Here is a 57,671-nt window from a genome sequence, read left to right on the forward strand (position 1 = left end):
GCCTGCCAGGCGCGGGGGGGGGCCCCGGGGGGGGGGGGGGGGGGGGCGGGGGGGGGGGGGGCCCCCCCCCCCCGGCCGGTGGGGTCTAGCGGGCCGAGCAGGCGGGGCTGAGGCTGCCGGCGGTGCCGTTGGCCTGGAAGCCGTACTCGGTGGACTGTCCGGCGCCGACCTGGCCGTTGTACGACACGTTCGTCCAGGTTGTCGAGCCGCTGTTACCGCTGCGGTCGGCGCTCCACGCGTTGGTGACCGTTGCGCCCGACGGCAGCGCGATCGTCACCGTCCAGCCGTTGAGTGCGGACGAGCCGGCCGTCACTCGAACATTCGCCACGAAGCCACCCGTCCACTGGTTCACCGACACCGTCGCCGTGCACCCACCCGTGCCCGGAGGCGGGGTCGTGGGCGGGTCGGTCGGCGGGTCGGTCGGCGGGTCGGTCGGCGGGTCCGTGGGCGTGGTGCCGTTGTTCAGCGCGGCGAGAACCGCGTCGTACGCGGGCTTCTTCGAGCCGTTGCTGTTGAACAGCAGCGGGGTCTGCGAAGCGCGCCAGGAGTCACTGTCGCGGATCCCCCACACAGTGATGCCGTTGCAGCGGGCCACTGCCAGGCAGTCCTCGACGACGCTGCGGTAGGTGTTCGCCGAAGCGCCCTGGATGTCCAACTCGGTGATCTGCACGTCCACGCCGAGCGCCGCGAAGCTCGACAGCGTGGTGCGGTAGTTGCTCACGTACGGGGAGTCGTTGTTGAAGTGCGACTGGAAGCCCACGCAGTCGATCGGCACGCCACGGGCCTTGAAGTCGCGCACCATGTTGTAGACGCCCTGGGTCTTGGCGTGCGTCCAGTTGTCGGTGTTGTAGTCGTTGTAGCAGAGCTTCGCGCCCGGATCGGCGGCACGCGCCGCCCGGAACGCCGCCTCGATCCAGTCGTTGCCGGTGCGCTGGAGGTTGGAGTCGCGACGACCTCCGGAGCTGCCGTCGGCGAACGCCTCGTTCACCACGTCCCACGCCACCACCTGACCGCGGAAGTGGGTGGCCACCTGCGTCACGTGATTGAGCATCGCCTGGCGCAGCGCGCTGCCGCTCATGCTCTCCATCCAGCCGGGCTGCTGCGAATGCCACGCCAGGGTGTGACCCCGCACGCTCATCCCGCGGCTGCGGGCGTGGTTGACGATCTGGTCCGCGGCCCCGTAGCTGAACTGATTCTGCTGCGGCTCGGTGGCGTTCATCTTCATTTCGTTCTCGGCGGTCACCATGTTGAACTCACGGTTCAAAATCGTGGTGTACGCACTGTCGGAGAGCTTGAATCCGGCCACCGCCGTACCGAAGTACCGACCCTTCTCGGCGGCGGACGCACCGAGCGTCGTCCCCGCGGAGGCGGGTGCCGTCGCAAACAGCGCCATGCCGGCGGCGAGGGCACCCACGCCGGCCACCGCGATGGCGGCTCTGGATGCCGCCTTCCATCTCGTACTTCTCATCGTGTGACTCCTTCTAGGGGTGGTGGGGTGGGAAAGGGAAATCAGGACACCGAACACGCGGCGCCGTTGAGGGCGAACGACGTGGGCTTGCCGGTGCCACCCTCGTGCGTGGCCTGGAAGCCGATCTCGACCGACGCGTTCGGGGCGATGGTGTTGTTGTAGGAGACGTTGCGGGCGGTCACCGCACCGCTCGCCGGGGCGTACTGGGCGTTCCAGCCGCTGGTGATTCGCTGCCCGCTGGGCAGCGTGAAGGTCAGCGCCCAGCCGTTCACTGCGGTGGCGCCGGTGTTGGTGATGGCCACGCTCGCGGTGAGGCCGCTGTTCCAGGCGTTGACCGTGTAGCCGACCCGGCAGGCGCCCTCGGTCGGGGGCGGCGTCGTCGGGGGCGGAGTGGTCGGCGGCGGCGTGGTCGGGGGCGGAGTGGTCGGGGGCGGCGTCGTCGGCGGCGGGGTGGTCGGCGGCGCGGTGCCGTCCAGCCCGAAGAAGCGGATCACCTGCGCGGCGTCGACCGGCAGGTTGTGCGTGACACCCTGCATGCTGATCGCCTCGACCGGCGCCATCGGAGCGCTGCTGCCGTACCGGGTGCGGGTGTAGCCGGACTGCGGGGAGTCGGTGTACGCCGGGGTCTGACTCAGCCCGTGCACGTTGGTCCACTGCTTGACCTGCTCACCGAAGTTCGGGTAGCGCAGCGTCTCGTCGTTGGTGCCGTGCCAGATCTGCATCCGGGGCCGCTGGCCGGTGTAGCCGGGGTATGCCTCCCGGACCAGGTCACCCCACTGCTGCGCGGTCCGGATGAGTTGTCCGTTGGCGCACTGGCTGTTCCACTCCGAGGTGCCGCCGGTGGCGAAGCAGGCGAACGGCACCCCGGCGAACGATGCGCCCGCAGCGAACACGTCCGGGTAGACGCCCAGCATGACGTTGGTCATCATCGCGCCCGAAGAGGTGCCGGTGGCGAAGATTCGCGCGGGGTCGGCGGAGTAGCGCTGCCGCACGTAGTCGACCATCGACATCAGCCCGACCGGGTCGCTGCCGCCGCCACGGCGTAGCGCCTGCGGTGAGTAGACGTCCCAGCACTTGCTGCTGCGGGTTGCCGACGGGTAGATCACGATGAACCCGTACCGGTCCGCGAGGGAGGCGTACTGGGTGCCCGAGTGGAACGCGGGGCCCGTGCCGGTGCAGTAGTGCATGGCCAGGAGGATCGCCGGTCGGGCGGCCACCCGGTCCGGGACGTACAGGTGCATCTGCAGGTTGGTGGGGTTGGTGCCGAAGTTGGTCACCTGCGTGAGCGTCGCCGCCGACGCGGGGGTGGCGAACGTCAACGCGGCGGCGGCCAGTGTCACCGCCGCCATGACGACGCCAAGCATTTTTGTCTTCAGTGTCATCGTCGCGATCCCTTGCGAAAAAGGCGCGTGGAAGGGGACTTAAGTCGAGGACTGCCCTTCGCCCGACCTTGACCGCGGCTCGCGTGACCATGTCAGCTTCAATCGAGCACACTCGATTGTCAAGACTTCCGGAAACCTTTCGCCGCAATGTATCCGGCGGTCACCTGCGCAACAATGGGGAAAGACGGGCATGATCAGCACCGATGGGTGGCGATAAATTATCGGGACGTTTTCGGAACCTGCGAGGCCGCTGGGGCGCACGGCACGAGGGCGGCCCGACCGGATGGCCGGGCCGCCCTCGCCGCCGCTCAGAAGATGTCCCGCCCTCGCTCGTCCGGCACCCCGGACTTGCGGAAGAAGTACGTGTTGATCTGGTCGCGCCACTCGGTGGCGCAGCGCACCTGCTCCTCGAGGCGTTCGGCGACCCGCTCGTACACGCTCGGGTCGATCATGCCGGTCAACGTCTGCCACCTCCGTCGCATCGCCGTCACCTCCTCGACCCCCGCGAAGTGGGTGTCGTAGATGTGCTGGATGACTGTCGAGCCGCTGTGCAGCACGTGCCCGTACGGCACGTGGTGGAAGAAGAGCAACAGCTCGTCGGGGCAGGTCTCGGGTGACTCGTACACCTGGGCCCAGTACGGCGGGTACTGGCTGGCGAAGCCGGTGCCCGACGCGCGGCTGCGGTCCACGCCGACACCGTCACGGTCGGCGAAGTGGTAGGTGCCCCACCGGGTGTACTCGTACCCGTCGACGCCGGGACCGTAGTGGTCGCCGGGGTTGACCATGAAGCCGACGCCCAACGGGGCGGTGTAGCGCTCGTACGTGCGCCACGAGTCGTCCATGATCTCGTGCAGGGTCCGCCGCACCAGCTCCGCGTCGGCGGTCGCCGACGGCGGGAAGGTCAGCGTGATCCACTCGTCGAGGATCGCCGTCGGGTCCCGCCGAGGGTCCCAGGCCAGCCGGCCGAACGTGTACAGGTTGGCCTGTGCCAACGGATGCCCGGTCCAGAAGAGGTCGTCGCCGACGTTGGCGACGGCGACCATCCCGCCGCCGGCCGCAGTCTCCCCCGTGACAACGTCGGCGATCGTCCGCCCACCCGGCCCCCAGGGGGAGAAGCCGAGCACCTCACTCCACAACGGGCCGAGGTGGCAGACGTGCCGCTGTTGGCCCGTGTACTCCTGGGTGACCTGCAACTCCACCGCCACCCGGGTCGCCGGCATCGCGGCGAGCACCGGCGAGACCGGCTCCCGCGTCTGGAAGTCCACCGGGCCGAACTTCACCTGGACCACCACGTTGGTGCGGAACCGCCCGTCGAGCGGGGCGAAGTGGTCGTACGCGGCCCGCGCCCGGTCGGTGGACCGGTCCCGCCAGTCCTGGTGGTGGTTGTAGACGAACGCCCGCCAGTGCACCACTCCCCCGTACGGGGCGAGGGCCTCGGCCAGCAGGTTCGCCCCGTCGGAGTGGTCGCGGCCGTACGTGAACGGGCCTGGTTGCCCCTCCGAGTCGGCCTTCACCAGATAGCCGCCGAAGTCCGGGATGCGGTCGTAGACCCGCCGTGTGGCAGCAGCCCACCAGGCCCGCACAGTCTCGTCCAGGGGGTCGGCGGTCGGCAGGCCGGAGAGGACCACCGGAGCGGCGAAACTGACCGACAGGTGCACCCGGATGCCGTACGGGCGCAGCGCGTCCGCGATCTCGGCCACGTCGCCGAGCCGCTCGGTGAGCAGCAGCGCCTCGGTGCGGGCCACGTTGACGTTGTTCACCGAGATCGCGTTGACCCCGCAGGAGGCCAACAGCCGCCCGTACTCCCGTACCCGGGCCAGGTCGCCGCGCGGACGGCCGTCCTGCCAGAAGATCGAGCCGCCCGCGTACCCCCGTTCGACCTGGCCCATCACCGGGTGCACCGCCACGTTGTCCCAGTGGTTCAGCATTCGTCGGCGCAGCGCCGGCCGGTGCCGCTCCGGGGGTCGGGCCGGGTCGAAGGCCGCCGCGCAGAGCCGGACCACGTGGAAGAGCCCGTACAGCAGGCCTGCGGGCGCGTCGGCCAGCACCGCTGTCACGTCGCCGGCCCGCGCCAAGACGAAACCCTCGTCGCCGAGCGTCCCGCCGTCGCCCAGCTCGACCAGCGCCGCCTCGCCGGCGGCGCGTGCCGCCTCCACCGCCGGGTTGGGCAGCTCAGCGGCGTCGCGCAGGGCGAGCACCAGGTCGACGTCGACGTCCCAGGACGGGGAGTGCCACACCCGTCCGCCGTAACGGGCGCAGGCGCGGGAGACCTCGTTGAGGACGGTGTCGACGAGCAACCCCTCGCCGTGCAGGAGGATGCGACGCGCACCGAGCGACCGGAACGCCTCCGGGGGCAGCCAGGCCGGATGGACGCGCGGCTCGTCACCGTCCATCGGCTCCTCGACGAACATCAGCTGCTCCAACTCCACCGACTCTTCGGCGTTCACCGGTCCTCCTCCAGCACGACAACCCCGTACGCCGGCAGCCGCAGGGCACCGCCGGCGGCCACACGGTCGCCGGTGAGCCTGTCGACGCCGCCGGTCCGGGCGGTCACCTCGACCGGCTCGGCGCGGTGGTTGAGCAGAAACAGCAGCCGCGACCCGTCCGCCGCGACCCGGACGGCGGATTCCAGGTCCGGCACGTCCGGGTAGGGCCCGAGCAGGTCGTGCCGGGCGAGCACCTGGCGCACCACCCAGGACACCCCGGCCTGGTCCAGCCCGGCGGCCACGTACCAGCCGTCACCGGCGCCGAAGGAGTTGCGGGTCACCGCCGGGGTACCCGCGTAGAAGTCGGCCCGGTAGGTGCCGACGACCTGCGCGCCCTGCGGGATCACCAGCTCGAACAGCAGTCGCGCCTCGACGTCCACCTGATCCACGCCGTCGCCGAGGCGGACCGGGTTGACCACCTCCGGGCCGCGGGCGTCCCACTCGTCGACCCGGACACCCATGAGCTGCCCGAGCGGGCCCGGCACGTCCATCAGGAACGCCTGGTCGTTCTCGTCCACCCGGCCGGACAGGTAGGTGGTCAGCACCGACCCGCCGCGCGTCGCCACCGCCTCCAGCCGCTGCGGCAGGTCACCCTTGAGCAGGTGCAGGGCCGGGGCCACCACCACGTCGTAGCGGGACAGGTCGGCGGTCACCGCGACGACGTCCAGGTCCACACCGGCGTCCCATAGTGCCCTGTGGTACGCGAGCACCACCTGCTGGTAGCGGACCAGCCGGGACGGGCCGTCGGACAGCTCCAACGCCCACCAGCTGTCCCAGTCGAACAGCAGCGCCACCCGGGCCGGGGTCCGCGCGCCCAACGACGCCGGGCCGAGCCGTTCCAGTTCGGCGCCCAGCTCGGCGACCTCCCGGAACACCCGGGTGTCGGAGCGACCGGCGTGCCCGATGACAGCGCCGTGGTACTTCTCGCTGGCCCCACGGGAGGCACGCAGTTGGAAGAAGAGCACAGCGTCGGCGCCGTGCGCCACGGCCTGCCAACTCCACAGCCGCATCAGGCCGGGGCGTTTCAACGGGTTGACGTCGCGGCACGCGGTGAAGCTCGGGGTCTGTTCCATCAGCCAGAACGGCTGGCCGTCCTTGAGCCCGCGCATCAGGTCGTGGGTCAGCGCCATCCGGGCCGCCGACTCGTCGTCGGGCGGGTAGTTGTCCCAGGAGACGAAGTCCAGATGAGGGGCCCAGCGGTGGTAGTCGATCGGCCGGTACATGCCCATGAAGTTCGTGGTCACCGGCAGCGTCGGGCTGGACTCCCGGATGGCCGCCTTCTCGTCGCGGAAGTTGGTCAGCATCGCGTCGGAGGTGAACCGCAGGTAGTCGAGGGTGATGCCCGGGAACGCGGTGTGGTCCGGGCCGCGCCAGTGCTCGGTCAGCGCCGACGGCGGCTCGATCTCGTCCCAGTCGGTGAAGGTGTGCGACCAGAAGGTGGTGTACCAGGCCTCGTTCAGCTCGTCGAGGGTGCCGTAGCGGTGGCGCAGCCAGCCCCGGAAGCCGTCCGCGCACAGCGCGCAGTAGCAGGCGCCGCCGTACTCGTTGCCGACGTGCCAGGCGAGCACCGCCGGTGTGTCGGCGTAGCGGCGGGCGACCCGGCGGGCCAGCTCCGTGGAGAGCCGCCGGAAGACCGGAGAGCTGGGGCAGGAGTTGTGTCGCTGACCGAAGCGGTGCTTGCGGCCCTCGAAGTCGGTCCGGGTCACCTCGGGGTACGCCCTCGCCAACCACGGCGGGTGGGCTCCGGTGCCGGTGGCCAGGCAGATCCCGCGTCCCTCGGCACTGGCCCGCTCGACGATCCTGTCCAGCAGCGCGAAGTCGTAGGTGCCCTCGGCGGGCTGGGTGAGCGCCCAGTCGAACACGCCGAGGGTGACCAGGTCGATCCGTGCGCTGTCGAAGAGACGGTAGTCCTGCTTCCACACGTCCTCGGGCCACTGCTCCGGGTTGTAGTCGCCCCCGAAGGGCACCTTGGCACTGAGGGGCAGGCTCATGCGGTGAACTCCTTCCGGATCAGGTGGATCATCGGGTCGCTGACGCGCAGGTACGCCAGCGCCGCGATGGACGCGAGCAGCATCAACACCGCCTCGGAGAAGACCGCGGTGATCCCGGCCGCCGCGGTCAGCAGCAGGGCGTTGCCGACGGCGACACCGGGGGTACGCAGCAGGAAGTGCGCGGCCAGCCGGAGCACGTCCCGGGTGCGGAAGTCGAACAGCGAGGTGATCACCAGGGCGTTGGCCGCGCAGAGCGTCACGCCCACTCCGATCAGGACCAGCGGCACCGCCCACCAGCTCGACAGGCCGACCGCGCCGCGGTAGGCGAGGTTCACGGCGAGCACTGCCAGCCACAGCAGCGTCGGCACCCAGACGCGCAGCACACCGAGCACGTTGGCCCGGTAGCCACGCCAGAACACGCTGGCCGGACGCAGGTCGGTCAGGTCGGCCCGCTGGTGACGCAGGGCGTACAGGGCGGCGGAGACCGCCGGGCCGACCGGTACCAGGAGGAGCGCGGCCAGCGGCAGGTTGCTGCGGTCGCGGCCCAGCAGAAGCAGCGGGAGCAGGGCGGGCAACGTGGTGAGCAGCAGGAGCAGCTCGACCACGAGCAGGATGTAGACGCGCGAGGTGATCCGCGACAGTGGTCCGTCGCCGAACTGTCGCCGGGTCTGCGTCGCGCCACTCACCGTCGCTCCCTCCGGTCGACTCAGCTGATCCGTGGTCGCCGGGGGTCCGGTCGGGCCGCGACAGGCCGCCCGACCGGACCTCCGCTGGTCAGCCGTTCTTCTTCTGGAACCGCTCGTACGCCTTGTTGACCAGGTCGATGTACTGGTCGGAGTTCTTGGCCTTCAGCTCGGCCACGTACGCGTCCCACTCGCTGAGGGGGCGCTGGCCCAGGGCGAACTTCAGCGTGTTCTGGGTGACAAAGTCCTTCAGCGGGGTCTCCCAGAGCGACACCTGCTCGCGTTCCTCGTCGGTGAACGGGCGCGGCGGGGGGACCTCCCTCGGCTTGCGGGCGTCCATCACCTTCTGGAACTCCAGTTCCTCCGGTGAGAAGAAGCCACGGACCAGGTCGGGGCTGCCGCCGTAGGCGAAGACGCCGTTCTGGAAGCCGAAGTCCTTCTGCAGGTGCTTGGGCGCCTTCGGGTTGAGGCCGAGGAAGTCGACGCCGGGGTTGAGCGAGCGCTTGCCGGACGCGTCCTTGGTGAAGGTGGTGCCCTCGATGCCCCAGCGGGCGAACTCCAGGCCCGCGTCCGAATACCACAACCAGTCGATGAACTGCATCATGGCCACGAAGTTCTTGCTCTCCCGGGCCTTCGTGGAGATCATGATGCCGTTCTCCAAGCGGGGGAACGGGTTGACCTCACCGGCCGGGCCGATCGGCAGCGGGATCTTGGCCATCTTGGCGTTCGGCAGCGTCTTGGCCAGGTCGGGCCGGTGGTTGTTGACAAGCGTCTGCGCGTTGCCGGTGACCACGAAGGACTTGCCGTTGGCGAGCTTCTGGCGTGCCTGGTCGTCGGTCTGGGTGAAGCTCTCCGGGTCGAGCAGGCCCTCGGCGACGAGCTTGTGCAGGAAGGTCACCATCTGCTTGTACTGCTCGGACGCGCCGGTGTAGCTGAACTTCTTCGCCGCCGGATCCCAGGTCGCGTGCTGGTAGTCCCAACCCGCGTAGGTGCCGTGGGCCGAGCCGAGGAGGTTCAGCAACGCGCCGGTCGGGTTGGGCTTGCTGAACAGGTCGGAGTACGGGTAGACGTTGGGGTACTTCGCCTTCATCGCCTTGAGCACGGTGTACAGCTCGTCCCAGGTCTTCGGGACCGCCAGGTTGAGCTCCTGCATGATGTCGGTGCGCACCAGCACCGTGTAGTCCTGCGTGGGCTTCTCGTGGAGGCCGGGCAGCAGGTAGAACTTACCGTCGGCCTGCCGCAGGTTGTCGATTTCCGGCTGGAGGTTCCACTTGCTGATTTTGTCCTTGAGGTTGGGCATCAGATCCAGGTAGTCGCTCACCGGGAGGATCGCCCCGGAGGCCACGAACGCGTCCTCCTGCGGGTGGTACGTCTTCGGGATGATCAGCGGGGCGTCGCCGGCGCCGATCAGCAGGCTGCGCTTCTGCTCGTAGTCGCTCAGCGGCACGGCCACCGGATCGATCTTGACGTTGGTCCGCTTGGTGAGCTCCGACCAGAACAGCCAGTCCTCCTTGAGCGGGTAGAACGTGTGGTTGTTGTAGAGGGTGGAGAAGGAGAGCGCCTCGGTGGCCTTGAACTGGTCACCGATGCCGTAGTTGGCCATCGCGCCGACCCGGTTCTCGGAGAGGTCAGTCGACTCACCGGGGTCCTCGGAACAGGCGGTGGCAAGGGAGAGCGCAAGCAGACCCGCGGTGGCCAATGCCACGCGGCGCCACGTCTTGTGGAGCATGGCTCGTCCTTTCGGTGGTGGGGATTCGAGGGGAAGCGGTGTGGCGCCCAGCGTCATCCCTTGACCGCGCCGAGCATCACGCCGCGGACGAAGTACCGCTGAACGAAGGGGTAGATCGCCAGGATCGGCAGTGTGGTGAGCACGATCGTCACGGCCTGGAGGGTGGCCGCGGCCTGAACCTTGTCGGCGTCGGCCGCGGCCGACTCGGCGCTCGTGGCGCCCGCGATGAGATTGCGGAGGTACACGGTGACCGGCAGCAGATCCTGCTGGTCGATGTAGAGGAACGCGGTGAACCACGAGTTCCAGAAGGAGACCGCGTAGAAGAGCACCATCGTCGCGATGATCGCCTTCGACAGCGGCAGCACGATCCGCAGCAGGATGCCGTACGTGTTCAGCCCGTCGACCGCCGCGGCCTCCTCCAGCTCGCTCGGCAGACTCTCGAAGAACGCCTTCATGACCAGCAGGTTGAACACGCTGATGGCGTTGGGGATCACCACGGCCCAGATGGTGTTCTTCATGCCCAGGCTGGTGACCAGCACGTAGTTGGGAATCAGGCCACCGGAGAAGAACATGGTGAACAGCGCGACACCGATGAGGAAGGGGCGCCCCTTGAGCTGCGGTTTCGACAGCACGTACGCGTAACACGTGGTCAGCACGATCGAGATGAGTGTGGCGACCACCGTGTACACCACAGTGTTGCGGTAGTTCGTCCAGAACATCGCGTCCGACATCAGCAGCTTGTACGCCGTCAGGTCGAACCCACGCGGGAAGATGGTCACCTTGCCGGCGATGATGTAGGCCTCTTCGCTGAGCGAGCGGGCCACGATGTTGAGGAACGGGTACAGCGTCACGACCACGACGCCGAGCAGGACGATCGTGTTGACCACCCGGAAGATCCGGTAACCCCGGCTGTCCACCGGCCCGCGGGTCTTCGGGGCGTCGATCTTCGTACCGAGGGTCACCACAGGCTCGTCCCCACAGTGCGACGGGAGATGACGTTCGCCGACAGGACGAGAATCAGCCCGATCACCGCCTCGAAGAGGCCGATGGCTGCCGCGTAGCTGAAGTTGCTCGACTGGAAGCCCATCCGGAACAGATAGGTGGAGACCACGTCGGCTGTCGGATACGTCAACGGGTTGTAGAGCAGCAGGATCTTCTCGAACCCGACCGCCAGGAAGCTGCCGATGTTGAGGATCAGCAGGGTCACCATCGTCGGACGGATGCCGGGCAAGGTGACGTGCCAGGTCTGCCGCAGCCGGCCGGCGCCGTCGATCCGGGCGGCCTCGTACAGGTCCTCGTCGATGGTGGTGAGGGCCGCGAGGTAGAGGATCGTGCCCCACCCGACGGTCTGCCAGACCTCGGACGAGACGTAGATGGTGCGGAACCACTCCGGCCTCTGCAGGAACGCGACCGGGTCGCCGCCGAACAGGTTGACGATCTGGTTGGCGGTGCCCTCGATCGAGGTCAACTGCATGACCATCGCCGCCACGATCACGATCGACAGGAAGTGCGGCAGGTAGGACACGGACTGGACGAACCGTTTGAAGCGGCGGGCCCGGACCTCGTTGAGCAGCAGCGCCAGGACGATCGGCAGCGGGAAGCAGAACAGCAGGGTCAGCGTCCCGAGCACCAGGGTGTTGGTGAACACCTCCCAGAACGTCGGGTCGGTGAGGAACATCCGGAAGTAGCGCAGCCCGACCCAGTACTCACCGAAGATGCTGCCGCCCGGCTTGAACCGACGGAACGCGATGATGTTGCCGATCATCGGCAGGTACCGGAAGACCAGGAAGAACAGCAGCGGCAGGATGGCGAGGGAGTAGAGCTGCCAGTCCCGCCGCAGCGCCTGCCGCCAACTGCGACGGCGTCGCGGCGAGCGTGGGGCAGGGCTCTGCGCCTGCTGGGGAGAGCTCGGCGGTGCCGGCGGCGGTGGCCGCAGGGTGGATGTCATCCGTGGCCTCCTATGCCGACTGTGCAACGGCCACGAGGGGCTCGACCCGCACCGAGGTGAGCAGTTCCCGCTCGAAACCGACCTGGCGCTCGGTGCCGACCAGCCGCAGCGGCAGGGCCGCCGCCACGTCGCCGCTCGATCGGCCGAACCGCAGCTCGACGTCGCCGGGCTCGACGATCCGTTGGCCGGTCAGCCCGGTGAACGACGCCACGTCGGCCGGTACGCCGAACGTCACGTGCGCCACCTCGCCGGGCGCCAACGGCAGCCGGGTGTAGCCGATCAGCCGGACCACCGGACGGGTGGTCTGCGCGACCGGGTCGTGCAGGTAGAGCTGCACGACCTCGGTGCCGGCCCGCTCACCGGTGTTGGCGACGGTGATCCGCACCCGCGCCTCGCCGTCGACCGGCCAGGCAGTCGGATCTTCGCCCGGTCCGACCACCGTCGCGTCGGACCACTCGAAGGTGGTGTAGCTCAGCCCGTGGCCGAACGGGTACGCCGGAGTCGGGTCGATCGAGGAGACCTTGTTGCGCCGGCCGAGCGGCGGCGCCAGATAGGTGCTCGGCAGCCCGCCGGCGTCGCGGGGAACGCTGACCGGCAGCCGCCCGGAGGGATTGACCGCGCCGGTGAGCACCTCGGCGAGCGCCTGCCCACCGAGCTGACCGAGGAAGAACGCCTGCACCACGGCCGCCGCGCCGTCGAACTCCGGACCGAGCGCGTACGGGCGGCCGGCCATCGACACCAGGACGACCGGGGTGCCGGTGGCGAGGACGGCGCGGACGAGGTCGCTTTGCACGCCGGGTAGTCGCAGGTCGACGGCGTCGCAGCCCTCACCGGAGGTGCCCCGGCCGAACATTCCCGCCCGGTCGCCGACGGCCAGCACGCACACGTCGGCGGCAGCGGCCGCGGCGACCGCGGCCGGGATGCCCGAGGTGTCCTCGCCGGTGATGGCGCAGCCGGGCTCGTGGGTGAGCAGCGGGACGCGTCGGGCCAACTCGTCGCGCACTGTGGGGATGCGCAGCCCGAGCCCGAAGTCGCTGTGGTGGACGCCCACGTGGTTGGGGAACGAATAGCAGCCGAGCATGGCCATCGGGTCGTCGGCGAGCGGACCGACCAGGGCGACCCGGCTACCCACTGGCAGCGGGAGCACGTCGGCGTTGCGCAGCAGGACGACTGACTCCCGGGCGAGGCGAAGGGCGACGTCCCGGCTGGCCTCGTCGTCGAAGCGCAGGGACGCCACGTCGTCGGGCAGTTCCTGCCAGCCCTCGTCGAGCAGACCGAGCTCGATCTTCTGGATCAGCACCCGACGCAGCGCGCAGTCGATCAGCGCCTCGTCGACCTCGCCGCGGCGAGCCGCCTGCACCAGCGGTTCGCCGAAGGCATCCACCGTGGGCAGCTCGACGTCGATTCCGGCCCGCAGGGCGAGCCGGGCCGCGTCGGCGGCATCTTCGGCGACTCCGTGCAGGGTCTGGAGGAACCGTACGGCGAAGTAGTCGGCCACCACGGTGCCGGTGAAGCCCCACTCGTCACGCAACAATCCGGTCAGCAGCCCACGGTCGGCCGCGACGGGCAGGCCGTCGATCTCGGCGTAGGAGTTCATCACCGAGCGGGCGCCGCCGAGGCGCAGCGCCATCTCGAACGGCGGCAGAATGACGTCGGCCAGCTCGCGCGCACCCATCGGCACCGGAGCGAGGTTGCGTCCGCCTCGGGAGGCGGAGTAGCCGGCGAAGTGTTTCAGCGTGGCCACCACGCCGGCCCGCTCCAGGCCCCGCACGTAGGCGGCACCTGTCGTCCCGACCAGGTAGGGATCCTCGCCGATCGTCTCCTCGGTGCGGCCCCAGCGGTAGTCCCGGGTGACGTCCAGCACCGGGGCGAGGCCCTGATGCACACCGGCGGCGCGCATCGACCGCCCGATCCGGTCGGCCATCGCCTCGACCAGTTCGGGGTCGAAGGACGCGCCCCAGCTGAGCGGAGTCGGGTAGACGGTGGCCCGCCACGCCGCGAACCCGGTGAGGCACTCCTCGTGCACCTGCCCCGGAATGCCGAACCGGCTGGCGGCGACGATCTGCGCCTGCGAGACCGCCAGCGACCGGGCGCCGGACACCGGGTCGACCGGGGCGGTGCCGAACGGGCGGGTCAACTGGCCCAACCCGTACCGGATGACAGTGCTCCACTGCGGCAACTCGCTGATCATGTCCGACTGGTGTGGTGCGACGCCCTCGCCGCTGGCGTCGGCGCCGACCCAGACCCCGACAAGCTGGGCGATCTTCTCTTCGACTGACATCATCGGCAGGAGCGCCTCGGCTCGCTCGGTCGGCGACAGCCGCTGATCTCGCCACGGCGCGGTGCCGCCGTCCTCGAGCGACTGACTGCTCATGCCCTGACCCCTTAGCTCCGGCCACATCCCCGTGCCCTGGTGGAACCGGCTCCGCGGCGGACCTTTCTCACGATCCGAAACTTTCCGGAAACCTGCGTAACCTTTTCGGCAACCTAAGTGGCCCATCGATGCCTGTCAAGAGTCTCAATCGAACCACCAGGGGGTGTTTCCTGCACACGGTGACCCCACCATTGGCGCTCCGTCGTCGACAAGCCGCGCAATGTCCGTGAATGCGCAGCCCGACAGCGGCACGCACTGGTGTGAATGTCTCGTCATGTTAAGGTCGCCCGAAACTTTCGGATGTTGTATGAGGCCGCGATGACAGAGCACCGCCCGCTCGACCCACCCGCCTCCACCACCATCGCGACCATCGCCAACGATGTCGGCGTCTCGGTCGCGACAGTGTCCAAGGTCCTCAACGGACGCGGCGACGTCGCCCCCGGCACCAGAGCCCGGGTGGAGGCGAGCCTCGACCGCCACCAGTACCAGCGCCGCGCCCGGCGACACGCGACCAGCGGCGGCCGGGTGGACCTCGTGTTCCACGAGTTCGACACGGGTTGGGCGATGGAGATCCTGCGGGGCGTCGAGGCGGTGACCTCCGCGGCCGGCATCGGGCTGTCGATCGCCCAGCTCGACGGCGCGCACCGCCCGCCGACACGATGGTTGGAGGCGTTACTCGCCGACCGCCCCCTGGGCGTGGTGTTCGTCCTCTCCCACCTGGCCGAGGCCCAACAGCAGCACCTGCGCCGGCAGGGCATTCCGTTCGTCGTCGTCGACACCGACAGTGCCACCTCGGCCTCCGTGCCGACCGTCGGGTCGAACAACTGGAACGGTGGCCTGCTCGCCGCCCGGCACCTGCTGGAGCTGGGGCACCGACGGATCGCCATCATCTCCGGGCCACCCGACGTGCTGTGCAGCCGAGCGCGCGCCGCCGGCTTCCAGTCGGCCCACGACGAAGCCGGGATAGTGGTCGACCGCGAGCTGATCCGCTACGGCAGTTTCTCCGCCGGAGCCGGGCACGCCCACGGGCTGCAACTGCTCCAGCGGCCGGACCGACCCACGGCGATCTTCGCCGGGTCGGACATCCAGGCCATGGGAGTGCTCCGGGCCGCCCGTCAGTGCGGCCTGCGGGTGCCCGAGGACCTCTCCGTGATCGGGTACGACAACCTGCCGGTCTCGGCCTGGACCGACCCGGCGCTCACCACGATCAACCAACCGTTGCGCGACATGGCCGGCATCGCCACCCAGATGTTGCTCGACCTGACCAGGGGAAACGAGCCGGCGACCAGCCGGATCGACCTGGTGACCGAGCTGGTCGTCCGGGAGAGCACCGCGCCCCCCGTCCACCCGCACTGACCCCGGCCCCTGCGAGGACCCGTGCCCCACTCCGCCTCCACCTTCGACGAACTCCAGCGGTACGCACCCGAGGTCGCCGAACCCGACGACTTCGACGAGTTCTGGCGGGACACGCTCGCCGAGGCGGCCGCCGTACCGGTGCTCGTCGAGGTCCGCTCCGAACCCACCGACCTGCTGCTGCTCGACTCCTGGGACGTCTCGTTCGCCGGCTTCGGCGGTGAACCGGTCCGCGCCTGGTACACGCGCCCGGCCGGGGTTCGAGAGCCGCTGCCGGCAGTGGTCGAGTACGCCGGCTACGGTCGCGGGCGCGGCCTGCCCCACGAGCGGCCGACCTGGGCGGTGGCCGGGTACGCGCACCTGCTGATGGACAACCGGGGCCAGGCGGGGCAGCACGGTGCCGGGGACACCCCCGACCCGCACGGCGCGCCCGGCGGGCCCTGGCCGGCCACCTGGGGGATCCTCGATCCGCGCGACTACCACTACCGCCGTCTGATCACCGACGCGGTGCGGGCTGTCGAGGCGGTCCGCGCGCTGCCGGGGGTCGACGGTGACCGGGTCACTGTGGTCGGCAACAGCCAGGGCGGCGGCATCGCCCTGGCGGTGGCGGGTCTCGTCGAGGATCTCAGCGCGGTGCTGACCACCGCCCCGTTCCTGTGCGACATGCGCCGGGCCGTCGCGCTCACCGATCTCGCGCCGTACGGAGAGATCGCCCGGTACCTCGCTGTGCACCGGGAGGCCGAGCAGGCGGTGTGGCGCACCCTGTCCTATGTCGACGGGGTGAGCTTCGCGCGTCGGGCGACGGCTCCGGCGCACTTCGGGGTGGGTCAACGCGACACGGTCTGCCCGCCGCGAACCGCCTTCGCCGCCTACAACCACTACGGCGCCGCGAACGGGAGGCCGGTCCCGCCCGAGCGGGAGATGCACGTCTACCCGTTCAACGGCCATGAGGGCGGCGAGGCCGTGCACGTCCGGCGTCAGCTGCGCTGGCTGCGTTCCGTGCTCCAGCCAGGCCGAAAGTAGCGGCTCAGGCATCGCCGAATGACGATGCATTGCCGGTGTTAGCGATAACACGCTATGGTGCGTCAGGCGAGGTGCAGGGCACACTTCCGCCACGGCTCATCGGCCCGTCGCGCCACACCCTCGACGACCGGTGCCCACCCCGAACCGCCACCACCACCAGCGCAGACGTCCGGGCTTCTGGTCGTGGCGAGCACCCCACCCCCGCGCACCGCGTTCGTGGCGGCAACCGTCTCCCGGTGGCCGCCGACGTGGCGCACCCCCAGCAGAGGAAGTCCCATGCGCAGTCCAGCCCTCGTTCAACCCGTCCCCCTCGCACCGACCGCCAGCGCCCGGACGTCGAGACCCCGGCGGGCCCGCCGGTGGTGGACGGCCCTGGCCGTCGTCGCCGCCATGATCGCCGCAGTGCCGGTCGCGACGACTCCCGCCAGCGCGGAGTCCAACGGCGGCGTACGCGTGATGCCACTGGGCGACTCGATCACCGACGGATTCAACGTCCCCGGCGGTTACCGGATCGAGTTGTGGCAGCGGTTCACGTCCGGTGGTTACCGGATCGACTTCGTCGGCTCCCAGTTCAACGGGCCAGCCAGCCTCGGCGACCACGACCACCAGGGCCACTCCGGCTGGACGATCGCCCAGATCGACGCCAACGTGGTGAACTGGCTGCGGGCCACGAACCCGCGGACCGTGCTGCTGCACATCGGCACCAACGACATGTACGGCGACACGTCCGGGGCTCCGTCGCGGCTGGCCACGCTCGTCGACCGGATCACCAACACCGCCCCGAACGCTGACGTGTTCGTCGCGACGATCATCCCGAAGTCCGGCGCCGACAACCAGGTCCGGGGCTACAACGCCGCGATCCCCGGGATCGTGCAGAGCCGGGCCGCCGCCGGAAAACGCGTACACCTGGTCGACATGTACCGCGCCCTGACGCTCAGCGACCTGGCCGACGGGGTGCACCCGAACGCCACTGGCTACCGCAAGATGGCCGCCGCCTGGTACGACGCTCTCCGTACGGTGCCCGGCAGCATCGGGGGCGACACACCGCCGACCACTCCGCCGCCGACCACTCCCCCGCCCACCACGCCCCCGCCGTCCGGCGACTGCCGCGTGACGTACACGGTCAACGCCTGGAACAGCGGTCTCACCGCGTCGGTCTCGGTGACCAACACGAGCAGCACGCCGGTCAACGGTTGGGCCCTGGCGTTCACCCTGCCCGGTGGGCAGGCCATCACCAGCGGATGGAACGCCACCTACTCCCCGTCCAGCGGAGCGGTGACCGCGCGCAACGTCTCCTACAACGCGACGATCGCGCCCAACACCTCGGTCGACATCGGCTTCCAGGCGACCCACACGGGTGGCACCGGCCGGCCGGCCGCGTTCACCCTCAACGGCACCGCCTGCGCGGTCGCCTGACCCCAGCTCCCGCGGTGCCGGGCCCGGCGGCCCGGCACCGCCCCCGGCACCCGCTGGTCGGCCAGACCCCGCCTCGCGCGTCAACGCCGTGAACGGTGGCCCTCACGGCGCCATCAGGTTCTGGACCGGAACACACGCCCGGCAGGGCCAGACGCGTACGGTGCCGTCGTCATGCGTCGAGACGAGCCGCTCGCCGTCCGGGCTGAAGTCGACGGTCTCCACGGAGGCGCCGAATCCCCCGAAGGTCACTGACTGCGCGGCCTCCGAAGCGCGCCACAGCCGAGCGGTGCCGTCCTTTCCAGAGCTGAGCACCCACTGCCCATCCGGGCTGAACGACACGTGCCAGACGGGACCCTCGTGCCCTCGCAACACGATCGGCGCGCCGCCGCTCGCGACGGAGTGGATCTGCACGGTGCCGTCGAAGCCGGCACTGGCGACCCGTTGTCCGTCCGGGCTGAACGCCACGGCCCACACCAGTCCCTCGTGACCGGGAAGTAGTAGTGGTTCGGCAGTGCCGAGAGCGTCCCAGATCCGTAGGGTGCCCTCCGCGCCGGCTGTGGCGACCTTCGTGCCGTCCGGGCTGAAGGCGGCGTACCGGATCTCCTCGGCGACTCGATGGACTACCGGGGCACTCTCACCGGCGAGGTCCCAGATGCGCAGGCTCCGGTCGTTGCTGACGCTGGCCAGGCGGCGGCCATCAGGGCTGAAGTCAGCGGTCCACGCCTGCTTCTCGTGCCCCCGAAGCACCACCGGATCGCGTCTGCCGGCGAGGTCCCAGACCCGTACGCTGCCGTCGCGGCCGCCGGTGGCCACACTCGTCCCGTCCGAACTCACAGTGAGACCGTAGACATCGCCGTCGTGGCTGCCGAGCACCCGAGGCTCGGCGGGTGCGGCCAGGTCCCAGACCCGCACCGTGCCGTCCTCGCCGCCGCTGACCACCCGCTGCCCGTCCGGTGTGAACGCGGCGGACCAGGTGGCCTTCTCGTGGCCCCGAAGGATCAGACGATCACTGCCCGGGTCCCAGATCCGTAGCGTGCCGTCATCGGCGGCGCTCACCAACCGGGATCCATCCCTGCTGAACGCCAACGCCCAGACCCGGTTGGTGTGGCCGCGCAGCACCAACGGGTCGCCAGCGCCGTTGACGTTCCAGATCCGTACGGTCAGATCGTCACTGGTTGTCGCGACCCACTGCTCGTCCGGGCTCAGCGCGAGCCCTTCCACGGTGCCCTCATGCCCGCGCAGCACCACCGGGGTCTCCGGCCCGGTCAGCGGCCACACCCAGGCCGTACCGTCGGCGCTGGAGCAGGCCAGGCGGGTGCCGTCCTGGCTGAACACCAGTGTCCTGGTGGCCTCGCGTGGCCCGGTGAGAATCGTTCTGGTGGATCGCGTGGCCAGGTCCCAGAGTCGCACCGTCGCGTCGTGGCCGCTGCTGGCCAACTGGCGCCCGTCCGGGCTGAAGGCCACACCGACCGCTACCTTCCTGTGCCCACGCAGCACCACCGGTGGGTAGCCGCCGCGGGCATCCCAGACCCGAACGGTGGTGTCCTCGCCGGCACTGGCGACCAACAGTCCGTCGGGGCTGAAGGCAACTCCCCAGACCGGGCCCTCGTGCCCGCGTAGGACGATGGGACCAGCGGTGCCATCGACCTGCCAGATCCGGACGGTGCCGTCCGACCCGGCGGTGACCAGTCGCTTCCCGTCCGGGCTGAACATCGGGCTCCAGACCTGCCCCTCGGGGCCGCCGGTGAGGGCCAGGCCCGGTCCGGAGACGCCGTGCCCGGCCCAGGTCCACACCCGCACCTCGCCGTCCGTCCCGGTGGCCGCCACCCGCCCTCCGTCCGGACTGAACGCCACCCCCAGGGCCTTCTTGCTGCTCATCGGCACAATCGCCTGCAGTCGGTCATCGACGGCGGCCTGGCGCAGCACCATCTCCGCACCGACGGTCGGGCGTGTGGTCAGAGCGCGTTGGGCGAGGCGCTGCGCCTGCTGTGGATCGATCTGCAGTTGGTTGTTGGCCTCGACCGTCAGCTGCCGGGAAACAGCGAGGTCTCGCTCGACGGCCGCCCGGTTCGCCTGCACCAGTGCCACTGCGGCGAGGACGCTCACCACGACAACGGTCGCCGCGAGCGCGGTCAACGCCACGCTGGTCCGCCGCCGTCGGGCTGCCCGGCGTCGGCTCTCTCGGGCACGGCTGGTCTCCAGAAAGTCCCGTTCCAGGTCACTGAGGTTCATCACCTGGTGCGTTCCCCAGAGCGCCAACTGGACCCCCCGATACAGGAATCCGTCCGCGCGGTCATGCCGATCCCACTCGGCGGCAGCCCCCGTCAGCCTGCGATGGGAGCGCAGCAGTTCCCGATCTTCGGTCAGCCAGCGACGCAGCCGGGGCCACTCCTGGATCAGGGCCTCGTGGGCCACCATGACGCCCTTTTCATCCGCCGTGACCAACCGCGCGGCCGTCAACCTGCCCAGCACCTCAGCCGCGGCCAACGGGTCCGACCCACCCACCAACTCGGCGAGGGGCGCCCGGCGTCGGGTGTCCTCGGTGCCGTCACCGAGGGCGGTCAGGCGCAGGAAGATGTCCCGTGCCAGCTCTCGCTGCCCTTCGTCGAACTGCGCGTACACCCCCTCGGCGGTACGCGTGATGGCGCCGTTCACGCCGCCTGACTCGCGGTAGTGGGCCAGTGTGATCCGTTTACCCTGCCGCAGCCGCGACGTCTCCAACAGCGCGTGGGACATCAGCGGCAGCGCGCTCGTCTGACCGCCGACGTCTGCCACTGCCATCTCCACCAACGCCGGATCGACGAGCAACCCGGCGCGCTCGGCGGGGCCGGTGATCGTGCGACGCAGATCCTCATCGTCCATCGGGCCGATCAACAGCTGGTGCTCGTGGAGAGCGGCCACCAGGGCCGGATAGGCGGCACACCGACCATAGAAGTCGGCTCGCACTCCCAGCACCACGCGGACCCTGGGGACCTCCGTCGCGGCGAGCAGCGCGGCAATGAACCCCGAACGCTCCTGCTCGTCGCGGCAGAGCGTGAAGAGCTCCTCGAACTGGTCCACCACGATGAGCATGTTCGGGGCCGATGGACGGGCACCAAGAATCTGTTCGATCGTTCCACGAATGCTGGCCGGGTCATCGGCCAGGTGACGCTGGACCGTGTCACCGGCCAGGTCGTGTTCATTGGCGAGCTGGAACGCGAACTCCTCGATGGGATGGTCGCCGGGCGTCATCAGCACCGTGGCCCAGGCCGGCTGACCCTTGACGGGATTTCCGGCCACTGCCGCCATCAGACCCGCTCGTAGCAGGGATGACTTGCCCGCACCGGACGGGGCGAAAACCGCGACGAACCGGAGACGGGTGAGCATCGCACAGAGCTGGGTCACCAGGCGCTCGCGTCCGAAGAACCATTCTGAGTCTTCCGGCTGGAACGCCGCCATTCCCCAGTACGGTCCGCGGCTGAGCGCCGTCGTCTCGGCGGACGTCACGCCTGCGATCAGGCTGTGCCACCGTTCGGTCCATTCGGCCGGATCGCCGTCACAGGCGGCCACGTACGCCAGTGTCACCTGAAGGCTTGGCACGGTCTCGCCGCTGGCCGCCTTCGCCAGCGTGGTCACCGAGAAGTGCGCACGTCTGGCCAGTTGGCGGTACGTCGGCGAACCGGCCTTTGTCCGCAGCCGGCGCAGGTCGAGCGCGAACCGCTCCAGCTCGCCGCCCTCCGGGTCGAGCGGCCGCTCAGGTCTTCCCACGTTGTCCCCCGTCACAGAGTTGTTTGTCAGCCTGGCGACATGATTGGCAAACAATCCATTGGCGACTATATCTAGCTCTGTGAACGTCGATCAACGAGTGTCGGATAGTAGCCACGCCCGACCAGGCGCACGGCCGCGATTGACGACCCAACACGATCGGCGACACGGAGGAGAGCTGGAAGGGGGTTGTGTGATGCGCGCCAGAAAAGCCATCAGCGCTGTTACCCGCAGCACCGATTGCCGTTCTGGATACGGGGGGCGTCACGCAATCCCCGAATTGAAAAGGGGGTATTCGTTTTCGAGTTCGCTACCGAGGAAAAGCCCATTGCTGAAGCGTCAGTCGTCCGGAGCGTTGACGAGAACTGCAGTCGATCTGGAGCGCGGGGTAGGCGATGGGGCGGCGACGGATTCCGCCGCCGCCCCATCGACCTGCGGAGGTGCTCAGCAGGCAGTGCGGGAACGCGCCATCGGGCGACTCCGGCACCTCGGCCGGCTCTGGGCGGTCACCGCTCCACGGCGCGGTAGAGCCGGCTCACGGTTTCGGCCACGCAGACGGGCTTGCCGCCACTGTCGCTCTCCACTGTGACCGTCACCACCAGCTGCACACCGCCGCTCACCGGCGACACGTCGACGATGGTCGCGGTGGCGCGTACGGCGGCGCCGACCCGCAGCGGCGCCGGGAAGCGCACCCGGTTCAGCCCGTAGTTGACGCCCATCGCCACCCCCTCGACCCGGTAGAGCCCGCCCGCCAGAGCTGGCAACAGCGACAGGGTGAGGTACCCGTGGGCGATAGTCCCGCCGAACGGCCCCGCCGCGGCTCGGACCGGGTCGAGATGAATCCACTGGTGGTCGTCCGTGGCGTCGGCGAAGAGGTCGACGCGGCTCTGCTCGACGCGCTGCCACGGACCGGGCCCGAGGCTCTCGCCGGTCGCGGCGGCCAACTCCTCGACGGAGGTGAAGACTCTCATGCCGGATCTCCCTACAGCTACTAGAAGGCGTTGACGCCGGTGAGCGCGCGTCCGATGAGGAGTTGCTGAATTTGACTGGTGCCCTCGTAGAGCGTTGCCACCCTGGCGTCGCGCAGATACTTGCCGACCGGATACTCGTCGATGTAGCCGTACCCGCCGAAGACCTGGACCGCGTTGTTGGCCGCGCGGACGGCGGCCTCACTGGCGAAGAGCTTGGCCGTCGACGCCTCGGTGGCGAACGGCTGGTCGCGGTCGATCAGATCGGCCACCTGCCACACCAGCAGCCGGGCGGCGGCAGTGTCGACCGCGATGGCGGCGAGCAGTTGTTGGACGAGCTGGTGTGCGGCGATCGGCTTGCCGAACTGGGTGCGCTGCCCGGCGTAACCGACCGCCGCGTCGAGGCAACCCTGGGCGATGCCGACGCAGCCGGCGGCCACCGACATCCGGCCCTTGGCGAGGGTGGCCATTGCCAGCCGGAACCCGGCGCCCTCGCCGCCGAGGCGGGCCGTGTCCGGCACGCGCACCTCGTCGAAGCCCAGCTCGCCGGTGGCCTGACCGCGTAGGCCGAGCTTGCCGTGGATCTCCCGCCGGGTCAGCCCCGGGCTGTCGGTGGGCACCAGGAACGCGGTGATTCCGCGGTGCCCGGGGCCGCCGGTGCGGGCGAAGACCAGCGCGACGTCGGCGGTGGTCCCGTTGGTGATGAACATCTTGGTGCCGCTGAGCAGCCAGTCGGTGCCGTCGCGCACAGCGCGGGTGCGCAGTGCGGCCGCGTCCGAGCCGCTGTCCGGCTCGGTCAGCGCGAAGCAGCCGAGTGCGCTGCCGGCGCAGAGCTTCGGTAACCACTCGGCCCGCTGTTCCGCGCTTCCGTGCGCGGCGATCGACTTGGCGACCAGGCCGAGGGAGACCGAGACGATGCCGCGCACCGCCGAGTCGCCCCGGCCCAGTTCCTCCAGGACCAGGCAGTACGCGAGGTGGTCGCCGCCGGAACCGCCGTCGGTCTCGGCGATGGTCAGCCCCAGGAAGCCCAGGTCACCGAGCATGCCGACGATGGCGGGGTCGACCGATTCGCGGCGGTCCCAGGCGGCCGCCTGCGGCAGCAGCTCGCGGTCGGCGAACTCGGCGGCCAACTGGCGGACCGCCGCCTGCTCGGCGGAGAGGGTGAGGTCCATGACGCTCAAACTAGCGGTGATAGTTAAACGCGTCCAGACCGGACGCTCACCGGTCGGAGGCCAGACCGACGTGCCGTTCGGCGGTGAACGCGCGGGCCAGCTCGGTCCGCGAACGGATGCCCAGGCGGTGGAACACGTTGCGCAGGTGGTGATCGACGGTGCGGGTGGAGAGGAACATCCGGGCGGCGATCTCCCGGTTGGTGGCGCCCTCGGCGACCAGCTCGGCGATCCGCAGTTGCTGGCCGGTCAACAACCGGGCCGCGGGCAGGTCCGGCGGACCGATCGACTCCCCGGCCGCCCGCAGCTCCGTGGTGGCCTGCTCGGCCCAGCACTCCACCCCGAGCAGGCTGAACATCTCGCGGGCCTGGTGCAGGTGCGTCCGCGCGTCGCGAGGGCGTCGGCTGCGGCGCAACTCCTGACCGAAGAGCAGTTCGGTGCGGGCCCGCTCGAACGTGCCGGCCTCGGTCGGGTGCAGGCGCAGCGCCGCCTGGAAGTCCCGTTCCGCCTCGGTGCCGCCCCGAGGGGCGAGCAGTGCGTGACACCGCGCGGACAGGGCCCGGCGCAACGGGCTCGCGGTGCTGCTGGCCCACCTGTCGAACGCGGCGAGCGCGGCCGTCGCCGCCGGCCGGTGCGCCAGGTGCGCCGCCGCCTCCACCAGGTACGGGGTGGCCATCACCTGCACCAGGACCTGACCTCGGCGCGTGCCGAGCCGAGCCAGCGACGCCAATCGCTCCGCCGCCTCGGCGTGCCGGCCGTCAACCAGGTCGAGCACCGCCAGGGCCCACGCGGCGAGCGCATGCGGGCGGCTGCCCGGCGTCGGCGACTCGCCGATCTCGCGGATCCGCCGCAGGCTGGTCTCCCGATCGGCCCGGATCGCGGCGAGGACGGCGAGCATGCCCAGATGGACGTTGGCGCAGTTGACCTGCCCGGTGGCCCGAGCGACGCGCAGCCCGTCGCGGGAGGTCTCCGCCGCCGCCTCGTGCCGACCCAGCCAGTACTCGGCGACCGCCCGCAGCTCCAACGCCCGCGGCAGCATGGACAACTCACCCCGTTCCCGGGCCAGCTCGACGGCACGCTCGGCGAGCCGGTGGGCCGCCCCGTCCACCGCCACCAGCAGTCCGGCCGCCGCGGCGCAGCTGAGCGCGGTGGGGGTCAACGCCCAACCGGTCAGCCGGTCGCCCAGCACCACGGCGCGGCGCAGCGCGGGCCCGGCTCGCTCGTGGTCGCCCCGCAGGGTCGCCGCCACCCCGGCGACCAGACAACCCATGACCTCGATGGCCGGTGGGTCGTCGGGTCGCCGCAACGCCAGCGCCCGCCGGCCGATCTCGGCGTACCGGTACTGGTCGCCGGTGAAGCAGACCGCCTCGCCGGCCCGCACCAGCCCGGTTAACGCCAGGGCACGGTCGGTGCCGTCCACCGCCGCGGTGGAGGCCAACAGCGTGGCCGACGCACTCATCGCGGTGCCGCAGCGCAGCTCCAGCTCGCCGCGGAGCAGGTCGGCGCGGCCTCGAACGACCGGGTCGACGCAGACCGCGCGGAGGCGGTCGAGCAGCAGCCGGGCCTCGTCGGGTTGTCCCCCGGCCCAGGCGTAGCGGGCTGCTGTCAGCAGGCGGGTGGCGGTCAGCCTCGGCTGGTCGCTCAGCTCGGCGGCCCACCGCAGGGCCACCGAGGCGGCGACCCAGCCGTCGGATCCGCCGACCGCCGCCTGTTCCAGTTCGGCGGCGAGGGCCGGATCGGCACCCGCGGTCGCGGCGGCGAGGTGCATCGCCCGGCGGAGCCGCTGCCCATCCGCGACCAGCACCTCGGCGAGCAGTCGGTGCGCGGCGCGGCGCTCCGCGAGCGGCGCGCTGGCCGCGATCATCATGCGCACCAGCGGCTGCGGAAAGGTGACGCCGCGTTGCTCGACGCGGACCAGGCCGGCGACCTCCGCCGGGGCGAGCGCCTCGACCTCGGCGCCGGCGGCAGCAGTGGCCCGGATCAGGGTGCCCGGCTCGCCGTCCTCATCGAGCGCGGCGAGCAACAGCACCCGCCGGGTCTCCGGGGGCAGCCGGTCCAGCCGGGCACGGTACGCGCGACCCAACGCTCCGTCCGCCGGTGGCGCGGCGGGCGGCGACTCCTCGCCCCGCCACTGCCCCGCGGTGAGCACCTCGGCGAGGTCCACAAGGGCCTGCGGGTTGCCGCCGCCGATCGCGGCCAGGGCGGTCACTGCCGACGCGGCCGGCCGGTCGGGGAGCCGGTTGCCGCCCTCGCGTTCGGTGAGCCGATCGAGTCGATCGGTGAGGACGGCACGGCTCTCGTGCTCGCTCAGCGCCCGCAGCCGGTGCGCCGGTATCCCGTCGAGGTTGGCGGTGACGTCCGCGGTGAGCAGGACGGCGAGCGGCAGGTGCCGCAGTCGGCGGGCCACGAACGCCAGCACCTGCGCGGTCTGCGGGTCACCCCGGTCGATGTCGTCCATGGTGGCGAGCAACGGCCGGTCCCGGGCGGCGGCGGTGAGCAGCCCGAGCACCGCCATCGACAGGGTCAACCGCCGGTCGGCCGGGCAGCTCTCCCCGGCCAGTGCGCGCCGCAGCAGTTGGCGCTGCTCACCGGGGAGCGCGGCGGCCCGGTCGAGCACCGGGTCGACCAGACGTTGCAGGCCGGCGTACGGCAGGGCGGCCTCCTCGGCGAGCCCGCTGCCGGCCAGCACGGTGCAGCCCTCGGCGTGCCGATGGGCGTAGCCGATCAGCGCAGTCCGGCCCGATCCGGGCTCTCCGCGCAACAGCAGGGCACCGCCGGCGTTGGTCATGCCGTCGAGCAGGCTCCGGACAGCCCGGCACTCGTCGTCCCGGCCACGCAGCACGGTTAGTTGCACTCTTGATGCAGTAACCATGCCTGCCAGTGTTACCCATCGGAAACCGAATGGAAAGAGGGGGCGATATCGGGCCGGGCCGGAATCAGTCGGGCGCGACCTCGGCCAGCAGGGCGCCCACGGTCCGGGACATCACCGCGCGGGCCTGGTCCACGCCCAGGCCGAGCCCGTAGCGCAGCATCGACCAGGCCTGCCACGTGCTCGCCGCCACCAGGGCGTTGAGCAACTGCTCCCGGCCCGACCCGGCCTCGGCCAGCTCGACGGCGAAGAGCTCCTCGACCTCGTCGCGGACCCGTTCGATGTGCTTGAGTTTGTTGCGGTGCAGCTGCTCGGAGACCGGCTCACGCATCTGGGCGGCCCGCGCCGACGGCGCGATGAGCTGGAGCAGCCGGGCCCGCTGCCGGCAGTACGCGTCGACCCGCTTCGTCAACGGCAGCCCGGTCGAGATCGGCCGGTAGGCGGCGTCCTGCTGGCGGAGCACCTCCGCGCCGCTGGCCTCGAAGAGGGTCTCCATGTCCTTGAAGTTGGTCCAGAGGGTGCGCAACGAGATCCCGGCCCGCTCGGCGATGCGTTCCCCGGTCGGGCGGAGGTCACCCTCGGAGATGAGCGCGAGGTGCGCCTCGACGATGGCCGCGCGGGTCCGCTCGGCGCGCGCGGTGCGCCCGTCGACCCGGCCCGCCACATCGACCCCGTCCATCCGCCCCCGCCCCCTCACCGCCATGGCGTCCCCCGACGCACCGCCGAGTCTAGACAGCCGTTGATCAGCGGCTCCGGACGCTCCGCCGACGTCGTCATCCGGCCCGGCCGGTCAGCGAGACGCCACCGTCGCAGACGATGGTCTGCCCGGTGATCCAACTGGCATCGTCGGAGGCCAGGAAGGCGACAGCGCCCGCCACGTCCGACGGCAGACCGAGGCGTCCGAGCGGGTACCGCGCGGCGACCTCCGCCTCCCGCCCGTCGTAGAGGGCGGCGGCGAAGCGGGTCTTCACCACGCCGGGGGCGACCGCGTTGACCCGGACCGTCGGCCCCAGCTCCACGGCGAGGCTGGCGGTGAGGTGGTTGAGCGCAGCCTTGCTGACGCCGTAGCAGGCGATGCCGGGCGACGGGCCGAGCCCGGCGATCGACGAGACGTTGACGACGCAGCCGCCGCGTTCGGTCATGCCGGCGGCGCAGACCTCCTGCACCCAGCCGAGCGCGGCGACCACGTTCACGTCGAGGATCTTGCGGGCCGCGGCCAGGTCCAGCTCGACCAGCGGGCCGTGCACCGGGTTGATGCCGGTGTTGTTGACCAGCAGATCCACCGGGCCGAACGCCGCGCTCACCTGGCGCACCGCGGCGGCCCGGTGCTCGGGATCGTCGGCCCGGCCCGGCACCGCAAGGGCGTGCGCCGGACCGCCCAGGGTGGCGACCGCCTCGGCCAGCCCTTCCGGGCGGCGGGCGGTCAGACCCACCCGGGCGCCCTCGGCGACGAGGCGTCGGGCGATGGCCAGACCGATCCCCCGACTGGCGCCGGTGACGATGGCGACCCGGCCCGCGAGTCGGCCCGAATATGCATTCACGGTGCAGATAGTAGGAGCGTCGATCGGTATCGGTCAACGCCTCCGCCGACCGGTCGGCAGGCCGAGCCGACAGCACGCGCGCAGTCGTCCGACCGGGCGTGGTCAGGCGGGACCACGCCCGGTCGGACGTCGGGGCTACGGGGCTACGGGGCTCAGGAGACGGTCGGCACCCCGTTCGCCGGCGGCGCGGCAGGGGTGGCGGTGTACTCGTTGACCGACCCGTCCGCCTCGTCCGTCTCGTACGCCGGACCGAAGTAGCTCTGCACTCCCCCACTCACCCGGCTCAACCGCTGGCCGCCGTATCCGGAGTGGTCGGTGGCGGAGAAGCGCAGCGGCACCAGCCCGGGGCCCTGGAAGCCGCCCTTCTGCACTGCCTCCAGCACCTTCTCCCGGGTCAGGTCCTTGCCGGCGGCGAGCAGCACCTGCACGAAGAGGTAGCCGACCGACATGCCGTAGACGGTGTTGCCGTCGAACGGCGCGTCGCCGTTGTGCTCCTTGTTGACCTTCGTGAAGAGCTGGATCCACGGGTTCGCCGTGTCGTTCTGCATCGGCAGGTAGTTGGTGCCGACCATGCCCTCCAGCAGCGGCGCGGCGGCGCCGAGCTGCTTGGCCAGTGTCGGGTGGTCGGCGCCGACGTTGGAGACCAGCCACTGCGGCTTGAAGCCCAGCCGCGCCGCGGTGCCGATGGAGAGCGCGGTGAAGCCGGGCACTGTGGCCAGCACGACGACCTGGCAACCGGCCGCCTTGAACGCGCCGATCTGCGGCGCCACGTTGGTGTTGCTGGTGACGTACGTCTGCTTGACCGCCACGGCCGTGGCGCCGAGGACCTTCTCCACGCCGGCCAGGCTGTCCCGCCCGAAGTCGTCGTCCTGACCGAGGAAGCAGACCTTCTGCCCGGCCAGGTCCCGCTTCGCGTAGTTGGCGAGGATCTTGCCCTCCACCGTGTAGTCCGGGTTGAACCCGAACGTGCCCGGATACTTGTCCGGCTGGTCCCAGCTGCGGCTGCCGGAGGCGACGAACAGGTCGGGTACCCGGTTGCTCTTGAGGAAGTCGAGCACCCCGGTGTGCGTCGGCGTGCCCAGGCCGTTGAGGACGGCGAAGACCTTGTCCTGGAGGACGAGCTGACGGACCACCTGCTGGGTGTTCGCCGGGTTGTAGCCGTCGTCCATGATCTTGTAGGTGATCTTGCGGCCGTGCACTCCGCCGTTGGCGTTGACGTAGTCGAAGTACGCCTTCGTCGCTGGGGCGATCTTCGAGTAGCCGGCCGAGGCCGGCCCGGTCAGCGGCATGTGGGTGCCGACGACGATCTCGGTGGCGGTGACGCCCGGCACCGATGCCCCGCCGGAGCCGGGTCCGTCGTCGCCGCTACAGCCGGCTGCGGTGATGAGCAGGGCAAGGGTGCTGGCGATCGCGAGGCCGCGATGCGCTTTACGGTGCATGGGAAACACCGACCTTTCTCGGTCCGGTTGTCGGGGAACGGTGTGGTGGTGGGGCGCCCGGCCGAGGCCGGACCGAGGACAGCTCAGGAACGCCGGGTCGGCCGCCTGGCCAACAACGCCCGGCCGAGACGCGACAGCAGACCCTGCACACCGCCGGGGGCGGCGATCATGACGACGATCAGGGTGAGCCCGAAGATCGCCAGGGGGAGGTTGCCCTCCAACCGCTGCGCCACAGCGGGCGAGAGCGTGAGCATCTCGGTCACCGAGTGGGTCAGATCGGGCAGGGCGACCAGCAGGACGGCCCCCCACAGCGCTCCGGTCAGTCGACCCAGGCCACCGATCACCACTGCCATCAGCAGGAACAGCGACAGGGTCAGCGAGAACGCGCCGGGTGAGACGCTCTGCGCGAGCACCGCCAGCAGCGCGCCGCCGAGCCCGGCGGTGGCGGCGCTGACCACGAACGCGAGGACCTGGGTGCGGGCCACGTGGATGCCGGCGAGGCGGGCCGCCACCTCGTCGTCGCGGACCGCCCGGAACGTACGCCCGTACCGGCTGCGGATCAGGTTCGCCAACAGCAGCAACGCGAGCAGGGTTGCCGCGCCGGTGACCCAGAGCTGCCACCGCTCGTACGGGAAGTACGGGCCGAGCGACAACGGCGGCGGCTCCACCGGCACCGACAGCCCCTGCTCGCCGTTGAACACGCCGTCGAAGGTGACCGCCAGCGCCGGCACCACCACGGCCACCGCGAGGGTGACCCCGGCCAGGTAGGGGCCACGCAGCCGGGCCGCGGCCACACCGACCACCGCGCCGACCGCGACCGTGCTGACGATCGCCGCACCCAGCGAGAGCGGCAACAGCCAACCGCCGGTCATCCCCCGGTCGGCGAACGCGGTCTGACACAGCGCCACTGTGTACGCCCCGGTGGCCATCAACGCGCCGTGCCCGAGCGACAGTTGACCGTTGAGCCCGGTGAGGACGGTCAGCCCAGCCGTCGCGCAGAGGTAGGCGGCCACGGTGGCGAGCTGGAAGTTGCGGAACGGCTCGACGGAGTAGCTGACCGCCACCAACAGCAACCCGGCGGCCAGCACCACAGCGAGGTGGCGCAGCAGGGTGGAGCCGCGTCGCCGGTCGGCCGGTCGGCCGCCCCGGTCGTCCAGCTGCTCTCTCGGCGGCACTGCCGCCTTCGTGGCGCTCACACCCGCCTCGCCGCGACCGGGGCGAACAGCCCACCGGGCCGGACCAGCAGCACCGCCAGCAGCAGGACCAGCACCGCGAGCGGAGTGAGGTCACTGCCGGCGTAGCCACTGACGTAGGAGAGCAGCAGCCCCACCGCGAGCCCACCGACCACCGCCCCCGGTGGACTGTCCAGCCCGCCGACCACCGCCGCGGTGAACGCCGAGACGAACACCAGGTCCATCGCGTGCGGGTGCAGGCCCAGCTCGGTCGGCAGGACCAGCATGGCGGCCAGCGCGCCCACCCCGGAGGCGAGCGCCCAGCCGAGGGTCAGCATCCCGCCGACGTTGACCCCGAGCAGTCGGGAGACCTCCGGAGCGAAGGCCGCCGCGCGCATCCGCAACCCCACCGGGGTACGCGCGAACATCCAGGCCAGGCCGCTGACCACCACGCCGATCGTGGCGAAGACGAACAGGTCGTACGGGGACAGCACGGCGACGCCGCCCACTGTGAGGGCGGACCGGCTGAACGGGGCCTCGGCGGGGCGGAACTCGCTGCCGTACACCATGCCCAGTACGGCCTGGATCAGCAGCACCAGCCCGAGCGCGACGATCACCGGGTTGAGCGGTGAGGCGTGATCGACGTGCCGCATCACCACGCGGTCCACCAGCGCGCCGAGCAGCAGGCCGGCGACGATCGCGACCACGAAACCCAGCCAGTAGGAACCGGTCGCGGTGCTGACCGTGTAGGCGACGTACGCGGCGGCGACGGCCATCGCTCCCTGGGCGAAGTTGACGACCCGCGCCGCCCGCCAGATGAGCACCAGGGCCAACGCGAACGCGGCGTACACCGCGCCCCGGGACAGGCCGTCGACGGTGAGGAAGACGAAGCGGTCCAACAGTCCTCCCTCCGGGGGACGAGGTGGTGGTCAGAAACCGAGGTACGCGTGGCGCAGGTCGACGTCGTCGCGTAGCTGCACCGCCGGGGCGGCGATCACCACCCGACCGAGGGACATCACGACGCCCTGGTCGGCGACGGCTAGCGCGCTGCGCACGTTCTGCTCGACCAGCAGGACGGTCAGCCCGGTGCGGTCGCGCAGTTGGCGGAGCAGGGCCATGGTCCGGGCGACCACCCGTGGCGCAAGGCCGAGCGACGGCTCGTCCAGCAGCAGCAGGCGGGGTCGGCCGACCAGGGCCCGACCGAGCGCGAGCATCTGCCGCTCGCCGCCGGAGAGCTGATGACCGAGGTGCCGGCGGCGTCGGGCCAGCGGCTCGAAGAGCTGGTAGACCTCGTCGAGGGCCCGTCCGGCGTCGGCGCGGTCGCGTCGCCACAGCCCGCCCAGCCGCAGGTTCTCGTCGACGGTCAGCTCGCTGATCACGCCCCGACCCTCCGGCACGTGCGCCATGCCGCGTCGGACGAGCTGCTCCACCGGCGTACCGCGAAGGTCTTCCCCGGCCAGCAGGACCTGGCCGGCGGCCGGGCGGATCATGCCGGAGAGCGCGCGCAGCAGAGTGGTCTTGCCGGCGCCGTTCGCGCCGACGACAGCGGCGATGGTGCCGGCCGGGACGGTGAGGTCGATGGCCCGCAACACGGGCGCGGCACCGTAACCGGCGACCAGCCCCCGCACGACGAGCAGGTCGGTCGCGGTCATGGGGATGCCTCCTCGACTGTGACACCGAGGTACGCGTCGGTGACCGCGGGGTCGTCGCGGATCTCGTCCGGGGTGCCGGCGGCGATGACCCGGCCGAAGTCGAGCACCACGAGTTCGTCGCAGACGGCCATCACCAGGTCCATGTGGTGTTCGACAAGGAGCACGGCGCAGGGGGCGGTGTCCCGTCGGGGCAGTTGCCGGACCAGCTCCGCCAGCTCGGCGATGTCGTCCGCCCCGAGGCCACCGGCCGGCTCGTCGAGCAGGAGCAGCCGGGGCCGGGCGGCGAGCGCGCGGGCCAGGGCGACCCGCTGGCGTACGGCGAAGGGCAGTGTGGTCGGCGCGGCCCCGGCGTGCTCGGCGATGCCCAGCTCGTCGAGAATGGCCAGGGCCTCCCCGCGGAGCCGACGCTCGTCGCGGTCGCTGGCCGGCAGCCCGAGCAGCGCCGGGACGAAGCCGGCACGGGCGGTGTGCGAAGCGCCGGTCATCACGTTCTCCAGCACGCTCAGCCCGGCGAAGAGCCCGGTGCCCTGAAGGGTCCGGGCGATGCCGAGCCGGGTCAGCCGGTGCGGCCGTGGCCGCAGCGGCCGGCCGTCGAGGGTGAGTGAGCCCGTCTCCGGTGCGACGAAGCCGCAGATCACGTTGAACAGCGTGGTCTTGCCGGCGCCGTTGGGCCCGATGACGCCCACCACCCGGTTGGGTGGCACCCGCACTGACACGTCGTCGAGGGCGGTGAGGCCGCCGAAACGGACGCCGATGTGGTGCAGTTCGAGGCCGCGCTCCATCACCCATCCCTCTGTCGTGGCGGGTGTTTATTTACACTCGCAGTGTACGTTTCTCGGGTTTGGCGTCAAGACCTTCAATGCTCCCCTGCGCACGTGGACGGGGCGGCCGCCAGCGGCGACCGCCCCGTGACCGCCGTCAGGCGCTGGGACAGGTGTTGCGGTACTCCTGGATCTGCGAGCCGCTCGGGCCGGGGCAGAGGAACTGCTCGTAGCGGGTGTCGTCGTCGACGAACCGCTTCAACCAGGCCACCATCTGCCGCGCGGTCGGCGTGTTCGTGGTCTGCGGGAAGAAGTGGCTCGCCCCGTTCAGCTCCAGGTACGCCTTCTCGGCGGAGGCCGGGATGCTGTTGTAGAAGGGCACCGAGTGCGACGCGACCGGCGCGACGCTGTCGCTCTCGCCACCGACGATCAGCGTGGGCACCCGCAGCTCGGACCAGCTCTTGTCCAGGTTCCACGGCGCCAGCGGCACCGCGGCCTGCAACGAGGGTCGCGACGAGGCCGCCTCCAGGCTGCCCCCGCCACCCATGGAGTGGCCGGCCACGGCGAGTCGACTGCTGTCGATCCGGGTGCGCACCGAGCTGCGCTGGGTCAGGTAGTCCAGCGCGGCGAGCAACTGCCGGCCCCGGCTGTCCGGCTGGTCCAGCCGGCTGTTGGTCTCGATGCCGATCACCACGAAGCCGTGCGAGGCGATGCGCGGTCCGAGCCAACTGATGCTCGACCAGGCGGCTGTGTAACCGGGCGAGATGGCGATGGCGCCGAAGGTGCCCTCGCTGGTGCTGGTCGGGTAGTAGATGACGCCGCCGCCGAAGCCGGTGACGCTCAGCGAGGACACGCTCTGCGAGGCCGTCGCGAACGGGCCGCGGCTGGCCTCCAGGATCGCGGTGGTCGGGGCGGGGCCCCGCTCGTACGGGCCGGCGGCCTGGGCGGCGCCGGAGGATCCGGCCAGGACGCCGCCGGCAGCCAGGACGGCGGCCAACGCGAACCGGGTGGCACGGGCTGCGACGGAACGGGGACGGGTGGTGGTTGGTGAGGACACGTCGGGCACTCCCTAAAGTCGAGGGATATCGACGTGTGTCAGTTTTGGCTGCTCCGCCGCTCCCGGCATCGGCGAAATCACCAGTCCCGGCGAAGGATGCCGCGATGAGTCGTGTTTCGACCCTCTGACCTGGGGTAGCAGGGCAGGCGCCGGCCCGCCCAAGCGCCATGGAGAGGTTCATTCAGTGGATTCCAGCAAGCCCGCCGAGGCGGTCAAGAACGTGGTGAAGACCGCCTCAGAAAAGATCACCGAAGCCCTCACCCCGGATGTCCCCGGTGCGCCGGGAAGCGCGCCACCGCCGCTCGAGGAGCCGACGACGCCGCACGACCCGCTGCCGCCGAAGCCCGAACAGGGGGCACCGCAGACCCGCACGCCGACCGGCGCGGAGACCGGCGCGCCGACGATCGCCAACGGTCAGCAGGGGGCCTACCTCACGACCGCGAACGGGGCGCGGCTGCGCGACACCGACCACTCCCTCAAGGCCGGCCCGCGCGGCCCGGTGCTCCTCCAGGACCACCACCTACGCGAGAAGATCACGCACTTCGACCACGAACGCATTCCGGAGCGCGTGGTGCACGCCCGGGGCGCCGGTGCGCACGGGGTGTTCACCGCGTACGGCACCGCCGAGGCGGTCACCAGGGCCGGGTTCCTCAAGAAGGGCCGCGAGACCGACGTCTTCGTCAGGTTCTCCACGGTGCTCGGTTCGCGGGGTTCGGCCGACACGGTCCGCGACACCCGTGGCTTCGCCACGAAGTTCTACACCGACGAGGGCACCTTCGACCTGGTCGGCAACAACATGCCGGTCTTCTTCATCCAGGATGCGATCAAGTTCCCGGACATCATCCACGCCGGCAAGCCGCACCCCGACCGGGAGATCCCGCAGGCGCAGAGCGCCCACGACACCTTCTGGGACTTCGTGTCGCTGCACACCGAGGCGCAGCACCACACCATCTGGAACATGTCCGACCGGGGCATTCCGCGTTCGTACCGGACGATGGAGGGCTTCGGCGTGCACACCTTCCGCCTCGTCAACGAGGCCGGAGAGACGGTGCTGGCCAAGTTCCACTGGAAGCCGAAGCTGGGCGTGCACTCGCTGACCTGGGAGGAGGCCCAACTGCTCGGCGGCATGGACCCGGACTTCCACCGACGCGACCTCTACGACGCCATCGAGGCCGGCGCGTATCCCGAGTGGGAGCTGGGCATCCAGGTCTTCCCGGACACTCCCGAGGAGACCTTCGCCGGCATCGACCTGCTGGACCCGACGAAGATCGTGCCGGAGGAGCTGGCCGAGGTGCAGCCCATCGGGAAGCTGGTCCTCAACCGGACGCCGACGAACTTCTTCGCCGAGACCGAACAGGTCGCCTTCCACCTCGGACACCTGCCCCCGGGCATCGACGTCACCAACGACCCGCTGTTGCAGGGCCGGCTCTTCTCGTACGTCGACACGCAGCTCACCCGCCTGGGCGGGCCGAACTTCGCGCAGATCCCGATCAACCGCCCGCACGCCGCGGTGAACGACATGCTGCGTGACGGCTTCCACCAGCACGCCGTGCACGCGGGCGTCGCACCGTACCGACCGAACTCGCTCGACGGCGGCAACCCGTTCCCCGCCGGGGACGCCGAGCACGCCTTCGTCGACGTGCCGGTGACCGTGGCGCAGGCACCGAAGGTACGCGCTAACCCGGCCTCGTTCGACGACCACTACAGCCAGGTCCGCCTGTTCTGGCTGAGCATGTCGCCGGTCGAGAAGGAACACATCATCAGGGCGTACACCTTCGAGCTGGGCAAGTGCTACCACCAGGCGATCAAGGAGCGTCAGCTGCAGAGCCTCGCCAACATCGACCCGGTGCTGTGCGAGCAGGTCGCCACCGGCCTGGGCCTGCCCGCGCCCCAGCCGACAGTGCCGCTTCCTGACGTCACGCCCAGCCCGGCGCTGTCGCAGGTCGGTCGGGAGTGGCCGAGTGACGGCCGGATGGTCGGGATCGTCGTCGACCCCGACGGCGACCTGGACGGCGTCGACGAGGTCCGCAGGGCCGTGTTCGACGCCGGGATGGTGCCGCTGCTGATCGCCCCGCACGGCGGCATGGTCGGCGACCTGCCGGTGCAGCGCACCTTCGCCACCGGCCGGTCGGTCGAGTTCGACGCGGTCCTCCTGGCCGGCGCGCCGGCACCCGCACCGGATGCCCTGCCCGCCCGCGACGCCAAGGCGGGCACGCCGGCCCCGACCACCGTGGACCCCCGCGTGCTGCTTCTCGTCGAGGAGTCCTGGCGGCACGCCAAGGCGATCGGCGCCTGGGGCGCCGGCGTCACAGTGCTGGAGCAGGCCGGCGTCGCCGGCACCCCGGGAGTCGTGGCGGCGGGCTCGGGCGTCGAGGCGCTGACCGCGGTGCAGCAGTTGATGGCCGCACACCGGGTCTGGGAACGGTTCCCGGCCGCGGTCGCCTGACCCAAGCACTGACGAGGGCCGTCCTCCGCACCACCGGGAGGACGGCCCTCGCCAGTGTCCTGGCGCTGTGGAATCAACCGATGTCGGCCAACCGGGGCAGCACCTCGTCGCCGAGCCGCCGGGCGAACTCGACAGGGTCCCGATCCGGCGTCACCTGCACCTCGCGCACGCCGAGCGTTGCGTACTCGGACACCTCGGCGAGGAACGCGTCGGTGTCGTCCAGCGGCGCCTGGGAGGCGACAACAGTCTTCTCGATGGTGTCGTAGTCACGGCCCTCGGCGGCGCAGTGCCCGCGCAGCACATCCAGCTTGCGCGCGATGTCGTCAATGCCGCCGCGGCCGAACAGGTTGCAGGCGTCGGCGTACCGGGCCACCAGCAGCAGGGTCTTCTTCTCGCCGCCACCACCGATCATGATGGGCGGGCGCGGGCGGCTCAACGGCTGCGGCGAGTTGATGGTCTCGGCGAGCTGGTAGTGCTGCCCGTTGAACGGGCCGTCGTCGGCACTCCACATCTGCAGGCAGATGCGCAGCGTCTCCTCCAACCGCTCGAACCGCTCGGCCACCGGGACGACCGGCACGCCCAGCCCGAGCTGCTCCCGCTCGTACCAGGAGGCGCCGATGCCGAGGCGGGCCCGGCCGCCGGAGAGCACGTCGAGGGTCGTCACGGTCTTGGCGAGCAACCCCGGGTAGCGGTACATCACGCCGGTGACCAGCACGCCCAGCGTCATCCGTTGCGTCATGGCCGCGACGTAGCCCAGCGTGGTGTACGCCTCCAGCATCGGCTCCTCGGCCGCGAACACCGCGTCCATCTGGAAGAAGTGGTCCATCACCGTGAACGACGCGACGCCGGCCTGCTCGGCGACTGTCGCCGTCTGCGCCAGGGTCGGTGCGATCGCGGCCGGGTCGGCCGGAGTCGAGTAGTTCCAGTAGTGCAGCCCGAGCTTCATGTTGGCACCTCCGCAACGAGCCTAGTGCCGCCCGGCGTCCGCCGGGGCCGGCTCGGAACCGCCTACGAATCAGCTCCGGCGGCGTCCATTACCGGACCATGACAATTCGTGGATCACGCGGGGATATCCGGCTGGCAGCTTTCGGTGAGTGATCCAACAGCTGTCTCCCACCGAGCCCCGGCCCGTCGAGCTGAAGCCCGACGCGACGCGCGTCCGGTTCCGTCACCGCCACCGGAGCGGACCCACCCCTGCCCCCGTGCCCGCACCTGCCGCCGGATCACACCGGGCGCAGTGGGCTGATGCCGCGAAGGGCGTCTGCATCATCCTCGTCGTGCTGTGGCACGTCGTCGTGAAGGACTACCTCCAGATCGACTGGCACGTCGGCGTACCGGTGCCGGGCTTCTGGGGAACCCTGGGTGAGCAGTTCCTCCCGCTGCGGATGCCGCTGTTCTTCACCATCTCGGGCGTCTTCGCGGCGAACGCCGCCCAGCGGCGGTGGCGGGTGGTCGCCCGCAGCCGGATCGCCGGGTTCCTCTACCTGTACGCCGTCTGGCTGCTGATCCACACGGTGGTCCTCGCCGCCGCGCCGCAACTGCCCACCGACCGGGCCACCTCGGCGCTCGGCCTGCTGGAGCAGCTCACCGTCACGCCGTCCAACCTGTGGTACCTGTACGCCCTGGCGCTGTACTTCACGATCGCCAAGGTGACCCGCCGGGCGCCCCGGGCGCTGGTCCTGGTCCCCGCCGCCGCGCTGTCCGCCGTCGCCGCCGCCGGCCTGCTCGACACCCCGGGCAACCGCGCCGGCCTCTACCAGAACCTGGTCTTCTTCCTCGCCGGCCGGTACCTGCGGCCGCAGATCCAGCGGTGGGTCGCCACCGCCAGCCGCCGCCGGCTGTTGCTGACCTCGGGTGGTTACGTCCTGGCGCTCGCCACGATGGCGGTGACCGGCGCCCAGCAGTGGTTCGGGGTATGGCCGGCGGTCTCCGTGCTGGCAGTGATCTTCGGCATAACCGCCGCTGCCCGGCTGTCGCGGTGGTCGGCGCTCAGCGAACCGCTGGCTAGGCTCGGCCGCATCACACTGCCGATCTACGTCATTCACATGCCGGTCCTGGCCCTGCTGCACCGGCTGTTGCTCGTACCGGTTTCCGGGCTGGATGGGTCCGCTCAGGGCCTGATAGTGCTCGGTTATCCGATTCTGCTGAGCGGGCTGGTGATCGGTCTGAGCCTGGCCGTTCACCGCGGGCTGCTGGCGGTTCGCGCGGGCTGGTTGTTCGCGCTGCCCGGCGCGCGCCGGGTGGAGGCGGCCGGATGAGCGCCCTCGCCGAAGCCCTGATCGACCTGGACGCTATCGCCAGCAACGTGCGGGCAATTGCGTCGGTCACCGGCACCGGACTGATGGCGGTGGTGAAGGCCGACGGGTTCGGCCACGGTGCGGTGCAGGTGGCCCGGGCCGCGCTGCGCGCCGGCGCCTCCTGGCTGGGGGTGACCTCGACGGCCGAGGCGCTGACCCTTCGCGACGCGGGTGTGACAGCGCCCACGTTGAGCTGGCTGCACGGCCCGGATGACGACTTCGGTATGTTGATCAAGACTGGCGTCGACGTCGGCGTGTCCACGACGACGCACCTGCACGCCGTCGCCGACGCGGCCCGTCGGCTCGGCGTGCCGGCGATGGTGCAGCTCAAGGCGGACACCGGGTTGTCCCGCAACGGGGCCGCCGGGGACGACTGGCCGGAGTTGGTCGGTTGGGCCCGCAAGTACGAACGAGAGGGTGGGATCCGGGTGCGCGGGGTGTGGTCCCACCTCGCCGACGCCGACCTGCCGGGCGCCCCCGCGCTCACCCGCCAGGTGGCGATCTTCGAGGAGGCGCTGCGGACCGCACGGTCCGCTGGCTTGAGCCCCGACCTCGTCCACCTGGCCAACTCGGCCGCCGCGCTCTCCGCACCGCGGACCCGATTCGACCTCTGCCGGATCGGGATCGCCCTCTACGGCGTGGACCCGTTCGGCGTGAACGGTCCGGGCGAGTTCGGGCTGCACCCCGCGATGACGGTGCGGACGAGCGTGGTCAACGTCAAGCGGGTGCCGGCCGGCACTGGCGTCTCCTACGGGCCCGAGCACGTGACCGGCGCACCGACCACACTCGCGCTGCTGCCGCTCGGCTACGCCGACGGGCTTCCCCGGGTCGCGGGTGGCCGCGCCTCGGTCTGGCTCGCCGGCCGGCGGTGCCCGATCGTCGGGCGCATCGCGATGGACCAGTGCGTTGTCGACGCCGGGGATCTTCCCGTGACGATCGGCGACCCGGTGGTGGTGTTCGGCCCGGCCGAGGGCGACCAGCACCCTCCCACTGTCGTCGAATGGGCCCGCTGGGCCGACACGAACCCCCACGAGATCTTGACCGGTATCGGGGCCCGGGTGGCCCGCGAGCACCTCCACGGAAGGGCACGGAACTCATGACAACCCGACTGGCAGTGCTGTACGGCGGGCAGAGCGGCGAGCACGAGGTGTCCTGCCGCTCGGCGGCGAGCATCCTCGCCCACCTCGACCGTGAGCGGTACCAGGTCACCGAGGTGCTCATCGACCGCGACGGCCTGTGGCACGTCGGCGGCCGACCGACGCCCCTGCCCGCGGCGTTGCGGGTCCTGCGTGCCCAGGACGTGGTGTTCCCGGCCCTGCACGGCCCGTACGGCGAGGACGGCACAGTGTCGTCGCTGCTGGAGTGGCTCGGCGTGCCGTACGTCGGCAACGGCGTCTTCGCCAGCGCCGCCGGCATGGACAAGGGCGTCACCAAGCGGCTCCTCGCGGCGGAGGGCCTGCGGGTCAGCCCGGGGGTGACACTGCGTCCCGGCGAGGAGTTGTCCCCCGAGGACCAGCGTCGGCTGGAGCTGCCGGTCTTTGTCAAGCCGGCCCGGGCCGGGTCGAGCCTGGGCGTCGTCAGGGTGGACGACTGGGCGGGAGTTCCCGCCGCGCTGGAGCAGGCCCGCCAGATCGACCCGAAGGTGCTCGTCGAGCAGGGAGCGCGGGGGCGCGAGATCGACGTGGCGGTGCTCCAGCACCCGGACGGCCGGGTGCAGGCCGGCCCGCCGCTGGAGATCCGGGTGACCGGCGCCGGCTTCTTCGACTACGACGCGAAGTACGACGGCGGGGCGATCTTCCAGATTCCCGCCCCGCTCGACGCGGCGACCACCGAGGTGCTTCAGGACCGTGCGATTCGCGCTTTCCAGGCCCTCGACTGCCGTGGGCTGCTGCGGGTCGACTTCTTCCTGCCCACCGAGGGGTCGCCCGAGCCCATCGTGAACGAGGTCAACACGTTCCCCGGCTTCACCGCCGCGTCCCAGTTCCCCCAGATCTGGCAGCAGGCCGGCATCGGCTTCGCCGCCTTGATCGACATCCTGATCGCCGGCGCGCTGGCCGATCAGGACCACTGCCACCACAGCGGGTTGCCGCGGCCGGAACGCGCTGTCGACCACCTGGTGTGAGTCGGCGCTCGGTGCCCGGTCACCTGATCGGGCACGCCCGGGGCCCTCGGGCGCCGTCCGACCCGACGATGGTGACAGTGGTGGCGGTGTTCGCCGCGCTGACCTGCGCCGCGGCGGCGACGCTCGTGCAGATGATCTGGTCGACCGCGCGCGCTGACAAACCCTGCGCCGCGATGTTCGCCCGCACCGTGAGCCCACCGGACCGACCGGCTCCGGCCGTCACGGTAACCGGGTCGAGGCCAGCCGGAACGTCGCTGGTGAAACCCTGGGCGCGTTCGTTCTGCTGCGGACCGGCCGCCAGCAGCGAGAGCGCGGCGGCGGGCGACGGGTCCGTGTTGACCGGGGTCGGGGCATCGCCAGCGGGGCGCTGCCCGCCGTGGCGGAGGACCAGCACCAGTTCGCCCTGTGCGAGCAGGTAGAGCCACGTGCCCCGGGCGGGGCCGCTGATCGGAGGGCGACCGGTGATGACCCCGCTGGGTCGTACCCCACAGCCCGCCGCTACCAGCGTCAGCAGCAGGCCGCTGGCGAGCAGCGCACGGCCCGTCCGTCGGCCGGTCACCGGGCACCTCCGGTGTCCGCCGTTTCGCGGGGCAGGCGGAGGGTGAACACCGCGCCGCCGTGGTGGCCGTTGCCCGCTACGAGACTCCCCCGTCGATCCCCGTCACGGTGCAGGCGCGCGTTCTCCCAGGAGATGGCGAGACCGAGGCCACTGCCCTCGGAGCGGGTTCGCGCGGTGTCGGCCTTGTAGAGGCGGTCGAAGACGTGTGGCAACACCTCCGGATCCAGTCCGGGTCCCCGGTCGGCCACCTCGATGGTGACCCAGTCCTGGTCGGCGCTGAGCCGTACCGACACCGGCTCGGCACCGTGCCGGAAGGCGTTGCCGACCAGGTTGGCGACGATGACGTCCAGTCGGCGGGGGTCGAGTCGAGCCACGATGCCGGGTGCCAACTCCGTTCGTACCCGGTCCAGCCAGCCGCGGATGCGCAGGGTCGCGGTCACCGCCGCGGCCACGTCCACGTCGTCCAGGGCGAGCCGCGCGGTGCCGGAGTCGAACCTGCTGATCTCGATGAGGTCGTTGACCAGTTGGGTGAGGTTCTGCGTCTCCCGGCTGACCAGCCGGGCGGCCCGGCCCGCGTCCCCGGGCAGGTGTTCCGCCTCCTCGTCGAGCACGTCGGTGACCGCCGTCATCGCTGCCAGCGGAGTCCGGAGTTCGTGCGAGACGTCGGCCACGAAGCGGCGGGCGTCGGATTCCAACCGCCGCAGCTCGCCTACCTGCCGCTCCAGCGTGCCCGCGGTGTCGTTGAAGGTCCGTGCCACATCCGCCAGCTCGTCGGCGCCCCGGATCGTCAACCGGGTGCTCAGGTCGCCCTCACCGAGGCGGCGCGCCGCCTGGCTGAGGTCGCGGACGGGCCGCAGGACTCCGCGGGCGGACAGCAGGGCCAGCAGGACGGCGAGGAGCAGGGACAACCCGCCGGTCAGCCATGCCCTGCTGGCGAGCCGGTCGATACTCTGCTGCTCGGGCACGAGATTGCGCACCGAGTAGACCTCCACCCCGGACGGGCGGGACGTGCCGTCCGGGCTGTCCAGCGCCAACTGGGTACCGATGAGCAGCGCGGGTTCTCCGGCGAGCGAGACACGTTGCCAGGCGATGCGACCGTCACGGACCTCCTGCCGCAGCTCGGGGGTGAGCGGGTCGGCCAGTTTGGCGCCACTCTGTGTCCGCATGTCCCGGTAGACGACCACCGCGAAGCTTTCCCGGTCGCTGAGGCGCTGGGCCAACAGTTCGAGGTCGTCCTGGGTCGGCGGAAGCTGGACGATCGGGTAGACCTTGGTGAGCTGGTCGGTCAGCGACGTCACAGCGGCGTCCTGCGCCTGTTGGAGGATGACGGTTCGAGCCTGGAAGTAGCTGCCACTGGCCACCGCCACCGTCGTGATCACGCCCAGCAGCGCGAACGCCAGGACGAGTCGGACCCGCAGACCCGACACCCACGCGCCGACCCGGCGCCACAGTGTCACAGCGGCCCGAACCGGTATCCGAAACCACGCACTGTCTGGATGTAGAGCGGTGCCGACGAATCGGCCTCGATCTTGGCGCGTACCCGCTGGACGCAGGCGTCCACGAGGCGCGAGTCGCCGAGATACCCGTGCTCCCACACGGCCTCCAGCAGCTGCTGGCGGCTGAGCACCTGGCCCGGCGTGTGCGAGAGTTCGAGCAGCAGCCGCAGCTCCGTCGGGGCGAGGCTGACCGGCGTTCCGTCCTTGCTGACCACCAGCGCGGCCCGGTCGATGGTCAACGCACCGTGCTGTTCCAGGCCGGTCCGGTCGCCGCCGCGCCGCGCGTCGCCACCGGTCCGCCGTAGCACCGCGCGGATGCGCGCCTCCAGCACCCGGGCCTGCACGGGCTTGACCACGTAGTCGTCGGCTCCGGCCTCCAGGCCGGCCACCACGTCCATGTCGTCGTTGCGGGCGGTGAGCATGATGATCGGCAGGTCGCCGAGCTGCCGGATCCGGCGGCAGACCTCGAACCCGTCCATCCCGGGCAGCATGAGATCGAGGACCACGACATCGGACGGGGTCGTGCGCAGCCGTTCCAAACCCTGCTCACCGGTGCCCACGGCATGCACTGTGTGGCCCTGTCGGGTGAGCGCCAACTGCAGTCCGTCGCGCACCGTCTGGTGGTCTTCGATCAACAGCACCTGGGACATGTCGCCAAGTATCCCATCATGAGATGTTTCGGGTTCCTGTCGATGGCGGCGGCTCGGGGCTCGGCGCGGGAACCCGAACCGCGAACTCCGTCGAACGCACCAGGAACACGACAGCGCCCACCAGGAACATCGTCGACGCGGCGGCGGCCACGATGGCGATCAACAAGCCCCGCTGCACCGACGCGGCCAGACCGGGCACGACCACCAGCAGCGCCCAGACCAGCACGACCAGCCCGGCTCCCGCCTCGGCCAGCCTGCGCCAGAGGCTGCCACCATCCGAACCGCCGGTCGTGTCGCCGTCGCCGGACCAGGCCGCCAACGCCGCCGCGCCCAGGCAGAACACTGTCACCCCCAGCAGTACGCCACCGAGCACGTCACTGAACCGGTGCCAGCCCGCGATCATCGTGGCGGAGGCGATCACCGACACACCCACAGCGCCCGGCGCCGCCAGCCAGCGCCGGGCCCACCCCGGCAGGACCAGCATGAACGCCAGCAGCAGTGCGGTCGCCGCAGCGACGTGACCGCTGGGGAAGCTGTTGTGGGTGGTGGAGCTCAAGACCTGTAGATCCGGGCGGGGCAGCTCCGCTTTCACGGCGCCGGCCAGCAGCACCGCACCGACGACCATCCCCACACCCACGGCCCCCGCCACCAGCCGCCGGCGCAGCACACCCACCAGCAGCACCACACCGAGCAGAGCCGCGATGAGGCTCGGGCTGCCGAAGGCGACCAGCACCGTCTTGGCTGGGCCCACCAGCACGGTCTGCTGCTCGTACCCTCCGCCCCGCTCGGCGCGCGGCAGGAGCACCCCGTCCAGCCACTGCCCGGGGTACGTCAGCACGAAGACGACGGCGGTGAGGGTCAGGGCAACCAGACCGCACAGCGCCGCCGCGAGCAGCCGCAGGCCCAGTGCAACCGCCGCGCGGGCATGGGGCAGCGGTCGCGCCGGACCGGGCGTCGAGCGCCCTACGAGGTACAACGATCCGATGGACATGGCAACCATGCTCGCGTCGGCAGGTCCGTACCCCGTCCTCGGATTGTCTTGGTTCTGTCACAACCACCCCCACCGCCTCCGGAGAGCGGATCGTCGGCGGTGGGACCGGGTGGACCTGGACGGCGCAATGGGATTCACATGCTTCCATGCAACTATGTTTAACCCAGCCGAGATCAGCCACCACTAGGGTCAGGACGCCGATCGATGTTTCGGTCGGCGGTACGAAAAATCCATCCGGAGTGAGTTGGGGAACCGGAAGGTGTTGGCACATGCAGGGAATCCCAGTGGCCAGCCTGGTCATCGGCATCGCATCCTCGCCGGCCGAGCGGCGACATCTGGCCCGGCTGCTCGGCGGCAGTGACGCCTTCCTGATCGTCTCGACAGTCGACCAGGCACGAGAGTTCCTCGGGGTGGTCGAGGCGCCTGCCGCCCCGGCTCCCCCGACCCGGGTGACGCTCGCCGAGGCGGCGCCGAGCCCCCAGCCACCGCCACCGGATCTGGCCGTCGACTCCGACCGCCGAGTGCTGCGCTGGCGCGACCAGGAGATCGACCTGACCCGGCTGGAACACGACGTCCTGCTCTGCCTGGTGCACGCGCCCGGTCAGGTCTGGACCTACGAACGCCTGCACCTTGAGGTCTGGGGCAACCGGCACCTCGGCCGGGGCTCCGACATGCACTCGGTGATCCGCCGGGTGCGTGGCAAGCTCGCCAGTCTCAACGCCGCGGCGACGATCCACTCGGTACGCGGCGTCGGCTTCCGGCTCGCTCCCGTCTGATCACCCCCGGGCGCGGTCCGGCCCGCCTGGTCGGGGACCAGGCGGGCCGGACCTCATCGGCTAGTGCGTCAGCACCTGATGGGTGCCAGACCGAAGTTCTCCACGGTCGGAGTGGCGGTGTCGATCCTGGACTGACGGGTCTGCGGCTTCCAGCCGTCCTTGGCCACGATCATGGTGAGCGGGTTGTTGCGGCGGTCCACCCAGTAGGCGTACCTGCCCTCGGCGTCGGTGGCGAAGGTGTACGAGGCCGCCCACGAGTCGACCTGTACGACAGCACCGGTGAGCGGCGCTGTCGCACCCTGGCAGCTGGTGCCGGTGACCGTACCCATGAGCTTGCCCCAGGTCTTCGGGGGGTTCGCGGTCATGGTCACCGCGACCGGCGCCACCGAGTACGGGGTGTTCTCGGAGATCGCGACCGCGCCGGAGTAGGTGCCCGGCTGGTCCACGTTCGCCGTCAGCCCGACGGTGACAGTGACCTTCGCGCCCGGTGCGAGGGTGACCGCCGACTTGTCGATGGTCATCCAGCTGACGTCGGCCGCCGACTCGGAGCATCCCTCGAAGCCCGGGAGCACCTCGCTGTCCGGGGCCGCGTTGAAGTTGCCGGACGAGCCGCCGATCTTGTAGAAGCCGCACGCCGCGCCGCCGCGGTACCGCGCGGTGTTCGAGTTGGGCAGGTTGGACCACGACCCGGCGGCCGGGTCGAAGGCGAAGCCAGCGTTGCTGATGGCCCCACCCTGCGAGCCACCGACGACGAGGAGCTTGCCGCTGGCGACCGCGTACGAGCTGGCCCAGTTGTCGGTCGGCGCGTCGGCGATGGCGGTCCAGGTGTTGGCACCCGGGTCGAAGGCGTAGCTGGACTTCTGCGCGGCGGACCCGTCATTGCCGCCGGTGCAGTAGAGGACGCCGTCGATCCCGCCGCAGGAGGCGAAGGCCACCGACTTCGGGTAGTTGGCCAGCGTCTCCCACTTGTCACCGGTCGGGTCGTAGCGGACGACGCTGTTCGACATCGGCAGGCAGGCCGCCGTCGTGCAGCCACCGACCGCGTACAGCTTGCCGTCGACGACTGCCTGACCGGCCGCGGCCCGCGGTGCCGGGTTGTCGGCCAGCTCGGTCCAGGTGTTGGCCCCCGGGTCGTACGACCAGGTGGCGGAGTCCGGGCCCGCGTCGCCCCAGCCACCCGTGACAATGATCTTGCCGTTCACCACGCCGGCGGTCACTGCGTTACGCGCGCCGGGAAGGTCGGCGATCGCCGTCCAGGTCTGCGCGGCCGGGTCGTAGGCGTAGTTCTTGGTGGTGGAGGCCTCACCGTCGCCGCCACCGAGCGAATACACCTTGCCGTCCAGGTTCACCACCCGGTTGTCCATGATCGTGGCCGGGTAGTTGGCGATGTCGGTCCACGGCGCCGCCTGCGGGCCGGCCGCCGCGGCAGCCGCCTTCGCCTCCTTGCCGGACGCCTTGGCGGCGAACGACGTCGGGACGGTGAGCCGCTGTTCCGGCGCGCCACCGGACCCGAGCACCTGCTGCCGGGTGACAGTGGAGCCGTCCGCCCGCAGGAGTTCGAACCCGTTGTCCCGCTCACCGAACTTGACCTCCACCGGCGCGCCGCCGGTGTTGGTCACCGTGAACGACTTGCTGGTCTTGCCGTTGGGCATCTGGAGCGTCGCGCTCAGCTGCGTCGGCGTCACCGCCAGTCGACCGGCCGCGAGCTGGAAGTTCGCGGTGGTCGCCCAGTCGGCCTCGACGTCGACAGACTTGGTCTGGCTGACGTAGTTGCCGGCGGTCGCCGTGAACGGGTGCTCGCCGGTGAGCGACGAGTAGATCCAGTAGAAGCCGTCGGCCAGCCCCGGGTCGTCCGGGGTCGCCACTGTGACGGCCTTCTCGGCGGGCCGGTCCTTGCTGGTGACGGTCGCGCCGTTGACGTAGCCGCCGTCGTTCTTGTCGCGCACGTTGCCGACGACCAGACCACCGTCGACCGGAACGCAGGTGACCTGGCTGCCGATCAGGACGTTGTCGACCTCCCACCACCACTCGTACGAGGCGTCGTAGTAGCGGAAGCGGACCTGCACCTGCGCCTGGCCGGCGGCCTGCGAAATCGGAATCTCGGTCAGCTTCGGTCCCCGGACGTCGGTCTCCTGCCGGAGCACGTTGGTCCAGGTGGCACCGCCGTCGATGCTCAGGTCCACGTCGGCGGTGTCGTCGTTGAGCTGGTTGAAGTCCTGGTTGAACCGGATGACCGGGGCCGTGACGCTGGTCAGGTCGACCACCGGGCTGACCAGTGCGGTGTCCTGGCTGGTGCCCGCTCCGTAGGCGTCGCTGTCGACCATCGCGAAGTTGCCGGTGCCACCGGTCAGGTTGCCCCGGTCTCCGTCGTCGGTGAACTTCCAGACCTGACCGCTGCCCGCGTTGTCCACGACGGTCCAGCCGGCCGGCGTGGTCGTGGCGTCGAAGGTCTCGTACTCACCGTCGGAGCCGGTCGTGTATCCGGGCGCGGTGGTGCAGACGCTGCTGTCCACCGGCACCGCGACGTTGGCTGTGGCGTTGCCCGAGCCGACCACCACCTGCTTGGTGACGGTCTGGTAGCCCGGGTACTGCGGCTCGTACTTGAGGGTGTACGTCTGCCCGGCCGGCAGCTTGATGCTGTAGCGGCCGTTCGACGGGGTGGTGTAGTCGTAGACACCGGACACGCCGGTCACTGTCACCTTCGCGTACAACGGCCAGCCGTGGCCGGAGCCGTCGGTGACCGCTCCGGTGACGTTGACACTCGGCACCGCCGTGAGGGCGACGTTGAGCGTCGTGGTCGCGGCCTTGGCGACCGTTGCCGTTCTGGTGGTGCTGGCGTACCCGAACGCCGCGACGGCGACCTGGTAGTCGCCGATGGGGAGCTGGGTGGAGAACGTGCCGTCGGCACCGGTGGTCAGCTCACGCTCGGACGCGCCGGTGAGCGTCAGCGTCGCGCCGGCGACAGGGGCGCCGGAGGTCGCGTCGGTGACCGTGCCGGCCAGCGTGCCGATGTCGCCGGTCGGGGCGGCGTTGAGCAACGCGAGGGCGTCCAGTCGACCTTCGCCGTAGACGTTGTTGTCGGCGGCGGTGCCACCGCACTGGTCGTCGGCCTTGTCGATCGCGGCGCCGTTGAGCAGCGCGCGGGTGGCGTTGACGTCGCCGACCAGCGACGGCGCCGCCGAGTACAGCAGCGCTATCGCGCCCGCGAGGTGCGGTGCTGCCATCGAGGTGCCGCTGATGCTGCCGTAGGCGCTGCCCGGGATGCTCGACCTGACGTTCACGCCCGGCGCGGAGATGTTGGGCTTGATCTCGCCGTTCTGACCGGCCCCACGGGAGGAGAAGCCGGCGACGTTGTTGTTGACGTCGTACGCCCCGGTCGAGTAGTTGCTGACGAGGCTGCCCGGCGAGCCACTGGTCTGGCAGGCCGGCCCGCTGTTGCCGTTGGACCAGGTGCCGAAGATTCCGGACGCGGCCCAGGCGTCCGTCACGTCCTCCATGAACGGCTCGTTGGACGGGTCCTGGGTGCCCCACGAGTTGTTGATGATGTTCGGTCGCTTGCTCGCGTCAGCGTTCTGACCGTTCAGGTCCAGCGGTTCGAGCATCCACTGACCGGATTCGACAAGAGCGGCGTCACTGGGGCAGCAACCGTTCGCCGCGATCCACTTGACCCCGGGGGCGACACCGATCTGGTTCGCGCCGTCGGAGCCGGCCATGGTGCCCATGGTGTGCGTACCGTGGCCATCGCCGTCGCAGGGGGCGGTGGCGCAGGCCCCGGTAGCGTTGGCGGCGTTGAACCAGTTGTAGTTGTGGTCGAACGTCCCGTCGCCGTTGTTGCCCCGGTAGGAGTTCACCAGCGCCGGGTGGTTGAACTGCACCCCGGTGTCGATGTTCGCGATGGTGATGCCCTCGCCCTTGACGCCGTACTGGGACCAGACGTCGTCGGCGTTGATGTTGGCGATGCCCCACTCCAGGGCGTTCACCGTCTTCTCGTCGGTGCCCTTGGTCGTCTCCGGCACCTTGTACGCGACCGGGGCGTAGAGGCCCTCGACCTCCGAGTGCCCGGCGAATTTCTGGGCCATCGCGAGTGAGCCGCTGTTCACCTTGATGGCGTTGGTGGCCCAGAAGGTCTGATACTTGGTGCCCGAGCTGTCGAGGTCGGCCCGGATCTTGCCCTGGCTCGCGGCGGCGGTCTGGCGCAGCGCGTCCGCCACCGCCGTGCCACGCTTCGACCAGTCCTTGATGGCGCTGGCCTTGCTGAGGTCCGCCCGGTCCTTGAACCGGATCCAGAAGTCCCCTTCACTCTTGGCCTGGAGCTGCTTGGCGAGCTCCGGTCGGATCTTGTCCCCGGTCGGGGCGCCCGCCCCCATCGCACCGCCCGGCGCGGCCTGCGCGCCCGAGCTGACAGTGGCCAAGCATGTCGCGGCGAGGATCGTCGCCGCGCCGGCGCTCACCAGCGATCTGGCCGCGCGCCGCCATTGTGGACGTCTGAACATCGGTGCTGCCTCCCTCAGAACGACCCAGGGTGTAGTGGGCCATGGTGGACCTCCCCATGCACCGCGCGGGTCACGCCGGTTGCCCGAGTGGACACTATGATCGAGAAGAACGGACGATCAAGAACTTGCCGTGAGCAACTTGTCGCTAAGAGTTGCCCTGGCTGGCGGCACGCTTGCCAATCATTGTCAGGACCGTGACGAGAGTTGGGCAGGGATGCCCATCGATCCCGGGTGGTGCGGTGGCCGAGGACGAGGCAACGGTTAACAGGAGTGAACCGGCCGACGAGCCGTTCCCACTGCTGATCGCGGTGACCCCGTCGCCGGCCGAGCGCATCCGGCTCGCCGAGCTTCTCGACGGCATCGCGCCGCTGCTGCTGGTCGCCGACCTCGACGAGCTGCGCCGGCTGATCGCCGCTCCGCAGCAGGTGGCCGCCCCGTCCGAACCGGCGCCGGTCGCCGCCCTGGTGATCGACTCTGCCCGCTCCAGCGCCCGCTGCGGGGAACGCGAGATCGACCTCACCCGCCTGGAACACGACCTGCTGACCTGCCTGATCACCGAGCCGGCCCGGGTCTGGAGCTACGCCGAGCTGCACCGCTCGGTCTGGGGTGACGAGGGGCGCGAGCGCAAGGCGGACGTGCAGTCGCTGGTCAAGCGGCTGCGCCGCAAGCTGCACGACCTGGGCACCGGGGCCACCATCGATGTCGTGCGCGGGGTGGGGCTGCGGCTGACCGATCACCAGCAGGCGCGGGTCGAGCGGGCCTGACAGCGACGTCGCATGAACTGATCTCGCCCTGGGTACGCCAGGAAGATCAGCATCAACACAGGCGACGAAGCGCGCTGGTAAGGAGAGTCAGGATGGCATTCCCCAATCCCTCGACCGTGTCCATCGGGCTGAAGAAGGCCGCGCACGTCGGTATCGCGGTGAGTGACCTCGACCGCTCGGTCGCGTTCTACCAGGCCCTGCTCGGCGCGGAACCGGTCGTTCGGGACGAAGGCATGCACGGCGCGGGGTTCGCGCAGTCACAGGGGTTGCCGACGACGAAGCTGCGGTACGCCACGTTCAACCTCGACAACCTCGGCATCGACCTGATCCAGTTCCAGGAGCCGCTCGGCGACGCCGCCCAGGTGGCGGCCAACCGGCCCGGCTCGATGCACCTGTGCTTCCACGTGGACGACGTACGCGCGGTCTACGACCGGATGAGCGAGGCCGGGTTCGAGTTCCTCGGCCAGCCGTACACGTTCGCGTCCGGCGAGGTGGAGCCGCCGGCGGCGGTCGGCACCGTAGTCGCGTACTTCAACGACCCGGACGGGACGAACCTGGAGATCATCGCGCCGAAGGGTGGCTTCGCCCGCAGCTAGTGAGCCCCCACGGGCGGCGTGGGGTCCGGCCGGGGACGGTCCGCCCCATGCCGCTCCGCGCGCGGGGGACGATCAGATCAGCCCGGCCCGGACCCAGAGCCGACGCCCCGGCCCGGCCACCAGGCCGACGTCCGCCAGGTTGGCGTGCACCCGCGCCGCCGACCAGCGCAGGGTGGCACGCCAGCGCGGGTTGGCGCGGGCAGCGGCACGACCGACAGCCGGCGGAATTCCCACCGCCGCGTACGCGTCGGGATGGACCAGGCGGTTGGCGATCGTGTAGGCGGCACGACCGACCAACAGTCGGGCGTACGCCATGCCCAGCGGGCCGGTGGCCGCGACCGCGGCGGCCAGTTCCTCGCGGGCGAACCGGACATGCCGCGCCTCCTCCACCACGTGGATGCGGGAGACCATCCGGATGAGCGGCTGGAGAGACTCGTCCGCCATGATCTCGCGTTGGAACGCGTCGAGGATCTCCTCCGCGATGAGGATCGCGGCGAACATCCTGGGGCCGCTGGCGGTGGCCTTGAGAAAGCGCCCGAGGTGGTGGTCGGTGGCGCTGGCGCGGTAGACCGGACAACCCATCGCCTCGATCAGCCGGCCGAACATGATGGAGTGCCGGCACTCGTCGGCGACCTCGGTCAACGCGTACTGGGCCTGCCGGCTGGTCGGGTCGGCGCGGTAGTACTCCCGGATCAGCATCTGCATGAGGATCGTCTCGAACCACAGCCCGGCGCTGGCCGCGCTGGCCACCTCGTGTTTGGTCAGCTCGACGCGCTGCTCCTCGCTGAGCTGTCGCCACAGTGGCGTGCCGTAGAGGCTGCTGCGTTGCGGCGGGAGCCAGTAGGCGCCGGGGGTGTGCGGGGCGTCCCAGTCGATCTCGACGGTGGGGTCGTAGCTGGTCCGCAGTGAGGACGCGAGCAGTCGCTCGGCGACCGTCGCACGCTCGGTTTCCGCCGCCTCCATGGTTCCTCCATATTGACGTGACGATCGGTAACTGTTACGAGTAGTAGCATGCAATCGCCGTTCACCGATGTCAATGCGTCCGACCCGTCGGCCATCCCTCCCGACAGCAGCCCGAAGGCGAAGGGCAACGGCCGCCGAGACCGCTGGGCAGACCATCGTGAGCAACGACGGCAGGAGTTGGTCGGGGCCGCCATGCAGGCGCTGCTGCGGCACGGGCCGGAGGTCGACATGGAACAGGTGGCCGCCGCCGCTGGCGTCAGCAAACCGGTTCTGTACCGCTACTTCGCCGACAAGTCGCAGCTCTGGGTCGCGGTCAGCGAGGTGGTGGCGGCCCGGATGGTCGACACCATCGCGCCCGCCATCGAACAGGTCCGCGAGGAACGTGGCCTGGTCGAAGCGACGATCGACGCCTACCTGGGCGTGATCGAGTCGGAGCCGAGGCTCTACCGGTTCCTGATGCACCAGTCCGGCGACCCCGGCATCCACCAGGTGATCGCGGGCACCAGCCGGCAGGTGGCCGCCGGGCTCGCCCGGGTGATCGGCGACCGGCTACGCACGCTGGGCCTGGACGCCGGTCCCGCCGAGCCCTGGGCGTACGGCCTGGTGGGTTTCGTGCAGGCGGTCGGCGACTGGTGGACCACGCACGGCCAGCCGATCAGCCGGGCGGCCCTCACCGACTACCTGACCGCCCTGCTGTGGAGCGGCATCGAGGGGGTGCGGGCCAGCGCGGACCTGCCGCACGAGCTCACCCGCGCCCACGAGCGGATCGTGCCGTGAGCTACCACGGCCCGGCGGGTGTCGAGGGCACCCCGGTCCGGGTGCACCTCAGCGGGCGGTGGGAGCCCGTCGACGGCCGCTTCCACTGGGGCGGACGGATCGAGCCCGAGCCGCGGATGGCCCACCTGCTGCGCTCCGGCCAGCGCGAGGTCGAGGTGCGCATCGCCGACCGCGTCCGGGCGGCCCGACTGGCCGAGATCGATCCGTGGGGCGGCGTACGAATCACCGGCGTGGGCGATCCGCCCTGGCCGCCAGTGTCCGACCCGCCGCGCGCGCCCGAGCTCACGGAGGAGTGAATGGAGACAGACGTTGCCATCATCGGCGCCGGATTCGGTGGCCTGGGCGCCGCCATCCGCCTCCAGCGGGCCGGCTTCACCGACTTTCTCGTCTTCGACAGGGGTGCGGACGTCGGCGGGACCTGGCGTGACAACAGCTACCCGGGCTGCGCCTGTGATGTCCCGTCGCACCTCTACTCGTTCTCCTTCGCCCCCAACCCCGGCTGGTCGAACACGTTCTCCGGCCAGCCGGAGATCTGGGACTACCTGCGCGGCTGCGTCGACCGCTTCGGGATACGCCCGAAGTTGCGTTTGCGTCACGAGGTGCGGGAGGCGAGGTGGGACGACCAGCGCCAACGCTGGCTGTTGCGCACCTCGGGCGGCGACCACAGCGCCCGGGTCCTGATCTGTGCCGCCGGCCCGCTCAGCGACCCGGCCATCCCCGACCTGCCCGGGATCGACGAGTTCGCCGGGACGGTGTTCCACTCCGCCCGGTGGCGGCACGACCACGACCTGACCGGCCGGCGGGTCGCGGTGATCGGCACCGGCGCCTCGGCGGTCCAGTTCGTCCCACAGATCCAGCCGACTGTCGAGCGGCTGACGCTCTTCCAGCGCAGTCCCGCCTGGATCATGCCGAGGTTGTCGCGCCGGATCAGCGGGGTCGAGCAGGCCGCGTTCCGCACCGTGCCCGGTGCGCAGCGGGCCGCCCGGGCAGGGCTCTATCTGGTACGCGAAAGCATGGGCCTGGGCTTCCTGCACCCGGCGGTCAACCGCCTCGCCTCGCGCCTGTCAGTGCGTACGCTGCGGCGTCAGGTTCCCGACCCGAACCTGCGCGACAAGCTCACCCCTCGCTACGCGATGGGCTGCAAGCGGGTCCTGATCTCCAACGACTACTGGCCGTCGCTCACCCGACCGAACGTCGACGTGGTCACCGCCGGCATCGCCCGGATCGTGCCGGATGGTCTCGTCACCGACGACGACGTCCACCACCGGGCGGACACGATCATCCTCGGGACCGGTTTCCACGTCACCGACTCCCCCGTCGTCCGGCGCATCCATGGTCGGGGCGGGCGCAGCCTGGGCGACGCGTGGACCCCCAGCATGCACGCGTACCGGGGCACCACCATCGCCGGCTTCCCCAACCTGTTCTTCCTGCTCGGCCCGAACACCGGGCTCGGGCACACCTCGGTGGTGCTGATGATCGAGGCGCAGCTGCATCTGGTGCTGGCGGCCCTGCGTCACATGCGGTCCAGGGGCATCACGGCCATCGAGCCCACCGCGCTGGCGCAACGACGCTGGACCGAGCGGGTCGACAAGAAGATGGCCGGCACCGTCTGGCAGACCGGCTGTTCGAGCTGGTACCTCGACGCCACCGGCCGTAACACCACCATCTGGCCGGGCTTCGCCACCAGCTTCCGGATGCGGCTGCGCCGGTTCCGCCCGGCCGACTACCAGGTCGCCTCGACCGGCGGCACCCCCAACGAACCGGAGCGGGAGCACGCCGATGCGGTATGACCTGACGGGCAGGACCCTGTTCATCACCGGCGCGGCGCGCGGCATCGGGGCGCAGCTGGCCCGTGCGGCCGTCTCCCGTGGAGCCCGGGTCGCCCTCGTCGGGCTGGAAGGCGAGCTGCTCCAGCAGCTGAGCGCCGACCTCGACGCGCACTGGTACGAGTGTGATGTCACCGACCAGGCGGCGCTGGACGCCGCCGTCGCCTCCACTGTGGATCGCTTCGGTGGCATCGACGTGGTCGTGGCCAACGCGGGCATCGCGAACCTGGGCACAGTCGCCGTGGGGCCAGTCGACGCGCTGGTCCGTACCGTCGAGGTGAACCTCTGCGGCGCGATCCGCACTGTCAGCGCGGCGCTGCCCCACGTCACCGCCGCCCGTGGTCACGTCCTGGTCGTCTCGTCGGCTGCCGCTTTCACTGCGATGCCCGGCATGGCCGCCTACTGCGCGTCCAAGGCGGGTGTGGAGCAGTTCGCCAACGTGCTGCGCCTGGAGACCCGCTCACGCGGCGTCACGGTCGGCACCGCGCATCCGATCTGGACCGACACCGACCTGGTCCGTGACATCCGTGCCGACCTGGCGTCCTTCCGCACCACGCTGCGCCGGTTGCCGTGGCCGCTGTCCACAGTCGTACCCGTCGAGCAGTGCGTCGAGGCCCTGCTGCACGGCATCGAACGCCGCAAGCGCACTGTGTACGTGCCCCGGGCGCTCGCCCTGGTACAGGCGCTGCGGCCGGTGGTGCTGAGCGGCCTCTCGGACGCGTTGATCACCCGCTTCGGCGGCCAGACCATGGTCGGCCAGATGGAAGACGAGGTACGCCAGCTCGGGCGTTCCTTCGGCAGGACCTCGGTGGGAGAGCGCTCATGAGCATTCATTTCCGACGTGCGGGCAGCGGCGAGCCGCTCGTGCTCATCCACGGCATCGGTCACCGACACCAGGCGTGGGAGCCGGTGTTCGACCGGTTGACCGCCCACCACGAGGTGGTCGCGCTCGACCTGCCCGGCTTCGGGAACTCCCCGGTGCCCGGCACCGGCATGCCCGCCGACATGGCCGCCACAGTGGCCGGGGTCCTACCGGCGTTGACCGAGTGGGGGCTGGAGCGTCCGCACGTCGCCGGTTACAGCCTCGGTGGGGCGATCGCCCTGGAGCTTGCCGCCACCGGGGCGGTCGCCTCGGCCACCGCCTTCTCCCCCGCCGGCTTCTTCACCCCGGCGGAGCGCCGCCGGGCGCTGGCCATCCTCCGGATGCTGCGGGCCAACTCGTACCTGCCCACGCCGATCATGCGGGTCGCGCTGCGCTCGGCGTACCTGCGGGCGTTGTGCTTCGCGCCGCTGATGGCCCGCCCGACACTGCTGGATGTCGAGCGCGCGCTGGGCGACGCGCTCGCCCTGCGACGCGGGGTCGGCTTCAACGCCGTGGCCCGAGCCGCCCGCGACTATCGCTTCGACTGCCTTCGGCTGTCCGACGCGACGGTGCCGGTGACCATCGGCTGGGGTGACCGCGACCGGATCTTCGGCGTCCACCAGGCCGAGCGGGCCCGCGCGGGCCTGCCGGCGGCGCGGGTGGTGACGCTGCCCCGTTGCGGGCACGTGCCGATGAGCGACGACCCGGACCTGGTCGCCGCGCTCATCCTGGAGACCACCGGCGCCGTGCCCCACACCGAACGACCGGATCCCTCGGTCTCCGTCCAGCTCACGAGTCAGGAAGATCACTTCACACTCTAAAAACTTGCAGACTGTGCAAGTTCGCTCCTAACCTCGCCAGCGTGACCGACACCGACCACGCTGCGCCCGGGCGTCGCGACCGCAAGAAGGCGCAGACGCGGGCGGCGTTGACCGCCGCCGCGCTGCGGCTGGTCGCCGACCGCGGCCTGGAGCACGTCACGGTGGAGGAGATCAGCGAGGCCGCGGACGTGTCCTCACGGACCTTCTTCAACTACTTCACCTGCAAGGACGAGGCCCTCACCGACGATCCGGCACTCGACGGCAACCCGGTCGTGGCGCGTCTGGCAGCCGCCCCCGCCCAGGTGTCGGCGTTGCAGGCCGTGCGGGTCGCCCTCGACGAGTCGGTCGACTCGATCCAGGCCGACAGGGAGTTGTGGCGGCTGCGACTCACGGTCATCACCCAGAACCCCGCGCTGCTGCCCCGGCTGGTGGCCGGCAACAGCGCCACCGAGCAGGCCATGGTGGCGGTCGTCGCCACCCGCCTCGGCGTCGGACTCGACCACGGCCATCCGCCGCTGGTCGTCGCCGTCGCCGGCGCTGCCTTCCGCACCGCGATGCTGCGCTGGGCCGCCGGTGACGACGACCGGCCGCTGCACGACTTCGTCGACGAGGCGTTCGCCGCGATCGCCGCCGGCCTGCCCGATCCGCCGGCCATCTCCTGACCCGCCAGCCCCTGCCCCGCCGCACCAGCTCCGGGGCCCACCACTGGGCCACAGACCCGACAAGGGAGCGTCAATGACCACCACAGTCCCGCCCGCCGACACCGCCGACGTCGGCACGCGCATGTCGCGTCGGGAGGTTCTGCAGGCCCTTTCCGGCCTGATGGTCGGCATGTTCGTGTCCATCCTCGCCTCCACCGTGGTGGCGAACGCGCTGCCGCGGATCATCGCGGATCTGAACGGCAGCCAGACCGTCTACACCTGGATCGTCACCAGCGAACTGCTCGCCATGACGGCGACGGTGCCGCTGTGGGGCAAGATGGCCGACCTGTACAGCAAGAAGCTGCT

46 protein-coding genes (1 of these 46 only partly in view) are annotated in these 57,671 nt (G+C 70.7%); 17 read left to right on the forward strand and 29 right to left on the reverse strand.

The annotated features are described in order from the left end of the window. Nucleotides 1–85: 85 nt before the first annotated feature. The 9 genes from AB0B94_RS05180 to AB0B94_RS05220 form a co-directional block, all read right to left on the reverse strand. Nucleotides 86–1,468, reverse strand: a complete 1,383-nt coding sequence (locus AB0B94_RS05180; protein WP_357268483.1) for an endo-1,4-beta-xylanase — start codon at nucleotides 1,466–1,468, stop codon at nucleotides 86–88. A 41-nt stretch (nucleotides 1,469–1,509) separates the two neighbouring features. Further along, nucleotides 1,510–2,850 carry a PHB depolymerase family esterase gene (locus AB0B94_RS05185; RefSeq protein WP_357268485.1) on the reverse strand — a complete coding sequence of 447 codons (1,341 nt, stop codon included), beginning with the start codon at nucleotides 2,848–2,850 and terminating at the stop codon, nucleotides 1,510–1,512. A gap of 308 nt (nucleotides 2,851–3,158) precedes the next feature. Continuing rightward, nucleotides 3,159–5,297, reverse strand: a complete 2,139-nt coding sequence (locus AB0B94_RS05190; protein ID WP_357268487.1) for an alpha-glucuronidase — start codon at nucleotides 5,295–5,297, stop codon at nucleotides 3,159–3,161. Further along, on the reverse strand, nucleotides 5,294–7,327 hold the full coding sequence (locus tag AB0B94_RS05195; protein ID WP_357268489.1) for a beta-galactosidase: 2,034 nt from the start codon (nucleotides 7,325–7,327) through the stop codon (nucleotides 5,294–5,296). The genes AB0B94_RS05190 and AB0B94_RS05195 overlap by 4 nt, the downstream gene beginning before the upstream one ends. Further along, nucleotides 7,324–8,013 (reverse strand): DUF624 domain-containing protein, encoded by a 690-nt coding sequence (locus AB0B94_RS05200; RefSeq protein WP_357268491.1) that lies wholly within the window; start codon nucleotides 8,011–8,013, stop codon nucleotides 7,324–7,326. Before AB0B94_RS05200 ends, AB0B94_RS05195 begins: the two co-directional genes overlap by 4 nt. 88 nt (nucleotides 8,014–8,101) lie before the next feature. Further along, on the reverse strand, nucleotides 8,102–9,739 hold the full coding sequence (locus AB0B94_RS05205) for an extracellular solute-binding protein (protein ID WP_357268493.1): 1,638 nt from the start codon (nucleotides 9,737–9,739) through the stop codon (nucleotides 8,102–8,104). A 53-nt stretch (nucleotides 9,740–9,792) separates the two neighbouring features. Continuing rightward, nucleotides 9,793–10,701 (reverse strand): carbohydrate ABC transporter permease, encoded by a 909-nt coding sequence (locus tag AB0B94_RS05210; RefSeq protein WP_357268495.1) that lies wholly within the window; start codon nucleotides 10,699–10,701, stop codon nucleotides 9,793–9,795. Further along, complete coding sequence (locus AB0B94_RS05215; protein WP_357268497.1) at nucleotides 10,698–11,687, reverse strand: ABC transporter permease subunit; 990 nt, start codon at nucleotides 11,685–11,687, stop codon at nucleotides 10,698–10,700. Before AB0B94_RS05215 ends, AB0B94_RS05210 begins: the two co-directional genes overlap by 4 nt. A gap of 10 nt (nucleotides 11,688–11,697) precedes the next feature. Beyond that, on the reverse strand, nucleotides 11,698–14,061 hold the full coding sequence (locus AB0B94_RS05220) for a glycoside hydrolase family 3 N-terminal domain-containing protein (RefSeq protein WP_357268499.1): 2,364 nt from the start codon (nucleotides 14,059–14,061) through the stop codon (nucleotides 11,698–11,700). A gap of 318 nt (nucleotides 14,062–14,379) precedes the next feature. Between AB0B94_RS05220 and AB0B94_RS05225 the strand changes: the two genes are divergently transcribed. Both AB0B94_RS05225 and AB0B94_RS05230 read left to right on the forward strand, forming a co-directional pair. Next, nucleotides 14,380–15,417 carry a LacI family DNA-binding transcriptional regulator gene (locus tag AB0B94_RS05225; RefSeq protein WP_357268501.1) on the forward strand — a complete coding sequence of 346 codons (1,038 nt, stop codon included), beginning with the start codon at nucleotides 14,380–14,382 and terminating at the stop codon, nucleotides 15,415–15,417. 21 nt (nucleotides 15,418–15,438) lie between these two features. Continuing rightward, complete coding sequence (locus tag AB0B94_RS05230) at nucleotides 15,439–16,437, forward strand: acetylxylan esterase (protein ID WP_357268503.1); 999 nt, start codon at nucleotides 15,439–15,441, stop codon at nucleotides 16,435–16,437. A 62-nt stretch (nucleotides 16,438–16,499) separates the two neighbouring features. On the opposite strand, the gene AB0B94_RS05235 is transcribed toward AB0B94_RS05230, so the two are convergent. Beyond that, entirely contained in the window at nucleotides 16,500–16,715 is a 216-nt protein-coding gene (locus AB0B94_RS05235) for a hypothetical protein (protein WP_357268505.1), read from the reverse strand. On the opposite strand from AB0B94_RS05235, the gene AB0B94_RS05240 reads away from it, so the two are divergent. Further along, nucleotides 16,714–17,853: a cellulose binding domain-containing protein gene (locus tag AB0B94_RS05240; RefSeq protein WP_357268507.1), complete on the forward strand. Its 1,140-nt coding sequence runs from the start codon at nucleotides 16,714–16,716 to the stop codon at nucleotides 17,851–17,853. The two genes, AB0B94_RS05235 and AB0B94_RS05240, sit on opposite strands and share 2 nt — an antisense overlap. Nucleotides 17,854–17,955: 102 nt before the next feature. Here AB0B94_RS05240 and AB0B94_RS05245 read toward each other — a convergent pair whose 3' ends face one another. From AB0B94_RS05245 to AB0B94_RS05300, 12 genes are all read right to left on the reverse strand, one after another. Then, a complete protein-coding gene (locus AB0B94_RS05245; RefSeq protein WP_357268509.1) occupies nucleotides 17,956–21,600 on the reverse strand; it encodes a hypothetical protein in 3,645 nt (1,214 codons plus the stop codon). Between the two features lie 503 nt (nucleotides 21,601–22,103). Next, nucleotides 22,104–22,568: a MaoC family dehydratase gene (locus AB0B94_RS05250; protein ID WP_357268511.1), complete on the reverse strand. Its 465-nt coding sequence runs from the start codon at nucleotides 22,566–22,568 to the stop codon at nucleotides 22,104–22,106. Nucleotides 22,569–22,588: 20 nt separating this feature from the next. Continuing rightward, a complete protein-coding gene (locus tag AB0B94_RS05255; protein ID WP_357268513.1) occupies nucleotides 22,589–23,737 on the reverse strand; it encodes an acyl-CoA dehydrogenase family protein in 1,149 nt (382 codons plus the stop codon). A 46-nt stretch (nucleotides 23,738–23,783) separates the two neighbouring features. Next, complete coding sequence (locus AB0B94_RS05260) at nucleotides 23,784–26,606, reverse strand: AAA family ATPase (RefSeq protein WP_357268515.1); 2,823 nt, start codon at nucleotides 26,604–26,606, stop codon at nucleotides 23,784–23,786. Between the two features lie 64 nt (nucleotides 26,607–26,670). Beyond that, a complete protein-coding gene (locus AB0B94_RS05265; RefSeq protein WP_357268517.1) occupies nucleotides 26,671–27,282 on the reverse strand; it encodes a TetR/AcrR family transcriptional regulator in 612 nt (203 codons plus the stop codon). A 94-nt stretch (nucleotides 27,283–27,376) separates the two neighbouring features. After that, nucleotides 27,377–28,144, reverse strand: coding sequence for an SDR family oxidoreductase (locus AB0B94_RS05270; protein WP_357268519.1), 768 nt, complete (start codon nucleotides 28,142–28,144; stop codon nucleotides 27,377–27,379). Nucleotides 28,145–28,296: 152 nt separating this feature from the next. Beyond that, a complete protein-coding gene (locus tag AB0B94_RS05275) occupies nucleotides 28,297–29,583 on the reverse strand; it encodes an ABC transporter substrate-binding protein (protein ID WP_357268522.1) in 1,287 nt (428 codons plus the stop codon). A gap of 83 nt (nucleotides 29,584–29,666) precedes the next feature. Further along, a complete protein-coding gene (locus AB0B94_RS05280) occupies nucleotides 29,667–30,779 on the reverse strand; it encodes a branched-chain amino acid ABC transporter permease (RefSeq protein ID WP_357268524.1) in 1,113 nt (370 codons plus the stop codon). Beyond that, complete coding sequence (locus tag AB0B94_RS05285) at nucleotides 30,776–31,654, reverse strand: branched-chain amino acid ABC transporter permease (RefSeq protein ID WP_124860330.1); 879 nt, start codon at nucleotides 31,652–31,654, stop codon at nucleotides 30,776–30,778. The genes AB0B94_RS05280 and AB0B94_RS05285 overlap by 4 nt, the downstream gene beginning before the upstream one ends. A gap of 30 nt (nucleotides 31,655–31,684) precedes the next feature. Next, on the reverse strand, nucleotides 31,685–32,407 hold the full coding sequence (locus AB0B94_RS05290) for an ABC transporter ATP-binding protein (RefSeq protein ID WP_030490741.1): 723 nt from the start codon (nucleotides 32,405–32,407) through the stop codon (nucleotides 31,685–31,687). Beyond that, nucleotides 32,404–33,189 carry an ATP-binding cassette domain-containing protein gene (locus tag AB0B94_RS05295; protein ID WP_357268527.1) on the reverse strand — a complete coding sequence of 262 codons (786 nt, stop codon included), beginning with the start codon at nucleotides 33,187–33,189 and terminating at the stop codon, nucleotides 32,404–32,406. Before AB0B94_RS05295 ends, AB0B94_RS05290 begins: the two co-directional genes overlap by 4 nt. Nucleotides 33,190–33,325: 136 nt before the next feature. Further along, the gene (locus AB0B94_RS05300; protein WP_357268529.1) at nucleotides 33,326–34,225 is read right to left on the reverse strand and encodes an alpha/beta hydrolase; all 900 of its coding nucleotides are present in this window, start codon (nucleotides 34,223–34,225) and stop codon (nucleotides 33,326–33,328) included. 184 nt (nucleotides 34,226–34,409) lie between these two features. On the opposite strand from AB0B94_RS05300, the gene AB0B94_RS05305 reads away from it, so the two are divergent. Beyond that, entirely contained in the window at nucleotides 34,410–36,671 is a 2,262-nt protein-coding gene (locus AB0B94_RS05305) for a catalase (protein ID WP_357268531.1), read from the forward strand. A 73-nt stretch (nucleotides 36,672–36,744) separates the two neighbouring features. On the opposite strand, the gene AB0B94_RS05310 is transcribed toward AB0B94_RS05305, so the two are convergent. Then, nucleotides 36,745–37,617, reverse strand: coding sequence for an LLM class F420-dependent oxidoreductase (locus tag AB0B94_RS05310; RefSeq protein ID WP_357268533.1), 873 nt, complete (start codon nucleotides 37,615–37,617; stop codon nucleotides 36,745–36,747). Nucleotides 37,618–37,873: 256 nt separating this feature from the next. Between AB0B94_RS05310 and AB0B94_RS05315 the strand changes: the two genes are divergently transcribed. Genes AB0B94_RS05315 through AB0B94_RS05325 form a run of 3 tightly spaced genes read left to right on the forward strand, consistent with a single transcriptional unit; the run spans nucleotide 37,874 to nucleotide 41,090 of the window. Next, on the forward strand, nucleotides 37,874–38,929 hold the full coding sequence (locus tag AB0B94_RS05315; RefSeq protein WP_357268535.1) for an acyltransferase: 1,056 nt from the start codon (nucleotides 37,874–37,876) through the stop codon (nucleotides 38,927–38,929). Beyond that, the gene (alr, locus tag AB0B94_RS05320; RefSeq protein ID WP_357268538.1) at nucleotides 38,926–40,068 is read left to right on the forward strand and encodes an alanine racemase; all 1,143 of its coding nucleotides are present in this window, start codon (nucleotides 38,926–38,928) and stop codon (nucleotides 40,066–40,068) included. The genes AB0B94_RS05315 and alr overlap by 4 nt, the downstream gene beginning before the upstream one ends. After that, nucleotides 40,065–41,090 (forward strand): D-alanine--D-alanine ligase family protein, encoded by a 1,026-nt coding sequence (locus AB0B94_RS05325; protein ID WP_357268540.1) that lies wholly within the window; start codon nucleotides 40,065–40,067, stop codon nucleotides 41,088–41,090. The genes alr and AB0B94_RS05325 overlap by 4 nt, the downstream gene beginning before the upstream one ends. Before the next feature lie 19 nt (nucleotides 41,091–41,109). Here the strand turns inward: AB0B94_RS05325 and AB0B94_RS05330 are convergent, their stop codons facing one another. From AB0B94_RS05330 to AB0B94_RS05345, 4 genes are read right to left on the reverse strand one after another with little or no spacing between them, the layout of a single operon-like run. Continuing rightward, complete coding sequence (locus AB0B94_RS05330; RefSeq protein ID WP_357268542.1) at nucleotides 41,110–41,649, reverse strand: hypothetical protein; 540 nt, start codon at nucleotides 41,647–41,649, stop codon at nucleotides 41,110–41,112. Continuing rightward, nucleotides 41,646–43,106, reverse strand: a complete 1,461-nt coding sequence (locus AB0B94_RS05335) for an ATP-binding protein (protein WP_357268544.1) — start codon at nucleotides 43,104–43,106, stop codon at nucleotides 41,646–41,648. Before AB0B94_RS05335 ends, AB0B94_RS05330 begins: the two co-directional genes overlap by 4 nt. Next, on the reverse strand, nucleotides 43,103–43,795 hold the full coding sequence (locus tag AB0B94_RS05340; RefSeq protein WP_357268546.1) for a response regulator transcription factor: 693 nt from the start codon (nucleotides 43,793–43,795) through the stop codon (nucleotides 43,103–43,105). The genes AB0B94_RS05335 and AB0B94_RS05340 overlap by 4 nt, the downstream gene beginning before the upstream one ends. Nucleotides 43,796–43,811: 16 nt before the next feature. Continuing rightward, nucleotides 43,812–44,786 (reverse strand): phosphatase PAP2 family protein, encoded by a 975-nt coding sequence (locus tag AB0B94_RS05345; RefSeq protein ID WP_357268548.1) that lies wholly within the window; start codon nucleotides 44,784–44,786, stop codon nucleotides 43,812–43,814. Nucleotides 44,787–45,055: 269 nt separating this feature from the next. Between AB0B94_RS05345 and AB0B94_RS05350 the strand changes: the two genes are divergently transcribed. Next, nucleotides 45,056–45,562: a winged helix-turn-helix domain-containing protein gene (locus tag AB0B94_RS05350; protein WP_357268550.1), complete on the forward strand. Its 507-nt coding sequence runs from the start codon at nucleotides 45,056–45,058 to the stop codon at nucleotides 45,560–45,562. A gap of 68 nt (nucleotides 45,563–45,630) precedes the next feature. Here the strand turns inward: AB0B94_RS05350 and AB0B94_RS05355 are convergent, their stop codons facing one another. Then, the gene (locus AB0B94_RS05355) at nucleotides 45,631–50,055 is read right to left on the reverse strand and encodes a S8 family serine peptidase (RefSeq protein ID WP_357268552.1); all 4,425 of its coding nucleotides are present in this window, start codon (nucleotides 50,053–50,055) and stop codon (nucleotides 45,631–45,633) included. Nucleotides 50,056–50,294: 239 nt separating this feature from the next. On the opposite strand from AB0B94_RS05355, the gene AB0B94_RS05360 reads away from it, so the two are divergent. Both AB0B94_RS05360 and AB0B94_RS05365 read left to right on the forward strand, forming a co-directional pair. Then, nucleotides 50,295–50,819: a winged helix-turn-helix domain-containing protein gene (locus AB0B94_RS05360; protein ID WP_357268554.1), complete on the forward strand. Its 525-nt coding sequence runs from the start codon at nucleotides 50,295–50,297 to the stop codon at nucleotides 50,817–50,819. Between the two features lie 92 nt (nucleotides 50,820–50,911). Continuing rightward, nucleotides 50,912–51,415, forward strand: coding sequence for a VOC family protein (locus tag AB0B94_RS05365; RefSeq protein ID WP_357268556.1), 504 nt, complete (start codon nucleotides 50,912–50,914; stop codon nucleotides 51,413–51,415). A gap of 72 nt (nucleotides 51,416–51,487) precedes the next feature. Here the strand turns inward: AB0B94_RS05365 and AB0B94_RS05370 are convergent, their stop codons facing one another. Continuing rightward, nucleotides 51,488–52,378: a diiron oxygenase gene (locus tag AB0B94_RS05370; RefSeq protein WP_357268558.1), complete on the reverse strand. Its 891-nt coding sequence runs from the start codon at nucleotides 52,376–52,378 to the stop codon at nucleotides 51,488–51,490. Between the two features lie 48 nt (nucleotides 52,379–52,426). On the opposite strand from AB0B94_RS05370, the gene AB0B94_RS05375 reads away from it, so the two are divergent. The 7 genes from AB0B94_RS05375 to AB0B94_RS05405 all read left to right on the forward strand — a co-directional run. After that, nucleotides 52,427–53,155 carry a TetR/AcrR family transcriptional regulator gene (locus AB0B94_RS05375; RefSeq protein WP_357268560.1) on the forward strand — a complete coding sequence of 243 codons (729 nt, stop codon included), beginning with the start codon at nucleotides 52,427–52,429 and terminating at the stop codon, nucleotides 53,153–53,155. Continuing rightward, complete coding sequence (locus AB0B94_RS05380; protein ID WP_357268562.1) at nucleotides 53,152–53,451, forward strand: DUF4873 domain-containing protein; 300 nt, start codon at nucleotides 53,152–53,154, stop codon at nucleotides 53,449–53,451. The genes AB0B94_RS05375 and AB0B94_RS05380 overlap by 4 nt, the downstream gene beginning before the upstream one ends. Next, nucleotides 53,452–54,945, forward strand: a complete 1,494-nt coding sequence (locus AB0B94_RS05385) for an NAD(P)/FAD-dependent oxidoreductase (protein ID WP_357268564.1) — start codon at nucleotides 53,452–53,454, stop codon at nucleotides 54,943–54,945. It begins immediately after the preceding gene. Next, nucleotides 54,935–55,807, forward strand: coding sequence for an SDR family oxidoreductase (locus AB0B94_RS05390; RefSeq protein ID WP_357268566.1), 873 nt, complete (start codon nucleotides 54,935–54,937; stop codon nucleotides 55,805–55,807). Before AB0B94_RS05385 ends, AB0B94_RS05390 begins: the two co-directional genes overlap by 11 nt. Further along, nucleotides 55,804–56,664 carry an alpha/beta fold hydrolase gene (locus AB0B94_RS05395; RefSeq protein ID WP_357268568.1) on the forward strand — a complete coding sequence of 287 codons (861 nt, stop codon included), beginning with the start codon at nucleotides 55,804–55,806 and terminating at the stop codon, nucleotides 56,662–56,664. The genes AB0B94_RS05390 and AB0B94_RS05395 overlap by 4 nt, the downstream gene beginning before the upstream one ends. 41 nt (nucleotides 56,665–56,705) lie before the next feature. After that, nucleotides 56,706–57,326 carry a TetR family transcriptional regulator gene (locus AB0B94_RS05400; RefSeq protein WP_357268570.1) on the forward strand — a complete coding sequence of 207 codons (621 nt, stop codon included), beginning with the start codon at nucleotides 56,706–56,708 and terminating at the stop codon, nucleotides 57,324–57,326. 73 nt (nucleotides 57,327–57,399) lie between these two features. Further along, on the forward strand, nucleotides 57,400–57,671 hold the start of the coding sequence (locus AB0B94_RS05405) for an MDR family MFS transporter (protein ID WP_357268572.1). 1,309 nt of this gene lie beyond the right edge of the window; the window shows 272 of its 1,581 coding nt (coding positions 1–272); its start codon is at nucleotides 57,400–57,402; its stop codon lies off the right edge, out of view.

Source organism: Micromonospora sp. NPDC048986 (assembly GCF_040649335.1).
Classification (GTDB): domain Bacteria; phylum Actinomycetota; class Actinomycetes; order Mycobacteriales; family Micromonosporaceae; genus Micromonospora; species Micromonospora alfalfae.

Excerpts from the sequence above, each read along its gene's own strand:
- AB0B94_RS05180 (WP_357268483.1), bottom strand. The coding sequence starts at position 1,468 with ATGAGAAGTACGAGATGGAAGGCGGCATCCAGAGCCGCCATCGCGGTG.
- AB0B94_RS05185 (WP_357268485.1), bottom strand. The coding sequence starts at position 2,850 with ATGACACTGAAGACAAAAATGCTTGGCGTCGTCATGGCGGCGGTGACA.
- AB0B94_RS05195 (WP_357268489.1), bottom strand. The coding sequence starts at position 7,327 with ATGAGCCTGCCCCTCAGTGCCAAGGTGCCCTTCGGGGGCGACTACAAC.
- AB0B94_RS05205 (WP_357268493.1), bottom strand. The coding sequence starts at position 9,739 with ATGCTCCACAAGACGTGGCGCCGCGTGGCATTGGCCACCGCGGGTCTG.
- AB0B94_RS05215 (WP_357268497.1), bottom strand. The coding sequence starts at position 11,687 with ATGACATCCACCCTGCGGCCACCGCCGCCGGCACCGCCGAGCTCTCCC.
- AB0B94_RS05220 (WP_357268499.1), bottom strand. The coding sequence starts at position 14,061 with ATGAGCAGTCAGTCGCTCGAGGACGGCGGCACCGCGCCGTGGCGAGAT.
- AB0B94_RS05225 (WP_357268501.1), top strand. The coding sequence starts at position 14,380 with ATGACAGAGCACCGCCCGCTCGACCCACCCGCCTCCACCACCATCGCG.
- AB0B94_RS05240 (WP_357268507.1), top strand. The coding sequence starts at position 16,714 with ATGCGCAGTCCAGCCCTCGTTCAACCCGTCCCCCTCGCACCGACCGCC.
- AB0B94_RS05235 (WP_357268505.1), bottom strand. The coding sequence starts at position 16,715 with ATGGGACTTCCTCTGCTGGGGGTGCGCCACGTCGGCGGCCACCGGGAG.
- AB0B94_RS05250 (WP_357268511.1), bottom strand. The coding sequence starts at position 22,568 with ATGAGAGTCTTCACCTCCGTCGAGGAGTTGGCCGCCGCGACCGGCGAG.
- AB0B94_RS05255 (WP_357268513.1), bottom strand. The coding sequence starts at position 23,737 with ATGGACCTCACCCTCTCCGCCGAGCAGGCGGCGGTCCGCCAGTTGGCC.
- AB0B94_RS05260 (WP_357268515.1), bottom strand. The coding sequence starts at position 26,606 with ATGGTTACTGCATCAAGAGTGCAACTAACCGTGCTGCGTGGCCGGGAC.
- AB0B94_RS05265 (WP_357268517.1), bottom strand. The coding sequence starts at position 27,282 with ATGGACGGGGTCGATGTGGCGGGCCGGGTCGACGGGCGCACCGCGCGC.
- AB0B94_RS05275 (WP_357268522.1), bottom strand. The coding sequence starts at position 29,583 with ATGCACCGTAAAGCGCATCGCGGCCTCGCGATCGCCAGCACCCTTGCC.
- AB0B94_RS05290 (WP_030490741.1), bottom strand. The coding sequence starts at position 32,407 with ATGACCGCGACCGACCTGCTCGTCGTGCGGGGGCTGGTCGCCGGTTAC.
- AB0B94_RS05295 (WP_357268527.1), bottom strand. The coding sequence starts at position 33,189 with ATGGAGCGCGGCCTCGAACTGCACCACATCGGCGTCCGTTTCGGCGGC.
- AB0B94_RS05310 (WP_357268533.1), bottom strand. The coding sequence starts at position 37,617 with ATGAAGCTCGGGCTGCACTACTGGAACTACTCGACTCCGGCCGACCCG.
- alr (WP_357268538.1), top strand. The coding sequence starts at position 38,926 with ATGAGCGCCCTCGCCGAAGCCCTGATCGACCTGGACGCTATCGCCAGC.
- AB0B94_RS05325 (WP_357268540.1), top strand. The coding sequence starts at position 40,065 with ATGACAACCCGACTGGCAGTGCTGTACGGCGGGCAGAGCGGCGAGCAC.
- AB0B94_RS05340 (WP_357268546.1), bottom strand. The coding sequence starts at position 43,795 with ATGTCCCAGGTGCTGTTGATCGAAGACCACCAGACGGTGCGCGACGGA.
- AB0B94_RS05345 (WP_357268548.1), bottom strand. The coding sequence starts at position 44,786 with ATGTCCATCGGATCGTTGTACCTCGTAGGGCGCTCGACGCCCGGTCCG.
- AB0B94_RS05350 (WP_357268550.1), top strand. The coding sequence starts at position 45,056 with ATGCAGGGAATCCCAGTGGCCAGCCTGGTCATCGGCATCGCATCCTCG.
- AB0B94_RS05355 (WP_357268552.1), bottom strand. The coding sequence starts at position 50,055 with ATGTTCAGACGTCCACAATGGCGGCGCGCGGCCAGATCGCTGGTGAGC.
- AB0B94_RS05365 (WP_357268556.1), top strand. The coding sequence starts at position 50,912 with ATGGCATTCCCCAATCCCTCGACCGTGTCCATCGGGCTGAAGAAGGCC.
- AB0B94_RS05370 (WP_357268558.1), bottom strand. The coding sequence starts at position 52,378 with ATGGAGGCGGCGGAAACCGAGCGTGCGACGGTCGCCGAGCGACTGCTC.
- AB0B94_RS05375 (WP_357268560.1), top strand. The coding sequence starts at position 52,427 with ATGCAATCGCCGTTCACCGATGTCAATGCGTCCGACCCGTCGGCCATC.
- AB0B94_RS05385 (WP_357268564.1), top strand. The coding sequence starts at position 53,452 with ATGGAGACAGACGTTGCCATCATCGGCGCCGGATTCGGTGGCCTGGGC.
- AB0B94_RS05390 (WP_357268566.1), top strand. The coding sequence starts at position 54,935 with ATGCGGTATGACCTGACGGGCAGGACCCTGTTCATCACCGGCGCGGCG.
- AB0B94_RS05395 (WP_357268568.1), top strand. The coding sequence starts at position 55,804 with ATGAGCATTCATTTCCGACGTGCGGGCAGCGGCGAGCCGCTCGTGCTC.